Origin of the sequence: Achromobacter sp. ES-001 (genome assembly GCF_019448355.1) — a bacterium.
Lineage (GTDB): Bacteria > Pseudomonadota > Gammaproteobacteria > Burkholderiales > Burkholderiaceae_B > Achromobacter > Achromobacter spanius_B.
Genome location: NZ_CP079940.1, coordinates 571,864 through 627,876 on the forward strand (window position 1 = coordinate 571,864; position 56,013 = coordinate 627,876).

At 65.7% G+C, this 56,013-nt stretch carries 53 protein-coding genes and 1 pseudogene (2 of these 54 cut by a window edge); 31 read left to right on the top strand and 23 right to left on the bottom strand.

The window, feature by feature from the left end; genetic code table 11:
• The 4 genes in view from KYT87_RS02460 to KYT87_RS02475 are tightly spaced (at most 13 nt apart) and all read left to right on the top strand, a layout consistent with a single transcriptional unit that may run on beyond the window.
• Positions 1-1,280: the 3' portion of an aromatic ring-hydroxylating dioxygenase subunit alpha gene (locus KYT87_RS02460; RefSeq protein WP_046806563.1), read on the top strand. Its footprint begins 64 nt before the window's first position; the window shows 1,280 of its 1,344 coding nt (coding positions 65-1,344); the start codon falls outside the window, past its left edge; the stop codon is at positions 1,278-1,280.
• Positions 1,271-1,804, top strand: a complete 534-nt coding sequence (locus KYT87_RS02465) for an aromatic-ring-hydroxylating dioxygenase subunit beta (protein ID WP_046806562.1) — start codon at positions 1,271-1,273, stop codon at positions 1,802-1,804. The genes KYT87_RS02460 and KYT87_RS02465 overlap by 10 nt, the downstream gene beginning before the upstream one ends.
• Entirely contained in the window at positions 1,804-2,412 is a 609-nt protein-coding gene (locus tag KYT87_RS02470) for a cysteine hydrolase family protein (protein ID WP_219991643.1), read from the top strand. Before KYT87_RS02465 ends, KYT87_RS02470 begins: the two co-directional genes overlap by 1 nt.
• A gap of 13 nt (positions 2,413-2,425) precedes the next feature.
• Positions 2,426-3,232: an SDR family oxidoreductase gene (locus KYT87_RS02475; RefSeq protein WP_046806560.1), complete on the top strand. Its 807-nt coding sequence runs from the start codon at positions 2,426-2,428 to the stop codon at positions 3,230-3,232.
• A gap of 15 nt (positions 3,233-3,247) precedes the next feature.
• Here KYT87_RS02475 and KYT87_RS02480 read toward each other — a convergent pair whose 3' ends face one another.
• Positions 3,248-5,026, bottom strand: coding sequence for a DUF342 domain-containing protein (locus KYT87_RS02480; RefSeq protein ID WP_219991644.1), 1,779 nt, complete (start codon positions 5,024-5,026; stop codon positions 3,248-3,250).
• Between the two features lie 235 nt (positions 5,027-5,261).
• Between KYT87_RS02480 and KYT87_RS02485 the strand changes: the two genes are divergently transcribed.
• Entirely contained in the window at positions 5,262-6,011 is a 750-nt protein-coding gene (locus tag KYT87_RS02485; RefSeq protein ID WP_104145199.1) for a lytic transglycosylase domain-containing protein, read from the top strand.
• A gap of 50 nt (positions 6,012-6,061) precedes the next feature.
• On the opposite strand, the gene hemL is transcribed toward KYT87_RS02485, so the two are convergent.
• Genes hemL through KYT87_RS02500 form a run of 3 tightly spaced genes read right to left on the bottom strand, consistent with a single transcriptional unit; the run spans position 6,062 to position 8,816 of the window.
• Positions 6,062-7,339: a glutamate-1-semialdehyde 2,1-aminomutase gene (hemL, locus tag KYT87_RS02490; RefSeq protein ID WP_046806558.1), complete on the bottom strand. Its 1,278-nt coding sequence runs from the start codon at positions 7,337-7,339 to the stop codon at positions 6,062-6,064.
• Positions 7,340-7,344: 5 nt separating this feature from the next.
• A complete protein-coding gene (gene thiE, locus KYT87_RS02495) occupies positions 7,345-8,010 on the bottom strand; it encodes a thiamine phosphate synthase (protein ID WP_046806557.1) in 666 nt (221 codons plus the stop codon).
• The gene (locus KYT87_RS02500) at positions 8,007-8,816 is read right to left on the bottom strand and encodes a hydroxymethylpyrimidine/phosphomethylpyrimidine kinase (RefSeq protein ID WP_104145197.1); all 810 of its coding nucleotides are present in this window, start codon (positions 8,814-8,816) and stop codon (positions 8,007-8,009) included. Before KYT87_RS02500 ends, thiE begins: the two co-directional genes overlap by 4 nt.
• A gap of 162 nt (positions 8,817-8,978) precedes the next feature.
• Between KYT87_RS02500 and KYT87_RS02505 the strand changes: the two genes are divergently transcribed.
• The 6 genes from KYT87_RS02505 (at position 8,979) to KYT87_RS02530 (ending at position 13,347) form a co-directional block, all read left to right on the top strand.
• Positions 8,979-9,143 (top strand): rubredoxin, encoded by a 165-nt coding sequence (locus tag KYT87_RS02505; RefSeq protein ID WP_003814980.1) that lies wholly within the window; start codon positions 8,979-8,981, stop codon positions 9,141-9,143.
• A gap of 148 nt (positions 9,144-9,291) precedes the next feature.
• On the top strand, positions 9,292-9,879 hold the full coding sequence (locus KYT87_RS02510; protein ID WP_219991645.1) for a YqgE/AlgH family protein: 588 nt from the start codon (positions 9,292-9,294) through the stop codon (positions 9,877-9,879).
• Entirely contained in the window at positions 9,872-10,273 is a 402-nt protein-coding gene (ruvX, locus tag KYT87_RS02515) for a Holliday junction resolvase RuvX (RefSeq protein ID WP_046806574.1), read from the top strand. The genes KYT87_RS02510 and ruvX overlap by 8 nt, the downstream gene beginning before the upstream one ends.
• A gap of 22 nt (positions 10,274-10,295) precedes the next feature.
• Positions 10,296-11,267 carry an aspartate carbamoyltransferase gene (locus tag KYT87_RS02520; protein WP_219991646.1) on the top strand — a complete coding sequence of 324 codons (972 nt, stop codon included), beginning with the start codon at positions 10,296-10,298 and terminating at the stop codon, positions 11,265-11,267.
• Entirely contained in the window at positions 11,264-12,610 is a 1,347-nt protein-coding gene (locus KYT87_RS02525) for a dihydroorotase (protein WP_219991647.1), read from the top strand. The genes KYT87_RS02520 and KYT87_RS02525 overlap by 4 nt, the downstream gene beginning before the upstream one ends.
• On the top strand, positions 12,607-13,347 hold the full coding sequence (locus KYT87_RS02530; RefSeq protein WP_219991648.1) for a 1-acyl-sn-glycerol-3-phosphate acyltransferase: 741 nt from the start codon (positions 12,607-12,609) through the stop codon (positions 13,345-13,347). The genes KYT87_RS02525 and KYT87_RS02530 overlap by 4 nt, the downstream gene beginning before the upstream one ends.
• A gap of 27 nt (positions 13,348-13,374) precedes the next feature.
• Here the strand turns inward: KYT87_RS02530 and KYT87_RS02535 are convergent, their stop codons facing one another.
• On the bottom strand, positions 13,375-14,265 hold the full coding sequence (locus KYT87_RS02535; protein WP_046806551.1) for a LysR family transcriptional regulator: 891 nt from the start codon (positions 14,263-14,265) through the stop codon (positions 13,375-13,377).
• A 216-nt stretch (positions 14,266-14,481) separates the two neighbouring features.
• On the opposite strand from KYT87_RS02535, the gene KYT87_RS02540 reads away from it, so the two are divergent.
• From KYT87_RS02540 to KYT87_RS02565, 6 genes are read left to right on the top strand one after another with little or no spacing between them, the layout of a single operon-like run.
• Positions 14,482-15,156 carry an RraA family protein gene (locus tag KYT87_RS02540; protein WP_219991649.1) on the top strand — a complete coding sequence of 225 codons (675 nt, stop codon included), beginning with the start codon at positions 14,482-14,484 and terminating at the stop codon, positions 15,154-15,156.
• Positions 15,153-16,370 carry an aminotransferase class I/II-fold pyridoxal phosphate-dependent enzyme gene (locus KYT87_RS02545; RefSeq protein WP_219991650.1) on the top strand — a complete coding sequence of 406 codons (1,218 nt, stop codon included), beginning with the start codon at positions 15,153-15,155 and terminating at the stop codon, positions 16,368-16,370. Before KYT87_RS02540 ends, KYT87_RS02545 begins: the two co-directional genes overlap by 4 nt.
• Positions 16,371-16,400: 30 nt before the next feature.
• Entirely contained in the window at positions 16,401-17,228 is an 828-nt protein-coding gene (locus KYT87_RS02550; RefSeq protein WP_046806548.1) for an ABC transporter substrate-binding protein, read from the top strand.
• Between the two features lie 28 nt (positions 17,229-17,256).
• Positions 17,257-17,958, top strand: a complete 702-nt coding sequence (locus KYT87_RS02555; protein ID WP_046806547.1) for an amino acid ABC transporter permease — start codon at positions 17,257-17,259, stop codon at positions 17,956-17,958.
• Between the two features lies 1 nt (position 17,959).
• Positions 17,960-18,676: an amino acid ABC transporter permease gene (locus tag KYT87_RS02560; RefSeq protein WP_046806546.1), complete on the top strand. Its 717-nt coding sequence runs from the start codon at positions 17,960-17,962 to the stop codon at positions 18,674-18,676.
• Positions 18,673-19,398: an amino acid ABC transporter ATP-binding protein gene (locus KYT87_RS02565; protein WP_046806545.1), complete on the top strand. Its 726-nt coding sequence runs from the start codon at positions 18,673-18,675 to the stop codon at positions 19,396-19,398. The genes KYT87_RS02560 and KYT87_RS02565 overlap by 4 nt, the downstream gene beginning before the upstream one ends.
• A gap of 13 nt (positions 19,399-19,411) precedes the next feature.
• Here KYT87_RS02565 and KYT87_RS02570 read toward each other — a convergent pair whose 3' ends face one another.
• From KYT87_RS02570 to mpl, 13 genes are all read right to left on the bottom strand, one after another.
• Positions 19,412-20,245 carry a symmetrical bis(5'-nucleosyl)-tetraphosphatase gene (locus KYT87_RS02570; RefSeq protein ID WP_046806544.1) on the bottom strand — a complete coding sequence of 278 codons (834 nt, stop codon included), beginning with the start codon at positions 20,243-20,245 and terminating at the stop codon, positions 19,412-19,414.
• Positions 20,242-21,420, bottom strand: a complete 1,179-nt coding sequence (gene lptG, locus KYT87_RS02575; RefSeq protein ID WP_104145191.1) for an LPS export ABC transporter permease LptG — start codon at positions 21,418-21,420, stop codon at positions 20,242-20,244. Before lptG ends, KYT87_RS02570 begins: the two co-directional genes overlap by 4 nt.
• Before the next feature lie 131 nt (positions 21,421-21,551).
• Positions 21,552-22,277, bottom strand: coding sequence for a monofunctional biosynthetic peptidoglycan transglycosylase (gene mtgA / locus KYT87_RS02580; protein WP_046806542.1), 726 nt, complete (start codon positions 22,275-22,277; stop codon positions 21,552-21,554).
• A 5-nt stretch (positions 22,278-22,282) separates the two neighbouring features.
• Positions 22,283-23,146, bottom strand: a complete 864-nt coding sequence (aroE, locus tag KYT87_RS02585) for a shikimate dehydrogenase (RefSeq protein WP_046806541.1) — start codon at positions 23,144-23,146, stop codon at positions 22,283-22,285.
• Positions 23,143-24,000, bottom strand: coding sequence for a TonB family protein (locus KYT87_RS02590; protein WP_046806540.1), 858 nt, complete (start codon positions 23,998-24,000; stop codon positions 23,143-23,145). Before KYT87_RS02590 ends, aroE begins: the two co-directional genes overlap by 4 nt.
• Before the next feature lie 152 nt (positions 24,001-24,152).
• Complete coding sequence (locus KYT87_RS02595; RefSeq protein ID WP_046806539.1) at positions 24,153-25,241, bottom strand: ABC transporter ATP-binding protein; 1,089 nt, start codon at positions 25,239-25,241, stop codon at positions 24,153-24,155.
• Positions 25,234-27,012, bottom strand: coding sequence for an iron ABC transporter permease (locus tag KYT87_RS02600; RefSeq protein WP_219991651.1), 1,779 nt, complete (start codon positions 27,010-27,012; stop codon positions 25,234-25,236). The genes KYT87_RS02595 and KYT87_RS02600 overlap by 8 nt, the downstream gene beginning before the upstream one ends.
• 151 nt (positions 27,013-27,163) lie before the next feature.
• Positions 27,164-28,261 (bottom strand): ABC transporter substrate-binding protein, encoded by a 1,098-nt coding sequence (locus KYT87_RS02605; protein ID WP_219991652.1) that lies wholly within the window; start codon positions 28,259-28,261, stop codon positions 27,164-27,166.
• Between the two features lie 139 nt (positions 28,262-28,400).
• Positions 28,401-30,887 carry an extracellular solute-binding protein gene (locus KYT87_RS02610; RefSeq protein WP_104145188.1) on the bottom strand — a complete coding sequence of 829 codons (2,487 nt, stop codon included), beginning with the start codon at positions 30,885-30,887 and terminating at the stop codon, positions 28,401-28,403.
• Entirely contained in the window at positions 30,874-31,545 is a 672-nt protein-coding gene (locus tag KYT87_RS02615; RefSeq protein WP_219991653.1) for a response regulator transcription factor, read from the bottom strand. Before KYT87_RS02615 ends, KYT87_RS02610 begins: the two co-directional genes overlap by 14 nt.
• A 128-nt stretch (positions 31,546-31,673) precedes the next feature.
• Positions 31,674-33,575: a ribonuclease catalytic domain-containing protein gene (locus KYT87_RS02620; RefSeq protein WP_046806534.1), complete on the bottom strand. Its 1,902-nt coding sequence runs from the start codon at positions 33,573-33,575 to the stop codon at positions 31,674-31,676.
• A 73-nt stretch (positions 33,576-33,648) separates the two neighbouring features.
• Positions 33,649-34,251: a YqiA/YcfP family alpha/beta fold hydrolase gene (locus tag KYT87_RS02625; protein WP_219991654.1), complete on the bottom strand. Its 603-nt coding sequence runs from the start codon at positions 34,249-34,251 to the stop codon at positions 33,649-33,651.
• 25 nt (positions 34,252-34,276) lie between these two features.
• Positions 34,277-35,647 (bottom strand): UDP-N-acetylmuramate:L-alanyl-gamma-D-glutamyl-meso-diaminopimelate ligase, encoded by a 1,371-nt coding sequence (gene mpl / locus KYT87_RS02630; protein ID WP_219991655.1) that lies wholly within the window; start codon positions 35,645-35,647, stop codon positions 34,277-34,279.
• Positions 35,648-35,741: 94 nt separating this feature from the next.
• Here mpl and KYT87_RS02635 point away from each other — a divergent pair, with 94 nt between their 5' ends.
• The 14 genes and pseudogenes from KYT87_RS02635 to KYT87_RS02695 all read left to right on the top strand — a co-directional run bounded on the left by KYT87_RS02635 (position 35,742) and on the right by KYT87_RS02695 (position 47,548).
• Positions 35,742-36,275, top strand: coding sequence for a TlpA disulfide reductase family protein (locus KYT87_RS02635; RefSeq protein ID WP_219991656.1), 534 nt, complete (start codon positions 35,742-35,744; stop codon positions 36,273-36,275).
• Between the two features lie 97 nt (positions 36,276-36,372).
• Complete coding sequence (aroQ, locus tag KYT87_RS02640; RefSeq protein ID WP_120153729.1) at positions 36,373-36,807, top strand: type II 3-dehydroquinate dehydratase; 435 nt, start codon at positions 36,373-36,375, stop codon at positions 36,805-36,807.
• Between the two features lie 88 nt (positions 36,808-36,895).
• Complete coding sequence (accB, locus tag KYT87_RS02645; RefSeq protein ID WP_046806530.1) at positions 36,896-37,351, top strand: acetyl-CoA carboxylase biotin carboxyl carrier protein; 456 nt, start codon at positions 36,896-36,898, stop codon at positions 37,349-37,351.
• A gap of 9 nt (positions 37,352-37,360) precedes the next feature.
• Positions 37,361-38,707 (top strand): acetyl-CoA carboxylase biotin carboxylase subunit, encoded by a 1,347-nt coding sequence (gene accC, locus KYT87_RS02650; protein ID WP_046806529.1) that lies wholly within the window; start codon positions 37,361-37,363, stop codon positions 38,705-38,707.
• Positions 38,708-38,802: 95 nt separating this feature from the next.
• Positions 38,803-39,729, top strand: coding sequence for a 50S ribosomal protein L11 methyltransferase (gene prmA / locus KYT87_RS02655; protein WP_120153731.1), 927 nt, complete (start codon positions 38,803-38,805; stop codon positions 39,727-39,729).
• A 26-nt stretch (positions 39,730-39,755) separates the two neighbouring features.
• A pseudogene (locus tag KYT87_RS29695) lies at positions 39,756-39,821 on the top strand (zinc-ribbon domain-containing protein); the annotation flags it as partial.
• A 384-nt stretch (positions 39,822-40,205) separates the two neighbouring features.
• Complete coding sequence (locus tag KYT87_RS29700; protein ID WP_370638767.1) at positions 40,206-41,330, top strand: DUF3426 domain-containing protein; 1,125 nt, start codon at positions 40,206-40,208, stop codon at positions 41,328-41,330.
• 12 nt (positions 41,331-41,342) lie between these two features.
• Positions 41,343-42,284, top strand: coding sequence for a carbohydrate kinase family protein (locus tag KYT87_RS02665; protein ID WP_046806526.1), 942 nt, complete (start codon positions 41,343-41,345; stop codon positions 42,282-42,284).
• A gap of 215 nt (positions 42,285-42,499) precedes the next feature.
• Positions 42,500-43,003 (top strand): glycine zipper 2TM domain-containing protein, encoded by a 504-nt coding sequence (locus tag KYT87_RS02670; protein ID WP_046806525.1) that lies wholly within the window; start codon positions 42,500-42,502, stop codon positions 43,001-43,003.
• A gap of 394 nt (positions 43,004-43,397) precedes the next feature.
• Positions 43,398-43,637, top strand: coding sequence for an acyl carrier protein (locus tag KYT87_RS02675; protein ID WP_046806524.1), 240 nt, complete (start codon positions 43,398-43,400; stop codon positions 43,635-43,637).
• Positions 43,615-44,802: a D-alanyl-lipoteichoic acid biosynthesis protein DltD gene (locus tag KYT87_RS02680; protein ID WP_219991658.1), complete on the top strand. Its 1,188-nt coding sequence runs from the start codon at positions 43,615-43,617 to the stop codon at positions 44,800-44,802. Before KYT87_RS02675 ends, KYT87_RS02680 begins: the two co-directional genes overlap by 23 nt.
• Positions 44,799-44,951: a hypothetical protein gene (locus KYT87_RS02685; protein ID WP_104145181.1), complete on the top strand. Its 153-nt coding sequence runs from the start codon at positions 44,799-44,801 to the stop codon at positions 44,949-44,951. The genes KYT87_RS02680 and KYT87_RS02685 overlap by 4 nt, the downstream gene beginning before the upstream one ends.
• Positions 44,952-44,958: 7 nt before the next feature.
• A complete protein-coding gene (locus KYT87_RS02690) occupies positions 44,959-46,086 on the top strand; it encodes an MBOAT family O-acyltransferase (protein WP_120153737.1) in 1,128 nt (375 codons plus the stop codon).
• A 16-nt stretch (positions 46,087-46,102) separates the two neighbouring features.
• On the top strand, positions 46,103-47,548 hold the full coding sequence (locus KYT87_RS02695; protein WP_046806521.1) for a D-alanine--poly(phosphoribitol) ligase: 1,446 nt from the start codon (positions 46,103-46,105) through the stop codon (positions 47,546-47,548).
• 51 nt (positions 47,549-47,599) lie between these two features.
• Here the strand turns inward: KYT87_RS02695 and KYT87_RS02700 are convergent, their stop codons facing one another.
• The 5 genes from KYT87_RS02700 to KYT87_RS02720 all read right to left on the bottom strand — a co-directional run.
• Complete coding sequence (locus KYT87_RS02700) at positions 47,600-48,160, bottom strand: YggT family protein (RefSeq protein ID WP_046806520.1); 561 nt, start codon at positions 48,158-48,160, stop codon at positions 47,600-47,602.
• A gap of 148 nt (positions 48,161-48,308) precedes the next feature.
• On the bottom strand, positions 48,309-49,055 hold the full coding sequence (locus tag KYT87_RS02705; RefSeq protein WP_219991659.1) for a histone H1-like DNA-binding protein: 747 nt from the start codon (positions 49,053-49,055) through the stop codon (positions 48,309-48,311).
• A 347-nt stretch (positions 49,056-49,402) separates the two neighbouring features.
• The gene (locus tag KYT87_RS02710; protein WP_104145178.1) at positions 49,403-50,599 is read right to left on the bottom strand and encodes a ribonucleotide-diphosphate reductase subunit beta; all 1,197 of its coding nucleotides are present in this window, start codon (positions 50,597-50,599) and stop codon (positions 49,403-49,405) included.
• Positions 50,600-50,618: 19 nt separating this feature from the next.
• Complete coding sequence (locus KYT87_RS02715) at positions 50,619-53,549, bottom strand: ribonucleoside-diphosphate reductase subunit alpha (protein ID WP_046806517.1); 2,931 nt, start codon at positions 53,547-53,549, stop codon at positions 50,619-50,621.
• A gap of 303 nt (positions 53,550-53,852) precedes the next feature.
• Positions 53,853-56,013: the 3' portion of an indolepyruvate ferredoxin oxidoreductase family protein gene (locus KYT87_RS02720; protein ID WP_219991660.1), read on the bottom strand. 1,346 nt of this gene lie beyond the right edge of the window; the window shows 2,161 of its 3,507 coding nt (coding positions 1,347-3,507); its start codon lies beyond the right edge, outside the window — the gene reads right to left on this strand; it ends in the stop codon at positions 53,853-53,855.

Here is a 56,013-nt window from a genome sequence, read left to right on the forward strand (position 1 = left end):
ACACCGATCCGGCCATCTTCGACCTGGAGATGCAACGCATCTACGGCCGCGCCTGGATCTACGTGGGCCATGAAAGCCAGGTGCCCAAGACGGGCGACTATCACACCACCCGCGTGGGCGACCAGGACGTGCTGATGGTGCGCGCGTCCGATGGCCGCGTGCACGTGCTGTACAACCGCTGCCCGCACAAGGGCGCCAAGGTGGTGGCGGACGGCGAGGGCTGCGTGGGCAAGTTCTTCCGCTGCCCATACCACGCCTGGACGTTCAAGCTGGACGGCAGCCATCTGGGCGTGCCGCTCAAGCAGGGCCTGGAAGGTACGTCGTATGACCCCACCGACCCGGCGTTCTCGATGCGCCGCCTGGCGCGCGTGGAAAGCTATCGCGGCTTCGTGTTCGCCAGCCAGGCCAAGGAAGGCCCGGCGCTGGTCGACTTCCTGGGCGGCGTGCGCTCGTCCATCGACAACCTGTGCGACCGCTCGCCGGTGGGCGAGGTGGAAGTGGCCGGCGGCATTTTCCGCGTGATGCAGCGGTCGAACTGGAAGGTGTTCTACGAAAACCTGCATGACACCATGCACGCCCGCGTCACGCACGAATCGTCCTACGCCGCCGCGCGCGACGAGGCCAAGGAAATGGGCGAAATGCCGCTTGAGCTGCACATCATGGACGGCAACGGCGAGCCCTACGAATTCTGGGAAAAGCTGGAGCTGCGCGCCTACGACAACGGCCACGGCTATATGGAAGGCATCTTCAACCCCGGCGCCGCCGAACGCGACCCGGTATCGCGCGCGCACTTCGACACCCTGAGCGCCGCGTATGGTGAAGACCGCGCGCGTGAAATCCTGGGCATGAACCGCCACAACACCGTCATCTACGGCAGCGGCTCGCCTCACACGGTGTTTCAGCAATTTCGCGTGATCCGTCCCATCGCCGTGGACCGCACGCTGATCGAAATCCAGACGTTCCGCTGCAAGGGCGCGCCCGACGGCGTCTTCAAGCGCGCGATGCTGTACGCCAACGTCATCAATTCGCCGTCGTCCAACGTCATGCCCGACGACATCGAGCTCTACAACCGCTGTCAGGAAGGCAACGCCACGCGCGGCGGCGAATGGGTCAGCATGCACCGCTATCACGGTAGCGACCGCAGCGACGCGGACGGCATGGTGTCCGTCAACGGCACCAGCGAACTGCCCATGCGCAACCAGTTCCGCGCGTGGAAGACCTACATGGAAGCCGGCGCGGCGTCGCACGCGCCCGCCACGGGAGAAGGCGCATGCTGCTAGACCTGGATTTCGATGTCGGCACGGCCGACCTGTCGCCCGCCGAGGTGCCCGCCGATGCGTATCACCGCATCGCGCAGTTCCTGTATCGCGAGGCCCGGCTGCTGGACGAGCGCCGCTACGACGACTGGCAGGCGCTGTGGACGCAGGACGGCATGTACTGGATGCCGCGCGTGCACGGGCAGCAAAGCCCGTACGACCATATCTCGCTGTTCTGGGAAGACCGCATGCTGCGCGACGTGCGCATCCGGCGGCTGGAGCATCCGCGCAACTGGTCGCAGCAGCCGCCCACGCGCAGCGTGCGGCTGGTGGGCGGGGTGCAGGTGGAAGGCGTGGACGCGGGCGGCAACCTGGTGGTGCATTCCGCGTTCCAGATGACCGAATGGCGCAAGCGCCAGCCGCGCCAGCTGGCGGGCCGCTACACGCACAAGCTGGCCGCCGAAGGCGACAGCTGGCGCATCCGCATGAAGCGCGTGGACCTGGTCAATTGCGACGACGTGCACGATGTGTTCGAGGTGTTCGTGTGATGTTGGCGGAGACCGCGGTGCTGGCGCTGCACTACCAGAACGACGTGCTGCATCCCGACGGCAAGATCCGCGTCGGGCTGGATGCGGACAACGGCGCGCGCCAGCGCCTGCTCGATAACGCGGCGGCGCTGCTGGACGGTGCGCGCGCGCGATCGTTGCCCATCGTGCACGTGCGCATTGCGTTTCGTCCGGACTACGCCGACCTGCTGCCCAACTGCGCCATCTTTCGCAACGTGGCGTCCATTGGCGCGGTGCCAGAGGGCCAGTGGGGCAGCGAGTTCTACGACGGGCTGCAACCCGTGGCGGCAAGCCCGCGCGAGTTCGTGGTGAAGCACACCCGCATCAGCGCCTTCTACGGCACGCCGCTAGAGGAAACGCTGCGCGTGATCGGCGCGCGCCGGCTGGTGGTGGCCGGCGTGGCCACGCATTCGGTGGTGGAAGGCACGGTGCGCCACGCCGCCGATATTGGTTTTGAGGTGATGGTGGCCGAGGACGCGTGCGCGTCCGCCGACCTGTCCGTGCATGAGGCCTCGCTGGCCAGCATGCGGCTGATTGCGCAAACGGGTTCGGTGGCGCAAGCGATGCGCTGGGCAGCCGCGCCGCATTGATCAAGGATTCTTCATGGACTTTTCAGGCTTTCCCGGCTTGGCCGGCAAGACCGCCATCATCACCGGCAGCACGCAGGGCCTGGGCGCGGACATTGCGCGCGGCCTGGCGGCGGCGGGCGCCAACGTGGTGCTGGTGGGGCGCAACGCACCGGCCGGCCAGGTACTGGCGCAAGAACTGGACGGGCGCGCGCTGTATTGCGAAACCGACATCGGCGAGGATGCGCAGATTCAGCGCTGCATCGACGCCGCGCTGGCGCGCTTTGGCCGGCTGGACATTCTGGTGAACAACGCCTGCCAGTACGCCGACCGCGGGCTGGCGTCATCTCGCGACGAATGGCACGCCACGTTGGACACCAACCTGGTGTCCGCCGCCATCTTCACGCAGCTGGCCGCGCCGCATTTGCCGCGCGGGGGCGTGGTGGTCAACATGGGCAGCACGGGCGGCAAGTTCGGCGCGGCCGGGCGCGCGCTGTATCCGGCATCCAAGGCGGCCATGCTGCAAATCACCAAGAACTTCGCGGTGGAATTGGCGCCGGCCGGCGTGCGCGTGCTGGCGGTGTCGCCGGCGTGGACGTGGTCGCCGTCCGTTGAACAGCTGTCGGGCGGATCGCGCCAGGCGGCGGACGCCGTGGGGGCGCATTTTCATCCGCTGGGCCGGGTGGGGTCGGGCGACGAAATTGCCGCCGCCGTGTGCTTCGCGTGCTCGGACGCGGCCTCGTGGATGACGGGTGTGGACATCCCGGTGGACGGCGGCTTTTCCATCCTGGGCCCCGACCGTGGCATTTCGCCGCGCGTGTGGTTCAAGGAACTGGCACCCTGAGCCGGCCGAGCCGAGCTAGCGGATAACGATCTCGCCTTCTTCCAGACCGGCCTTGCCGCCCACCTGGTCTTCCAGGAATTCCTGCACCTTGTTGCCCAGCTGAATCTTCGCGCCGCTGCAAAAGCGGCGGGTAGCGGTGACGGTGGCGGTGTGCAGCGGTTGCAGGTCGCGCACCAGTTGCCCCTCTTCCTCGTCCAGGGCGATCAAGTCGCCGCTGAGCTTGACGTGGGTGTTGCGCGCGCGCTCGACCACGTCGCCCGGGGCGCGTTGCGGATTAGCCTGCAAGAACATCAGCAGCTGTTCCAGCTTGGCCTTTTCCTCGTTCATCTTCAGGCGCTTGCGCGTCAACGCGGAACGCTTGATGTCGGCGTGCGGGTCCAGCCCGGCTTGGACCAGGGTGGGGATGCCCGACGGTGAACCGATGGTGCCGGCGCGCACGGCGTTCAGCGCGCGGATCTGGCCGCCGGTGATGGCGCTTTGCTGCGTGTTGGGCGGCCCGACGTGGACGCTGCCGCCTGCCGCGATGCTGCTCTGGCGGATCTCGCGTTCCACTTCGACGTCCTGCCCGGCGCTGATGATCGCGTTTTCGATGAACTTGGCGCGCAGCATGCCGCCACAGACGATGTGCGCGGTGCGCGCGGTGGCGGTCGGGTCCTGCAAGGCTTCCGCCATGCCGATGATGCCGCCCTTGACCGTGACGCTGCCACCGGCTTCCACCAGGGCCGCTTCGATGGTGCCATTGACCACGACGTCGCCCGTCACGCGGACTTCCATCGTGGCGGCGATGTCGCCGCGCACTTGCAGCGAGCCTTCAAAGGTGATGTTGCCGGTGGACAGGTTGACGGCGTCTACCTCGACCATCGGGTTCACCTGCACGCCGTGGCTGATCAAGGTGGGCGTGCCCGCAATGGTGGCGCGCAGCAGCAGCGGATCTTCGGGGTCCACCTCGACGCCCGACAGGTCGCGGGAAAACGGGGTGTCGGGCAGTTCATCGGGCAAGGCCGGTTCGCCCAGCACGGTGACGCCGTCCACGCCGGGCAGCGGCGGTATGCGGCGCATCAAGGGCGTGCCGGGCGATACCAGCAGCAGGCTGCCCAGGTCGCGGTAGTCCACCTGCGCCAACTCATCGATTTCCTGCGCGCGCGGTTTCAGGCGGTCCAGCAGGCTTTCGAAGCGGGTGGGGGTGCCGCGCGTGGGCGGCGTGCCCCGGGCGATGACCACGGTTTCACGCGTACCCTTTTCAACGGCCTCGGCCAGCGCCTGGTCGAGCACGCCGTGCACGATGCCGCGGTCGGCCACGGCCTGGCGCAGCGTGTCCAGCGTGACCGGCTTGCCGCCCTTGGGCGGGTGCAGCGTCAGCAGCGCGGTCATGCGGTTGGGGTCCAGTTCCAGCTCGAACGCGCCGTCCACCACCATGCCCACCGGGAATTGGACCGGTTCGGTGGCGGTGCGGCAGCGGTCGATAAAGGCCAGCACGGCGTGGTTGTCCAGCGCTTCGGCGCCCCAGCCGTTGGCGACGGCGGCGGCGGTCAGCGTGTCCCAGCTGGGGATGTCGGTATTGAAGGGCGGGGCGGGTTCGGCTTCGACGGCCAGGTCGGCGTCGGCCTGCTGCGCATCGGCGTCGCCGTCGGCGCAGGCGGAGCGCGAGTCGGACGCGGCGTCTGGGCCGGCGTCGGCAGAGGATTGGGCGGGGTCTTGGGCAGAGGGGGCCTGGCGTGGGGGCGGCGTGTAGATTGCCGTCAGGACGTTGGTGCTGGCTTCCAGCACCAGCTGGAGCGTGTTTTCTGCGTCCATCTTTGCCTCTCCGTGCCTGGCACGATCGGCCAGGTTCATTCATTTGGAAAATAATCGAAATATTACGACATATTGAGCTTCGCGTCCGCCGTATGTCCTAGGTATGTCCCCCAGGTTCCCAGCGGGCGCGTCCTCGGGCAAGGGACTAGGGCGTAGGGCCTAGCGACAAACCGGGTCGACCGCCGCAGCATAGGGGCTCGCCAACGCGTCTTTGGACGCCGCCGGAGCCCCAACCATGGACCCTCGACACCGACCCATTCCGCTGGCCTTCAACGCCTTTGTGGCACGTGCGGGCGGCATGGCGGTGCTGATGGCGATTGCGTTGGGCGCTCTGGCGCTGGCGCCCTCGCGCCCCGCGCAGGCTGCCGAGATCTACCGCTACAAGGACCCCTACGGCGTCTGGCGCGCCATGAAGGTGCCGACCGGCTATGCCAAGCATTACAAGCGGGCGCAGACGCGGACGGCGTGGCGGGGCAACGGCATGAAGGTCTGTCTGGACTGCGCGCCGCAAGCCGGCGACGGCGCCCGCCTGGCCGCGCTGGCGCCGACATCACGCGCGCTGCGCTGGGGCGAGGCCATGCCCACCGCGCACGATGGCCTGATCGAACGGGCCGCCCAGGACTCGGGCGTGGACCGCGCCTTGCTGACGGCGGTCATTGCGATTGAATCGGGTTTTCGTAGCGATGCGCGTTCGCCCAAGGGCGCGCTGGGCTTGATGCAGCTGATGCCCGCGACGGCGGCGTCGGTGCTGGCGGTGGACGATATCGAGCGCGCCCTGGTGGACCCGGCAACGAATGTGCGGGCGGGCTCGCGCCATCTGCGTCGGCTGATCGACCAGTATCCCGGCCGGCTGGATCTGGCGCTGGCGGCGTACAACGCGGGGGAAGGGGCGGTGCGCAAATACGATGCGGTGCCGCCGTATGCCGAAACGCAGGCGTATGTGCGGGACGTGACGGCCCTGTACGAGCACTACAAAACGCCCTGAACAAAAACCGGCGCCAGGCTTGCCGCCCGGCGCCCGTGCCGCCCGGATGCCTAGATGGCGGCGAAGACCTTTTCAGCGATATCCAGCGTGGACTGGATCACCGCGTCGTCGTGCGTGGCCGACACGAAGCCCGCTTCAAATGCCGACGGCGCGAAGTGCACGCCGTGATCCAGCATGGCGTGAAAGAAGCGGTTGAACGCGGCGGTATCGCATTGCGAGACTTCGGCGAACGACGTCGGGATCGTGTTGCTGAAGTAAATGCCGAACATGCCGCCCACCGAGTCGGCCGAAAACGCCAGGCCGGCGGCGCGAGCGCGTTCTTGCAGGCCCTGGGCCAGCTTTGCGGTTTGCGCGGCCAGCTTGTCATAGAAGCCGGGCGCGGCAATCAAACGCAGCGTGGCCAGGCCGGCGGCCACGGCCACCGGGTTGCCCGACAGCGTGCCCGCCTGGTAGACGCCGCCCAGCGGGGCGATGTGCTTCATGACGTCGGCGCTGCCGCCGAAGGCGCCCACCGGCATGCCACCGCCGATCACCTTGGCCAGCGTGGTGATGTCCGGCTTGACGCCGGTCAGCCCCTGCACGCCTTGCGGACCCACGCGGAAACCCGTCATTACTTCGTCAAAGATCAGCAGCGCGCCGTGCTGGGTGCAAACTTCGCGCAGCCCTTCCAGGAAGCCGGGCGCGGGCTTGATCAGGTTCATGTTGCCGGCAACCGGCTCGACGATGATGCAGGCGATGTCGGCGCCGTGCTGGGCGAAGGCTTCGCGCACGGCATCCAGGTTGTTGTATTCCAGGGTCAGCGTGTGCGACACGAATTCCGGCGGCACCCCGGCCGAGCTGGGGTTGCCGAAGGTCAGCAGGCCCGAACCGGCCTTGACCAACAGGCTGTCGGAGTGCCCGTGATAGCAGCCTTCGAACTTCACGATCTTGGCGCGGCCGGTGGCGCCGCGCGCCAGCCGGATGGCCGTCATGGTGGCTTCGGTGCCCGAGCTGACCAGGCGCACCTGCTCCAGCGAGGGCAGGCGCGAGATCAGCACTTCGGCCAGATCGATTTCGGCTTCGGTGGGGGCGCCGAACGACAAGCCGTTGACGGCCGCTTCCTGCACCGCGCGCACCACTTCAGGGTGCGAATGGCCCAGGATGGCGGGGCCCCACGAACCCACGTAATCGATGTACTGCTTGTCGTCCGCGTCCCACACGTACGGCCCTTGCGCGCGCTTGATGAAGCGCGGCGTGCCGCCCACGGAGCGGAAGGCGCGCACGGGCGAGTTGACGCCGCCGGGGATGCTGCGGCAGGCGCGATCGAAAAGCTGTTCGTTACGGGACATGGCGTTCAAGGCTTGCGAAGAGGGTTGGCGGAATAGGGCGCGGAGCAGGCCACCGCGGCGGCACGGATGCTGGGCGCTTCGAAAAGGGCGGTGATGACGGCGATGGCGTCGGCGCCGGCCTGGGCCACCAGCGGCGCGTTGTCGGGCGTGATGCCGCCGATGGCGACCACGGCGGGCCGGGGCGCGTCGCGCTCGTCGACGAGGCGGCGCGCTTCGGTCAGCACCGACAGCGGCGCGCGCACGGTGTCCGGCTTGACGGTGGACGCGAACATGGCGCCAAAGGCGATGTAGTCGGCGCCGGCGTCCAGCAGTTCGCGGGCGCGGGTCAGGTCGTCGTAGCTGGAGCCGCCCAGAATCAGGTCGGGGCCGGCTTCGGCGCGGATGTGCGCCAGGCTTTCGTCGTCGCGGCCGACGTGCGCGCCGTCGGCGCCCACGTCAAGCGCCAGGCGCCAGTCGTCGTTGATCAGGAACACCACGCCAAGCTCGCGGCACAGCGGCGCCAGGGCGCGCGCTTGCGCCGCACGCACGGCGTCGGGCACGTTCTTGCGGCGCAATTGCAGGGAGCGCATGCCGCCCTCAGCGGCCTTGCGCACGGCTTGCAGCAGGCGGTCGGTGTCGTCCCATTCGGGCGTTACGCCGTACAGGCCGGAAGGAAAGCGCAGGGGTTTCATTGCGGTTGGATCCGGTTGGGAATGCGCCGGCCCATGCCCGGCAGGAAGCTGGCGGCCACCGAGGCATCGGCATGCGCCAGGCCCTGGCGCACGGCTTCCGGCATGTCCAGCCCGCGCGCCAGCATGGCGGTGATGGCTGTGGCGGCCAGGCCGCCGGCGTCGCCGTTGCGGTCGGGCGGGGTCTGCCAGGGCCAGGTGTGGGTCTGGCCGCTGGGGCCGAGCAGCACGTTGGCGAAGTGGCCGGGCCGCTGCGGGCTGCCCAGCACCAACACCCACTGCGCGCCCGCCGCCACCAGGGCGTGCATGGGGGACGGGGCGTCCCCGATATCGATGTCGCCGTCGGCGTGCCACTGGGCCAGCCGCAGGTGTTCGATGACAAGCAGATTCGTCTGCGGCAGCACCAGCTCCAGCGTCGCGGCCAGGAGGTCGTCGGCGTCGTCTTCATCGGCGGCGTCGGCGGGCAGCGGGGCGCGCTGGCCCAGGTGCAACACCAGCGGCACCTGGCTGTAGTCAGCGGCCACCTGCGCGGCCACGCTTGCCGTTTCCGCGGTGTATAGTCCGCCCACCTTGATGGCCTGCACGGACATATCTTCCAGCAGGCAGCGTGCCTGGTCGTCCAGCAGGTCGGGCGAAACGGGATGGATTTCTTCGATGCCGGCAGTGTCCTGCACAGTCAGTGCGGTCACGGCCGCCAGGCCATGACAGCCCAGGCGGGCGCAGGTAACGGCGTCCGCGGGCAGGCCGTCCGATCCCGAGGGATCAAACGGGCCGAAGACCAAAACGAGAGGGGGGGTAACGGGGGCCACGTGGACAGCGCTTGAGCTTTGAGCGGAGTACCCGGACTCATTTTGAGGTGAATCAGGGGAACCCCTATTGGGTTTCGGTAAGATTGTCCCCATTCTAATGGAAGCCCCCCACCTTTGCCCCGCCACGGGGAACCGGGTCGGGAATTGATGTAAGAGAGAACTATGCGTACTTGGATGTGTCTGATTTGCGGCTGGGTCTATGACGAAGAGGCCGGCCTCCCCGACGAAGGTATCGCGCCCGGCACCCGCTGGGAAGACGTGCCGCCGAACTGGGTCTGTCCCGAATGCGGCGCCCGGAAAGAGGATTTCGAATTGATGGAAATCTGAACCCGACCCGCTGACCCATTCCGCCAGGGCTCGTAAGATGGGGCATCGCCCCATCCAACGCAACCGACGACGGTCTGCCGACAGGCAAGCTGGCCACGCCGCCGTGTGCCACGTCGACGGTTCTTTCAGACTACCCAAAGGGGTTGCCATGACGGAAAAACACCACGAATCCGCCACCACGCAGGCGGCCAACTTTGCCAACCAGTTCCTGATCGCCATGCCCGGCATGGTCGAGGGCAGCCTGGCCGGCTCGGTCATCTACGTGTGCGAACACACCGAGCGCGGCGCGCTGGGGCTGGTCATCAACCGGCCTACCGACCTGACGCTGGGCACCTTGTTCGAGCGCATCGAACTGACGCTTGAAATCGGCCCCGTCAAAGACACGCTGGTTTATTTCGGCGGCCCGGTCCAGACCGACCGCGGCTTCGTGCTGCACGCGCCCGCCGGCGACTACAGCTCCAGCATCAAGATGGGCGCCATGGCGCTGACCACCTCGCGCGACGTGCTGCAAGCCGTGGCCGACGGCAACGGCCCCGAACGCATGCTGGTCACGCTGGGTTATGCCGGCTGGGGCGCGGGGCAGCTGGAAAGCGAGATGGGCCAGAACGCGTGGCTCAGCGTCGGCGCCGACGATCACATCATCTTCGACGTACCCGCCGAAGACCGCTACCCGGCCGCGCTCAAGCTGCTGGGCATCGATCCGGTCATGCTGGCGGGCGATGCGGGCCATGCCTGAAGAAACACTGCTTGGTTTTGACTTCGGCGAAAAAAAGATCGGCATCGCCATCGGCAACACGCTGACGCGCCAGGCGCGCCCGCTGGAAATCATCTTCAGTGAAATCCGCGATGCGCGCTTTGGCCGCATCGCGGCGCTGTTGCAGGAATGGCAGCCGCACCGTGTGGTGGTAGGGCTGGCGCTTGACGCCGATGGCGGCGAACAACCCGCCACCGCGCGCTGCCGCCGCTTCGCCAACCAACTGCACGGCCGCTTCGGCATCGCCGTTGAACTGGTCGACGAACGCGGTTCCAGCATGGAAGCGCAGCGGCTGCTGGGCACGCACGCCGCCGACGACGCGATGGCAGCGGCTGTTATCCTGCAACGATATCTGGATACCCTGCCAGCGCCGTGATACGTGCGGCCCGGCTTCTCCTATGCTCAATCCGCAACTTGATCGCCGCGGCGAACTCATCCATCTGCTGACAACGGAAGGGCTGCCCAAGCGCCACGTCCAGCGCTTGCTTGACGATGCGCGCGGCTATGCCCGGTCGGCAGACACGGCGCCGACGCTCTCCGTGCCCGTCTCCCCCACGTCGTTCTCCGCCACGTCCGACGCCATCGCCGCGCCATGTCCCGTGTTCCTGTCCCTGGCTGACGACCGCGAGGCGTATGCCGCCTGCGCGACGCGCCTGTCCCTGCTGCCCGTGGTCCTGGACGCGCAAGCCGTGGACCCGCACGCCGGCGATCCCCTGGCGCAGACCGTGGCCGGTTTGCAGCCGGGCGTGCTGGTATTGCGCCACGCGGCCAGTGGCGCGGCGCATTGCGCCGCCGCGCATGCCGCGCCGGGACTGCGCATTCTTAATGCCGGCGATGGATCGCATGCCGACCCCTTGCCTGCCCTGGCGCTGGTGCAGGCGATGCTGAACGCAAGGCAGGACCTGACCAACCTGGCCGTGACGCTGGTGGGCGACGTGCGCCATTGCGGCGTGGCGCGTTCCGTCATCCACGCCATGACCACGCTGGGCGTGCCCGAAGTGCGCGTGGTCGCGCCGCGCACCTTGCTGCCGGAAGGCTTGCCGCAGTTGGGCGTGCGCGAATGCGGCAGCCTATACGAAGGCTTGCTGGACGCCGACGTCATCATCGTCTTGCCGTTGAAGGTTGAGCAGATCAGCGGCGCGCTGCTGCCGTCTGCGCGCGAATACGCACATGGCTACGGCCTGACGCCCGCCGCGCTTGCCGCCGCCAAACCCGATGCGCTGCTGTTGCCCGTGGGCGCATTGACGCCGGGCGTGGAAGTGGACGGCGACGTGGCCGCCAGCCTGCCGCCCGTGCAGGCGCAGTTGGCGGACCTGGAACAGCATCTGCGCCTGGCCGCGTTGAGCCTGCTGGCCGGAGACGCGCCATGAGGCTGCATATCGCCAACGGCCGCCTGATCGATCCCGCCAATGCGGTGGACGGGCGGCACGATCTTTACCTTGCCGACGGCCATGTCGTCGCGGTGGGCAACGCGCCCGACGGCTTCCAGGCCGACCGTGTATTCGATGCGCAGGGCTTGGCCGTGTTGCCCGGCCTGGTCGACTTGTCGGCCCGCGTCGCGCAGCCTGGCCACGCGACCGGTCTGGCCTTCGCGCCCGCCGAATTGCGCGCGGCATTGGCAGGCGGCGTGACGCGCCTGGTGATGCCGCCGGATGCCGACGCCGCGCCGGACGAACCGGGCAAGGTCGACGCGCTGATGCGCCAACAGGAAGCCGGCCACCCGCGCATCTACCCGCTGGGCGCGATGACGGTTGGGCTGGCGGGCCAGACGCTGACGGAGATGGGCTTGCTGGCCCAGGCCGGTTGCGTGGCGTTCGCACAGGGCGAACATGGCATCGCGGATACCCGTGTGCTGTGGGGCGCGATGCGTTATGCCAGCGGGCTGGGCCACACGCTGTGGCTGCGCCCGCAAGACCCGTGGTTGGCGCCGTGCGCCGTGGTTGCCGGGGGCGCCTATGCCGAACGGCTGGGGCTGGAAGGCCTGCCGCCGCAAGCGGAAACGATCGCGCTGAATACGATTTTCGAATTGCAGCGGGCAACGGGCGCGCGCGTGCACCTGACGCGGTTGTCCACGGCGGCGGGCTTGGCGCTGCTGCGCGCGGCCAAGCGCGAGGGGCTGGCGGTGACGGCGGACGTGTCGGTCCACAACCTGCACCTGACCGACGTGGACATCGGATTCTTCGACACGCACTACCACCTGCAACCGCCGCTGCGCGGCCAGCGTGACCGCGACGCCATCCAGGCGGCGTTGGCCGACGGCCTGGTCGCGGCGCTGTGTTCGGACCACACGCCCGTGGACACGCTGGGCAAGGCGGCGCCGTTCGCGTCGTCCACGCCAGGGGCAACGGCGTTGGAGCTGTTGCTGTCCTTGACCTTGAAATGGGCGCGCGACCATCGTGTGCCGCTGGCCGACGCGCTGGCGCGCGTCACCTGCGGCCCCGGCGCCGTATTGAACAGCCTGGAGAATCGCCGGACGGTCGGCTCGGCATTTGCCCCGGCTGTCGGCTCAACAAGCAGCGCGGCGCAGGCCGGGCAACTGGGCGTGGGTGCGCCCGCCGATGCTTGCGTGGTGGACCTGGACGCCGAATGGCTGGTGACGCCGTCGGCGCTGCAAAGCCGCAGCCCGCACACGCCGTTCGCGGGTATGATGCTGCCCGGTCGGGTACGCGCCACCGTGGTCGGTGGCCAACTGGCCTGGGAGACTTCAGTTTGAAGCTGCTGCGCTTTGTCTTACGGTTGGCCCTGGTGCTGCCGCTGATTGTCTATGGCCTGGTGTGCGTGGGCCTTGTCTACCCCTTCATCCGCCCCGCGACGCGCGCGTGGCTGAACCGTTCATGGTCTCGCGCGTTGATGGCCGTCTGTGGCCTGAAGGTCGCTTTCAAAGGCGATCCCCGCATGACCGGGCCCGTGCTGCTGGTGGCTAACCATGTGTCGTGGATCGATATCTTCGTCCTGAATTCCGCGCGCGCCACCTCGTTCGTCGCCAAAAGCGAGATCCGCAAATGGCCGGTGATCGGCTGGCTGGTGGCGGGCGCCGGCACCTTGTTCATCGAACGCGGCCAACGGCACGCGGTGCACGCGATGGGCGAGGCCATGCAGGCCCGGTTCAAGCTGGGCGATGCGGTGGGGCTGTTTCCCGAAGGCACCACGACCGAAGGCTTCGACCTGCTTCCATTTCATGCCAGCCTGTTCGAACCGGCGCGTTCGGCGGCCGTTGAGATCCAGCCGGTGGCGCTGCGCTTCCTGCGCCACGGCAAGCGCGACGGCTTTGCCGCCTTTGTTGGCGAAGAAAGCCTGGTGGCCAATCTTTGGCGCGTGTTGGGCGCGACGGGGCTGGCCGTTGAAGTGGTGTTCCTGCCGCCGCTGGCGGCGCGGCATCCGGATGGCAGCCTGCCCACGCGGCTGGAGCTGTCGCATCAGGCTCGCGACGCAATCCTGGGCGTGTTGTAACGCCCGCGCCCGACCCACCGGCGGGCTTCAGATGCCGCCGGAAAACTCGCAGCAACTCTCGGCCAGCTCGGCCACGCTTTCACAAAACGCCACGTCCGCGTCACGGCGGAACATCGCGCTGTAGACCGATTGCGGCGGCGCGGTGCTGGTGCGCGCAATCACCAGCTGCTTCTTGCTGACCATGTCCGCAAAGTAATCGCGCGGCAGGCAGCTGACGCCAAAGCCGGCGGCGGTCAGCCCCGCCATTGCGATCAGGCTGTTGATCGTGAAGATATTGCTGTCGGGCGTGTGCGGCCGCAACCACCCGTCGTAAATCATGTTCAAGCCCGATTCGCGGCTTTGCCGCAGCAGCGGCAGGCGCGCGATGTCGGCGGGCGTGTAGACGCGGCTGGCGTCGATCAGGTCGGGGCTGCCCATCCACGCGAATTCCAGTCGCTGTAGCGCCACCACCTGCAAGTTGGGTTCCGCGAATTCCCCATGCAGGAACGCCATGTCCAGCTGCCCGGCCTGCAAGCGCTTGAGCAGGTCGGCGCCCAGGTCGATGTGCGGCTCAAGCGTGATGCGCGGATAGTGCGCGCGCAGCAGGCGGATCAGCGCGGGCAGCCACGTCATTGCCGTGATCTCGGTGATGCCGAAGCGAAACGTGCCGGTCAGCGTGTGCTGGCCCTTCAAGCGCACCAGCAAGCGGTCGCGATGCCCCAGCATTTCTTCGGCCAGCGCATAGACCTCGTGCCCGCGCGCCGTCAATTCCGCGCGGTGGCCCGAGCGGTCGAACAGCGCCACGTCGAAGTCCGCCTCCAGTTCCTGGATGCGCTTGGTGATGGCCGATTGCGTGGTGTGCAGCTTTTGCGCCGATGCCGAAAACGTGCCCAGCCGCACGGTCCAGTACAGCGCCTCGATCTGCTTGAAGGTCAGCATGTCGAGCCCTGAGCAAGGGTGATGTTCATTCCGAAATTTCCGCCTAGGGCTAACCCGTATATTCTTAAAAGCGATATAGATCGTGGAAATTTAATCCCTTTTTCTGAAAACGAAAAGCTCGCAACATGCGATCTGAACCCACCCCGACCGCCGGCATCCCGAAGCCTTACCCCCCTTGCCACCGGCGGCTTTCGATAGAGGACGTTGCAGATCGTCATGGCTCAGATTCTTACCGGCGCACGCCAATTGCCGGCTTCCCCCGTTGCTCCCGCCGCCGTACTCCAAGCCCTGGCCGGCATCGTCACGCCGCACCTTAGCGACAACCTGGCGCGCCGCGAAGGCATCTCGGGCCTGCACCGCTACAACCGCAGCGGCAAGCTTGTTGGCACTGCCTTGACCGTCAAGACCCGCCCGGGCGACAACCTGATGATCTACAAGGCCATGATGCAGATCCAGCCCGGCCACGTGCTGGTGGTGGATGCGGGCGGCGACTTGTCCAACGCCGTGCTGGGCGAAATCATGAAGCGCTATTTGCAACTGCACGGCTGCGCCGGCGTGGTGGTCGACGGCGCGATCCGCGACGTGGCCGCGTTCGAGGCCGACAGCTTTCCCTGCTATGCGCGCGGCCACATCCATCGTGGCCCGTACAAAGACGGCCCGGGCGAAGTCAACGTGCCCGTGTCGATCGGCGGCCAGGTCATCCACCCCGGCGACATCCTGGTCGGCGACGAAGACGGCCTGGTCAGCTTTCCCGCGTCCGACGCGCAAAGCCTGATCGAGGCCGCGCACGCGCACGCCGCCAAGGAAGAACGCATCATGGCCGAGATCGCCAAGGGCGATAAGACGCAAAGCTGGATGCAGGCCGCGTTTGCCGCCAAGGGGCTGGCATGAACGCCGCCGACACCGCCTTCCTGGCTGACCGCGCCCTAGCCATCAAGCCATCGCCCAGCATGGCCGCCAAGACGCGCGTGGATCAACTGCGCGCGCAGGGCCGCGACATCGTCGACTTCACGGTCGGTGAGCCGGACCTGCCCACGCCCGCGCACATCGTTCAGGCTGGCATCGACGCGCTGAACAGCGGCGACATCCGCTACACCGCGTCAGTCGGCGCCAAGCCGCTGCTGGAAGCGGTGCGCGCCAAGTTCCAGCGCGAGAACGGCCTGGACTACGGCCTGGACGAACTGATCGTGGGCGTGGGCGCCAAGCAGCTCATCTTCACGGCGCTGGCCGCCTCCGTGCAGGCCGGCGACGAAGTCATCATCCCCGCGCCGTACTGGGTGTCGTACCCGGACATGGTGCTGGTCAACGACGGTAAGCCGGTGGTGGTCGCCTGCCCCGAAGCCGACGGCTTCAAGCTGACGCCGCAAGCGCTGGAACAAGCCATCACGCCACGTACGAAGTGGCTGCTGCTGAACACCCCCAGCAACCCCACCGGCGCGATGTACAGCGAAGCGGAGCTGCAAGCGCTGGGCGAGGTGCTGGCGCGCCATCCCCACGTGTGGTTGCTGACCGACGAAATCTACGAACACCTGGCGTATGGCGATGCGCGCCATGCCTCGCCGGCGGCCGTGGTGCCGGCGCTGGCGGGCCGCACGCTGACCATCAACGGCGTGTCCAAGGCCTATGCGATGACGGGTTGGCGCCTGGGTTATGCGGGCGGTCCCAAGCCGCTGATCCGCGCCATGGCCACGCTGATCTCGCAAAGCACCAGCTGCGTCAGCGCCATCAGCCAGGCGGCCGCCCGCGTGGCCTTGACCGCAGACCAGCGCTGCGTCACCGACGCCGCCGCCATCTTCCATGCGCGGCGTGACCGCATCGTGTCTTTGCTGAACGCCGTGCCCGGTATTCGCTGCCCGCAACCGCAGGGCGCGTTCTACGTCTATCCGTCGGTGGAAGGCTTGCTGGGCAAGCGCAAGCCCGGCGGCCGCGTGCTGCAAACCGATTTGGACGTGGTGATGTACCTGCTGGATGACGCGGGTGTCGCCGTGCTGGACGGCGCGGCCTATGGCTTGTCGCCGTACCTGCGCCTGAGCTTTGCCACATCGATGGAAAACATCGAAGAAGGATGCCGCCGCATCGCCCAGGCTTGCGCGGCGCTGGATTGACCTACATACCGATACTCAAGGGGAATATTCATGAAGACCACCATCGCCAGCCTTCTTGCCGCCGTGGGCGTTGCCGCCACGCTGGCGCCCGCCGCGCACGCGGACACGTTGCAGGACATCAAGGCGCGCGGCAAATTCATTTGCGGCACCATGGGCACCGCCGAGCCCTTCAGCTTTCAGGACCCCAAGACCCGTGCCGTGGTCGGGTATGAAGTCGATATGTGCCAGGCGGTGGCCGACAGCCTGGGCGTACCGCTGGAGCTCAAGCTGATCGCCGTTGAGGCCCGCATCCCCGAACTGATCGCGGGTCGCGTCGATGTGGTGGCGGCCAACCTGGGCTGGAGCCCCGAACGCGCGCAGCAGATCGATTATTCGCACCAGCATTTCGTCAGCCTGCAAAAGATCCTGGCCCGCGATTCCGAGAAAGACCTGAAGGCGCCCGCCGACCTGGCCGGCAAGCGCGTCAGCGCGGTGCGCGGCTCGTCGTCCGAGCAAGGCGCTCGCAAGAACATCCCCAACGTGGACCCCGTGACGTTCAAGGACCCCAGCGGCGCGTTCCTGGCCTTGCAGCAAGGCAAGGTCAGCGGCTTTGTCGGGTCTGAGCTGATGCTGGTCAAGCTTCAGCATCAGGCGGCCACCAGCGCCGTGCCCGTCAAGATTCTGGAGCCGGCGCTGTTCGTCGAGCCCTGGGGCATGGGCGTGCGCAAGGGCGACACGGCGATGTTGAACCAGGTCAACAAGGTGCTGGACGGCATGGAGGCATCTGGCCAGGCCGGTAAGGTGTTCGACAAGTGGTTCGGCGCCGGCACGCAGTTCAACATGAAGCGCGACTTCCGCATCGAAGCCATCAAGGGTTGATGCGCGACGCGCGCCGGAGCCTGTCTCGATGCATTACGTTTTCGACTTCAACGCCATTTTCCAGGGCGAGTATCCAACGTGGCTGTGGAGGGGATTCGTCACCACCCTGGCGCTGGCGGGGCTGTCCTGGGTGCTGGCGTTCGGCGTGGGCAGCCTGTTGGCGGTGATCCGCCTGACGGGCTCGCCCGTGGCCAACGCGGTGATCGCCACCTATGTGGCGTTTCATCGCAACGTGCCCATGCTGGTGCACATCCTGTTCTGGTACTTCGGCGTGCCGGCGCTGCTGCCGCAAGGGGCCAGCGACTGGCTCAACAGCCACGGCAGTGAATTCATCATGTCGTGCATCGCCATCGCGCTGGTGATGTCGGCCTACATCTGCGAAGACCTGCGCAGCGCCGTGCGCGGCATTGCGCCGGGGCAGGTCGAGGCCGCGCGGGCGCTGGGCCTGGGCTTTCTGCGCACCATGCGCTGCGTGGTGCTGCCGCAGGCGTTTCGCATCGCCATTCCGCCGCTGCTGAACCAGACGCTGCTGTTGTTGAAGAACACCAGCCTGGCGATGGCGATCGGGGTGACGGAGCTGACGGCGGCCGGGCGCGAAATCGAGAACTACACGTTCCGCACGTTCGAGGCCTATGCGGTGGTGACGGTGATTTATCTGGTGCTGTCGTTCCTCATCATGGGTGGCGGCGCGATCTTGCAACGACGGTATCGTCCGCTGGGGGCGCGCTGATATGTGGGACATCCTGAAAGACAACTGGCTGCTGCTACTGATCGGGCAGTATCCGCACGGCCCGGTCGGCGGCCTGGTCGCCACGCTGGGCCTGGCGGCGATCAGCCTGGCGTTGGCGCTGCCTTGCGGCGTGCTGCTGGCGCTGGGCCGGATCAGCCCCTACCGGATCTTCTACTGGCCGTCGTCGGCCGTGGTGTATCTGGTGCGCGGGCTGCCGCTGCTGATGTTTATTTTCTGGGCATACTTTTTTGTGCCGCTCATCATCGGCCGGCCCGTGGCGGGCACGACCACGATGGTGGTTGCGCTGGTGTGCTACGAAAGCGCGTACCTGGCCGAGATCATCCGCGCCGGCATCCAGGCGTTGCCGCCCGGACAGCAAGAGGCCAGCCGGGCGCTGGGCCTGTCGTATATGCAGACGATGCGGCGCGTGATCCTGCCGCAGGCGCTCTACAACATGCTGCCCAGCATGCTGAGCCAGTTCGTCTCGACGGTGAAGGAAACGTCGCTGGCCTACGTCATCAGCGTGCAGGAGCTGACCTACGCCGCCAACCAGATCAACAGCGTGTTGCTGACCAAGCCGTTTGAAGTGTTCGGCTTGCTGGCGATGACCTATTTTGTTTTGAATTTTGGCCTGAGTTCCTTGGTGCACCTGACCGAACGACGTATCGGCAGACGGCGCGCCGGGCTGGGGGCCGCCCCTAAAGTGGTGCCGACATGATCCGATTTTCACAAGTGCAGAAGTGGTATGGCGATTACCAGGCGCTGGCCGACGTGACCGAAGAGGTCAGGCAGGGCGAAGTCGTCGTCGTGTGCGGGCCGTCGGGGTCGGGTAAATCCACCTTGATCCGCACCATCAACCGGCTGGAACCCATTCAGAAGGGCCTCATTGAAGTGAACGGGCAGGACATCTACGGGCCGAAGGTGCACCTGGACCAGCTGCGCAGCCACATCGGCTTCGTGTTCCAGCAGTTCAACCTGTTCCCGCATCTGTCCGTGCTGGAAAACCTGATGCTGGCGCCGCTGCAATTGAAACGCGCGCGGCGTCCCGAAGCGCGCGAGCGGGCGCTGCAATTGCTGGAACGCGTGGGCCTGTCGCACAAGGCAGAGGCGTATCCCGCCCAGTTGTCGGGCGGTCAGCAGCAACGCGTGGCGATTGCGCGTGCGTTGGCGATGAACCCGCCCGTGATGCTGTTTGACGAGCCGACCAGCGCGCTGGACCCCGAGATGGTGGGCGAGGTGCTACAGGTGATGAAGGGCCTGGCCAAGGACGGGATGACGATGGTGTGCGTGACGCACGAAATGGGTTTCGCGCGTGAAGTGGCGGACCGCGTGTGGTTCATGGACGCCGGGCGCATCGTGGAAACGGGCACGCCCGACGCGTTCTTCAGCCGGCCCGCAACGGTGCGGGCGCAGAAGTTCCTGGCCGAAATCCGTCACTGAGCGCGTGGCGGCGTCAGTCCGACAGCGGGTTCTGGAATTGCGAGCACTTGACCTGGACCAGCTTGCGGTCTTGCAGGCGCAAGGCCGTCAGCGCGCCGCCCCAGACGCAGCCCGTGTCCAGGCAGATCACGTCGGGGCGCTGTAGCAGGCCCAGCGTGGACCAGTGGCCGAACACGGTTGTGATGTCGCGCGTGGCGCGATTGGGCACGTCAAACCAGGGCACCAGGTTGGGCGGCCACGCGCCGGGGGCCACCTTGGTGGCAAATTCCATGTGGCCGTTGGGCGTGCACAGGCGGATACGCGTCAGCGCGTTGATGATGACCCGCATCCGCTTGCCGCCCTTGTGGTCTTCTTTCCACGTGGCCGGCTCGTTGCCGTACATCTTTTGCAGCGCCTTGTGCCAGTTCGGGCCGCGCAGCGCGTCCTGCACTTCGCCGGCCAGTGACAGGGTCTTGGCCACGTCCCACTTGGCCAGCGTACCGGCGTGCACCAGCAGATGGCCTTGTTCAAAATGGGCCAGCGGGCGAAAGCGCAACCAGTTGATGAGTTCGGCGGCGTCGGGCGCGCGAAGGATCGGGTCCAGCGTGTCGGACTTGGACGGCTTGCGCACGCCGGCCGCGGCGGCCAGCAGGTGCAGGTCATGGTTGCCCAGCACCGAGGTGGCGCGGTCGCCCAGATCGATGATGCGGCGCAGGGTTTCCAGCGATTGCGGCCCCCGGTTGACCAGGTCGCCCGCGAACCAGAAGCGCGAACGGGGGTCTCCGACCAGGTCGGGATGGGCCAGCAAGCGGTCCAGCGGCGAGCAGCACCCCTGCACGTCGCCGATCATCCAGATACTGCCGTTCATGCGGGACTCTTGCTCCAGGGCCAGCGTTGTTGGACCACGCGCGTGATCGTGTGGCGGTATTCCATGTAGCTCATCGCGCCCAAGGCCAGAGCCATGGCACCGATGTTCGGACCCAGCGCTGTCAGCCATGACGGCCATTTGCCCAGCATGCCGACGTTAAGCGCCAGCTGGTTCAGCATGAAGAAGCCCACGCCCAGCAGGATGCCGATGAACACTTTGGCGCCCACGCCGCCACGGCGGGTTTGCATCAGGCCGATAGGCGCGGCAATGGTGATCATCACCAGCAGCGTGAACGGATACGCCAGTTTGCGCCACAGGGCCACCACCTGTCGACCATATTGCAGCTGGTTGTCGCGCAAGTACTGCACGTAGTCCAGCAGCGTGACGATGGACATGCGTTCGGGCGTCAGCACGCGGGCCAGCAGGCGTTCGGCGCTAAGCGTGGTGTCCACCGTGCGCTCGGGCACCTTGGCGACCGAGGCGGGCGGGTTCTTGGGTTGGCGCGCGTTGGCCAGTGCTTCGGCCGCGTCGTCGTCCAGGCGGGTTTCCGACACGTCTTTCAGCACCAGGTCGCCATGCGCGAACAGGCCGGTGGGCGCCGTGGACAGCACGGTCAGCGTCTGGTCTTTCTTGAATTCGTAAAGGGTGATGCCGGCCACCTGGCCGTCGCCCTTGAGTTCGGCGATGTTGATGATGCGCATGCCGCCGTTGGCGGTGGGTTCCTTGAACCAGTAGCCGCTTTTCAGGCGGTCGCCGCCGGCCTTGCCGCGAAACATCAGGTTGGCTTCGCCGCTTTTGATTTCGGCCCAGGGCGTGACGTATTCGGACAACAGGGCGGCGCCGATCATCAGCGGGATGGTCACCACCCACAGCATGCGCAACAGCCGCATGCCGCTGACGCCCGAGACGCGCAGGATGACCAGTTCGTTGCGCTGGGCCAGGCCGGCCAGCGCCAGGATCGCGCCGATCAACAGGCCGATGGGCAGCAGATCGTACAGACGGGTGGGTATGGCCAGCGCCTGCATGTAGAGCAGGGCCATCATGGAGAACTTGTCGCCCACGTTGTCCAGGTCGTCTACCAGCGCGAAGAATGTGAAAAGGCCGAGCAGGGCCATAAGGACCACTGCACAAGAGCGATAGATTTCGCGGGCCAGGTAGCGACGGGCGGTACGCATGAAAATGTGGGGAAGCGCTAAACGTGAAAGCTTAACAAATCCCACCGCCCAGGGTGCGAAGTGCGCGTAGCGGGCGGCGGGTTCGGGAGGTCAGGAGACGCAAGAATGCGTCACGGGGACGTCAAGGCGGATCAGGGGATGTCCACCATCTGCATCCGGCGGGTCAGCACCCCCACGCGGGAGTTCAGGTAATTGGAATTGCGGCGGGTGTCGTAGAAGCGCGGGTTGGGCAGCATGGCGGCCAGCCGCGCGGACTGGCTGGCGCTGAGGTTGGCGGCCGACGTATTGAAATAGTGCTGCGCGGCGGCTTGTGCACCAAAGACGCCCACGCCCCACTCGGCCACGTTCAGATACAGCTCAAGAATGCGTTCCTTGCTCATGACGTGTTCGATCATGTAGGCCAGGACCAGTTCCTGCCCTTTGCGGATGTAACTGCGCGAACTGGACAGGAACATATTCTTGGCCAGCTGCTGCGTAATGGTGGAGCCGCCGCGCATCTTGCTGCGGCCGGCTTCTTCCTGGCGCTGGTTGTATTCCCAGGCCTTGCGGATGGCGTCCCATTCGATGCCGTCGTGTTCGGTGAACTTGGAATCCTCGGACGCCACCACCGCGCGCTTGAGGTTGCGGCTGATCTTGTCGTAGGGGACCCATTCGTATTTCAGCTGGAAGGCGGGGTTGCCTTCGCGCAGGCGCGAGCGTTCTTCGCGCATGATCGCGCTGCTGCCGGGATCGCGGTAGTTGTACCAGACCACCTGCGAGAACAGCCAGAATTGGTACAACAGCACCGCGCACACCAGCGCCATCAGCACGCCGGTGATGATCCGGAACCAGGATCGGCCCTGCTTGCGCGTCGCCATGCCGCTTAGTGTCCGGCCGCCAGGGCCTCGCGCAGCGCGGCCAGCACCGGCGCCGGGTCGGGGCGCACGCCATGCCAGATCAGAAAGCTCTCGGCGGCCTGGCCCACCAGCATGCCCAGCCCGTCGGCCGTCAAGCTGGCCCCGTCGGCCTCGGCCTGCTTCATGAAGGCGGTGGGCTTGGCGCCGTACATCATGTCGTAGGCGGCGGCGCCCGGCGCGTACAAGCCGGGCGGCAGGTCCGGCGCGGCATCCTGCAAGCCGCTGGCCGTGGCATTGATGACCAGGTTCCAGCCGCCGGGCCGCGCGGCGTCGGTCAAGCCGCCCGCCGTGACCTGGGTCTGGGGCGACACGCCGGTGGCGCGCCAGGCATCGGCCAGTTCCAGCGCCTTGGACGCGGTGCGGTTCACGATGTGGATGCGCGCGCAGCCGGCTTGCGCCAGCGGTTGCAGCACGCCGCGCGCCGCGCCGCCCGCGCCCACCATCAGCACGGCGGCATCGGCCAGCCGCAGGCCCAGGCGTTGCAGGTCCGACACCAGGCCCACGCCATCGGTATTGCAGCCGTGCCAGGCGCCATCGCGCCAGGACAAGGTGTTGACGGCGCCGGCCAGGCGCGCGCGGGCCGACAGGTGGCCCGCCGCCAGCGCGTAGGCATCCAGCTTGAAAGGCACCGTGACGTTCAGCCCCAGCCCGCCCTCGGCCACGAATGCGGCCACCGCGTCGCCAAAGCCGTCGACCGGCGCCAGCAGGCGCTCGTAGCGCAGCGGCTTGCCGGTCTGCTGGGAAAACATGGCGTGGATCTGGGGCGAGCGGCTGTGCGCGACGGGGTTGCCGATGACGGCGTAGCGGGCAAGAGGGGGCGCCTCGGTCATGGGGCTTGGGTTTCCAGGGTGTCGTTGACGAAATGCCACGTACGGGTGATGACCAGCACGTCGGTATCGCGCGCGATATCGGGGGGGAAGGGCGGGAAGGGCGCGGCCAGCTGGACGATGCGGCGCGCGGCTTGGTTCAGCACGGCATGCGGGGACGGCTGGTCGATTTCCACGTTGGCGATGCTGCCGTCGGCGCGCACCGATACGGTAATGCGCAACGATCCGTAGATGCGTCCGCGCGCCTCGTCCGGGTAGTGCTGGGTGCCGACGGTTTCAATGCGGGCGCGCCACGCGTCCAGGTAGGCGGCGTAGCGCGAGGCTTCGGCGGACGGCGCGACGAACTGCTTGCGGGGTTCGTTGCTGTATTGCTGGACGCGCGCGGCCAGCGCGGCAACCTGGGCGTTCTGGATCACGCTGGCCTGGTCCTCGGCGTCCTTGCCCAGGTCGGCGCCGTCGGGCCAGGGGTTGACGGCCTGGCGTTCGGCGCCGGCCTGTTGCGCCGAGCGCAATTGGGTCATCAGGCGGGTTTGTTCGGCTTCCAGCTGCACCTGGCGGCGGCGCATGGCTTCCAGCACGATGGTCTCGGCGGCTGCGCCGGTCTGGGGCAGCGGCGTGGTGGTCATGCCTTGTTCGGCATTGCCGCCACCGGTCATCTGGTTTTGCGCCTGGGCGCGCGGCGCCTCGGGCGGGGTTTCGCTGCGGGCGTTCAGCAACACCACTTCCAGGCTGGTTACGGGCGGCCGGGTAAGCGCGGGCACGCCGAAGCGCCACGCCAGGGCGCCGGCGTGCACCAACAGCGATATTGCAATGCCGATGCGCAGGTAGTGCTGGGCGGGAGCGCCCAGCCACCGCATATAACGGCCTAGCGGGGAGGAGGAATCAGGGCGTTGCACGGACGCATTGTAAGGCGAGTCCGCGCCGCCCGGACAGGCCGGCCAACCGCTTGTAACAGCTATTGGACGGCATGCCGGGATGGCGGGCGAGCGGCCGGCGCCGCCCGGCCCGATCAGGCCTGCTTGCGCGGGAACACCCACACCTTGCTGGCCGGAAGGGCCAGGCGGCTGGGGCCGGGTTCGCGGCCTTCGGGACCATAGGCGCGCAGCGCCAGGGTATTGGCCGGGTCCGCGTCGGGCGTGCGAAACAGGTATTCCCAGCGGTCGCCCAGGTACATGCTGGTCAACAGCGGCATGTCGATGTGGTTGCCGTCGGGGTCGTCCGCCAGGCGCACTTGTTCAACCCGGATCACGGCGGTGCCGTCCTGGCCGGCCGACACGCCTTCGCCCGCCTTGCCCCACAGCGCCCAGCCACGGCCCTCGATGCGGGCACGGCCATCGCGCACTTCGGTGACCTTGCCTTCCAGCCGGTTGTTGCTGCCCATGAACTCCGCCGTGAACAGCGTGGACGGCGAGCCGTACATTTCCTGCGGCGTACCCTGCTGTTCGATCTTGCCGTTGTTCAGCAGCAGGATGCGGTCAGAAATGGCCATGGCTTCGCTCTGGTCATGCGTCACCATCAGGGCCGACAGCCCCAGGCGGATGATCAGTTCACGCAGGAAGGCGCGGGCTTCTTCGCGCAGCTTGGCGTCCAGGTTGGACAGCGGCTCGTCCAGCAGGATGACGGGCGGGCTGTACACCAGCGCCCGGCCAATGGCCACGCGCTGTTGCTGGCCACCCGACAGCGCATGCGGATGGCGCTGGCCCAGCTTGCCCAGGCCCAGCTGGTCCAGCACGGCCTGCACGCGTTCGCGCACTTCGGCCGACGGCACCTTGCGCAACTTCAGCGGGTAGGCCACGTTTTCAAACACGGTCTTGTGCGGCCACAGCGCGTAAGACTGGAACACCAGGCCCAGGTTGCGCTCTTCGGCCGGAATCTCCTTGCGCGCGCCGCCGTCATAGACGATGCGATCGCCAATGGTGATGCGGCCGCGCTTGGGGCCTTCCAGCCCGGCCACGGCGCGCAGCAGCGTGGTCTTGCCGCTACCCGAGGGGCCCAGCAGCGACACCACTTCGCCTTGGCGCAATTGCATCGACACGCCCTTCAGCACGGGGTTGTCGCCGTAGTCCAGGTGCAGGTCTTCTACAGAAAGCTCAATCATGAAGTTTGACTCCGAATCGCAGGGCGATGCCCAGGCCGATCACGACCAGAACGATATTGATGAAGGAAAGCGCGGCCACGATGTCGATGGCGCCCGAGGCCCACAGCGACACCAGCATGGAACCGATGGTTTCCGTGCCGGGCGACAGCAGGTAGACGCCGGTGGAGTATTCGCGCTCGAAGATCAGGAACATCAGCAGCCATGAACCGATCAGGCCGTACTTGGCCAGCGGCACCGTGACGTGGCGTGTGACCTGGCCGCGGCGCGCGCCGGCGCTGCGGGCGGCCTCTTCCAGTTCGGGGCCCACTTGCAGCAGGGCCGATGAAATCAAGCGCAGACCGTAAGCCATCCAGACCACCGTGTAGGCCAGCCACACGCTGAAGATGGTGCTGCGCATGGCGCGCAGCCATTCGATGAAGTTCTCGCGCAGCCATTCGGCGAACGGCAGCGCCGACAGCCAGCCGTTTTCGTCCACGTCCAGGGCGTTGTCCAGCCACATCGGCACAAACAGGAAGACCCACAGGAAGGCCAGGCCGGCCAGCAGGCCGGGCACGGCGCGCGGCACCAACACGCTGTAGTCCATGAAGCGCGTCACGTTGTCGGGCTTGCGGTGCATGGCCAGGCCCACGAACATGTAGCACATCACCGCCAGCGCGCCGCCGAACACCCCGATGGCGACCGAGTTCACAATGGCGCGGATCAGGTTGGGCTGTGCGAAGACCGTACGGAAGGCGTCCAGCGACAGCACGTCGAACAGCGACACGCCCATACCCCAGTTGGACACGAACGCGCGCAGCAGCACGCCCAGCAGCGGCACGATAATGGTGACCACCAGCCAGAACGCCACGACCGCGCCGGCCGCCCAGCGCCACTTGCCCAACGGCAGCGGACGAGCGCGCGAGGCTTTGCCCTTGACGGTGACGAAGCGATTCGCAGTGCGCATCAAACGGCGTTGCAGCATCACCAGCGGAATCGTCATGCAGATCAGGATCACGGCCACGGCGGCCATCAGGTGATACGACGGAATGCCCAGCTTGTTGGTCAGCTTGTACAGGTACGTGGCCAGCACCAGGTTGCCTTCGGGGTCACCCAGCACCAGCACCAGGCCGAACACTTCCAGACCCAGGAAGAACAGCAGCACGGTGGCGTACAGCATGGCCGGGCGCACCATCGGCAGGCTGACCGACACCATCACGCGCAGCGGCGACGCGCCGGCCACGCGAGCCGCTTCTTCCACGTCGGAGCCCATGCTGCGCAGCGCCGACGAGATGTACAGGTACGCGTGCGGCACGTGCGTCAGGCCGGCGATGATGACGATGCTGGTCAGCGAATAGACGTTCCAGGGCACGAAGCCCAGGATGTTCTGCGCCCAGATCGAGAAAAAGCCCACCGGGCCGGCGGCCACGACGTAGCCAAAGCCCAGCACCATGGGCGAGACGAACACCGGCACCAGGATCAGCGGTTCGATCCAGCGGCGGCCGGGCAGGTCGGTGCGGATCATCAGGAAGGCCAGCATGCCGCCTAGCGGAATGGCGATGATGGCCAGCCCGAAGGCCAGGATGAAGCCGCTTTTCAGCGCCTTGTAGAAATCCGGGTCCGCGAAGATGAAGCGGAACGCGTCCAGGCTGAAAACCTTGGACGGGGCAAAGAAGGGCGCGGATAGAAAGCTTTGGACGATGATGAACGACAACGGCACATAGATGGCCAGGGCCGTAATCAACACCACCACGCCGCGCGGCAGGGACTGCCATTTTCTGCGCAATGACTGCATGGGGAAATCCTGTATTCAAAGTGACGCGACGGTCGCGCCGCCCGGGTAGGGGCAGGCCCGCCCGGGGGGCGGTCAGGCGGGCGGCAGGCTGCCGTCCGCTACGCGTATGGGGCGCCGGGGCGGGCGCGCCGCGCCCCGGACCCGCGCGGCCTTACTTGCCGGCCGCGGCGCGCCAGTCCTTGATGAACTGAAGGCGCTTGGTCTGCTCAAGGTAGTCCAGCAGCGTTTCGTTGACCGGAATCGGCTTGAGCGAGGCGCCCAGCTTCTTGGTCATGCCGTCCACATCGTTGTCGCCGTCGATGTCATCGCGCACCGAGGCCAGGTCGGCCTGGTTGGCCATGATTTCCTGGCCCTTCCTGGACAGCAGGTAATCCATCCACAGCTTGGCGGCGTTGCGGTTCTTGGCCTTCTTGCTGATGAACGCCACGCGCGACAGCACCAGCGCGTAGTCGGTCGGGTAGGCCACGCCCAGCGACGGGTCGGACTTGGCGCGGGTTTCGGCGTACGAACCCAGGATGTTGTAGCCGATCAGGTTTTCACCCGAGGACACGCGTTCCATCATGGTGCCGGTGGACGATTGCACGACCAGGCCGCCCTTGGCGATGTCTTTCAGCGTGTCGAAATACTTGGGGTCGTTGGCCTTGTCCTGCACGGCCAGCATGAAGCCCACGGCCGACTTTTCGATGTCGTAGGTGGTGACCTTGTTCTTGAACTTGTCGGGCTGGCTGGCAATCAGCTTGGCCAGCGCGCCGTGCGTGGTGGGCACTTCGGCGGCGGGGATCAGGCGCTTGTTGTAGATGAACACGGCCGGCTCGTAGGTCGTGCCGTAGGCCGAATCCTTCCAGACGGCCCAGGCCGGCAGCTTGCCGGCTTCGGGCGACTTGTATTGCAGCGCGTAGTCGGTGGCCAGCTTCAGGGCCGAATCCATCGACGAGCTCCAGACGATGTCGCCGCTACCGCCGCCCGCCGCCTGCTCGCTGATGTAGCGGTTGTAGAGCTCGGTGCTGTTCATGTCGTTGTATTCGACCTTGACGCCCGGATACAGCGCTTCGAAGCCCTTGATGATGGGGCCGGCGGCCTTGGTGTCGGTGGTCGAATAGATGACGACCTTGCCTTCCTTCTTGGCGCCGTCCAGGATCTTTTGATAGTCGGCCGGGTAACCCGCCGGCACGGCCTGCGCGAAGGCGCTGCCGGTGGCGATGGCGAAAGCTGCGGCGCAGGCGGCCGCCAGTTGGGACTTGGCAAGCATGTGTTCGTCTCCGATTGGAATTGGTCTATAGCGGGATCTGGGTCCAGCCTGCGGCCATCTTAGGAGGCGGCGTCTGTCGTCGTCCTGTCATGGGGGCGATAAGCGGCTAGGGGTAATCCCTGGTCTTGCCGCGCCCCGCCTACGGCCGCTTGGGCGTGTCCGTCACCAGCCGCACCCAGTTCTGCACGAAGCGCGAATGCCGTCGCTGGTCCAGTCCCACCAGCAATGCCGGGCTTAACACCACCGGCTGCACGATGCCTTGCGAGCGCGCCAGCACGGCCTCGGAGGTCCAGCGGCCCGGCGTGTCTTCCATGATGGAACCCAGCGCCGCGTGGCTGGACGCCACCTGCTGGCCGGCCGGAGACAGCAGCCAGTCCACCAGCGCGCGCGCCAGATCGGGGCTGGGCGCGCGCCGCGAGATCAGCACCGACCGCGCCAGCACCAGCACATAGTCCTGCGGAAACACCACGCCGATCTTGCTGCCGGCGGCCTGGCGCGACAGGGCGTATGAACCCAGGATGTTGTAGGCCAGGTCCAGTTCGTCGTTCTCGATGGCGTCCAGGATCTGCGCGCTGGTGGGCGACAGCCGCACGCCCACTTGCCCCATCGCGTTGGCCAGCCCCCAGAAGTTGGACGACACCAGTTCGTCTTGCTCGGCCAGCAGATAGCCCAGGCTGCTGGCGGCGATGTCGTAGGTGCCGACACGGCCTTGCAGGCTGGCTTGCTCGCGTTCCAGCAGGCGCAGGATGTCCTGCCGCGAGCGCGGCACGGTGGCCTCGGTAAAGCGCTTGGGGTTGTAGACGATGACGGCCGGTTCGAACGTGAAGCCGTAGACCTCGTTGCGCCAGACCGCCCACGACGGCAGCTTGGACGCGTAGGGCGACGAGTACGCCTGCGCATAGCCGTCGTTGGCCAGCCGGATCTGCAAGTCCGACGCCGAACTCATCAGCACGTCCACGTTTTTCAGGCGCCCGTCCACGGTCGCTTCGTACAGGTCGCGGCTGCTGATTTCGCGATACACCACCGACACGTCGGGCCGCAACGATTGAAAGCCCTGGATCAGCGGCGCGACGACGGGCGTGTCCGTGGGCCCGGCGATGACCAGTGTGCGCGACGTGGGCTGCGGCGCGGGGTAGCGCGTGACGATTTCGTCCAGATCGGCCGCGCGCGCATCCTGCGGGGCGGACACCAGCAGCATCGCCGCCGTGCACGCCGCGCCCAGCCACGCCGCCACGTGGCGTCCGGCCGGCTGTTGTTGCAGCGGCAGGATGACGCGCGCGGACAGGCCGCCGCCCGGCCGATCATGCAGCCATAGCGACCCCCCGTGCGCCGTCGCCACCGAACGCACGATGGCCAGCCCCAGGCCAGATCCCGGCTGCGACTCGCCAGCCCGCCCGCGCGTAAAGCGCTGCTGCACGGCTTCTTTTTCGTCGTCCGAAATGCCCGGCCCGCGATCGGACACCGTCAACGCCACGCGGAAACCGGCTACCGGCGTGGCCTGGATGTCCACCGTGCCGTCGGGCGCATAGCGCAAGGCGTTGTCCACCAAGTTGCGCAGCATCTCGCGCAAGGCGACCCGGTCACCGGCCAGTCGCGCGCGGCGCACTTCCGGCGCGATTTCGATGCGCAGCCGCTCGGCTTCCACCGGGCCGATGCGTCGGCGCGTTTCGTTGATGGTCTCGGCCACGCCCACGGATTCCGGTGGCCCCTTGCCCAGCCGGTGCGTGATGGTGGCGTCCATCAGCAGCTGGTTGATCAGCTGGCTGGCATGCGTGGCGTTCTGGTGAATGCGTACGATGCGTTCGCGCAGCCGCTTGGGGTCGGTCTCGTCCAGCGCCACTTCGGCTTGCGCGCGCAGCGACGCCAGTGGCGTGCGGACCTGATGCGTGGCGTCGGCCACCAGCGTGTTCAGCGTGTCCATGATGATGGACAGGCGTTGCATGAAGGCGTTCAGCGCTACGACCAGGCGGCGCACTTCGCGCGGTACGGGCGTGGTCACGGGCGTCAGGTCCTCGGGGGCGCGGGTGCGCAGGTCGCGTTCCAGCACGGCCAGCGGCGCAAACGCGCGCTGCACGCCAAACCACAACAGGCCCAGCGCCACCAACGACACCACCACCAGCGGCAGGACGCCACGCCCCAGTATTTCGTCGGCCAGTTCATCCCGCGACCCCAGGGTCTCGGCCACCCGCACCGTGACCCAGCCGGCATGCTGGCTGGCCGACACCAGCCGCCCCACGGTCGCCACGCGCACGGGCTCGTCGTGGTAGGTGACGTAGGCGAACACCGGCGTGGCGGCTTGCGCCAGCGGCAGCTTGGGCGCCAGGTCGCCATAGCCGGTGATGAGGTGCCCATTGGAGGTGCGCGCTTCGTAAAAGACCCGTTCGCCGCCCGACAGCATGGCCAGCGACGACACTGGCGGCTCGACGGTGACGCCTTCGTCATCGATCTGCACGGACCCCGCAATGGTCAGCGCCGACGCGGCAAGCAGGCGGTCGAACGCCTGCTCGGCGGCGCGCTGGGCATAACCCCGCAGGAAAAAAACCAGCCCGATCAGCGCGCAGGCCAGCAGCGCCGCGCCCAAGGTGAAGACGCGGCGCCGGATCGAGGCGCTTTCAGGGATGTTCATGGCTGCGGGCCTGATAGCCGACGCCGCGCACGGTGATGATGTCGATCGACGCGCCCGCCAGCTTTTTGCGCAGCCGCGAGATCAACAGTTCCAGCGCGTTCAGCGAGCCGTCGTCCAGGTCGAATAGCTGGTTCATCAGCCGCTCTTTCGCCACGGTCTGGCCAAGGCGGCCCACCAGGATCTCAAGCAGGCGGAATTCGCGCCGGCCCAGTTCCAGCGGGGTGCCCGCCAGCGTCACGCTGCGCCCGGCCAGGTCCAGGCTCAGGTTGCCGTAGGAGGTGGTGCTGCTGGTCTGCCCGGCCGGCCGGCGCATCAGCGCGCGCAGCCGCGCCTCAAGTTCACGCAGGTCGAAGGGCTTGACCAGATAGTCGTCCGCGCCCAGGTCCAGCATGTCGATCTTGTCTTCGATTTCGGCGCGCGCGGTCATGACCAGCACCGGCGCTTCCAGCCCGGCGGCGCGCAATTCACGGATGACCGAGAAGCCATCCTTGCCGGGCAGGTTGATGTCCAGCACCAGGGCGTCCCAGGTTTCGTCCAGGCCCCAGCGCAAGGCCGCGACGCCGTCGCGCACCCATTGCACGCTGTGGCCGGCCGACCGCAGCTTGCTCTCCACCGCATCGCCCAGATCAAGGTTGTCCTCGACCAGCAAAATGCGCATGTTGCGTCTCCGTCTTGTTATGGTCCTCTGCCGCGGGCAACCCCTCTTGCGCAATGGCGGGAGGGGCTGCCCGCGGCAGGGACGTTTTTTATGCTTTTGTTACGTTGCGCTGTCGCGCTGGATGCATCCTACGTGCTTGCGGGCTCGGGAGCCAGCTGGCCGACATACCGGCAGTCCAGTTCCAGCGCCAGCTCATCCATGCCCAGGATGTCGATTTCAACCGGCGTGCCGCGTTCCAGTTCGGGCATGCCGCCCACGCGCGTCACCAGCGGCGCGTTGGCAAATCGCACCAGATCATCGCGCAGCACGTGCGCCACCGTGCGGGTGATGCCGTTTTGCTTCAACCAGCGCAGGCACCAGTAGCGTTCCATGGCGCTTTGAAATTCGGCCCAGGCCGCGTACTGCGCATCGAACGCGCCGATGATGGCGAACAGGTCGGCGTCGCGCGGCTTGAACGGCGCCACCAGACGCGCCGACACGCCGTGTTCCACCGCGGCGATCAGTTGCCACTGGTTGACCAGGTCGACATAGCGGCGCAGCGGCGACGTGCTCCACGCATACTGCGGCACGCCGATAGCTTCGTGCGGCAAGGCCTGCGTGCTCATGCGCACGCGGCCCGCCTGTTGCGACCGATAAATACCCGGCACGCCGTGTTGGTGCAGCAAGCCGCCCCACAGGTTGTTGGCCAGGATCATGTATTCGGCCACCATGCGGTCCAGCGGCGCGTTGCGCTGACGCGGCACCAGGCGCACCGGCGTGTCCGGGTCGTCGGGGTTGCCGTCCAGGTAGAAGCTGTATTCCACGCGGGAATTGTTTTCGGGCTTGCCGCGCACGTTTTCGCGTTGCGCCGACAGCGCCTGCGCCAGTTTCCACAGCGGACGCAACCAATGGCCGTAGGGAATGTCGGCCGACGGGTCGGCCAGGCTGGCCTCGGTGACTTGCGCGTCCAGCATGTTGTGGCGCAGGTTTTCACGCACCACCACCCGTTCCAGGCGCGTGTCGGATTCGATGATTTCGCCCGTTTCCGGGTCGGCCACCACATACAGCGACAGCACCGGCACTTCGCGCCCGGCATCCAGCGAGAACGCCTTGATGACGTTGTCCGGCTGCATCGGGATCTTGTCGCCCGGCATGTACACCGTGGACAGGCGGGCGCGCGCCAGCTTGTCGAATTCGCTGTCGCGGGTCACGGTCAGGCCGGGGGCGGCCACGTGCACGCCCACGCGCAGGCGGCCGTCGGGCAACGTCGTGACGGACAGCGCGTCGTCGATCTCGGTCGTGGTGACGTCGTCTACCGAATAGATCTCGGCATCGGACAACGGCAGTTCGCGGTCGATGGGCGGCAGTTCCAGTTCCGGGAATTCCAGGCCGCGCGGGAAGTTGACGGCCAGGAAGCGGCGCTTGTGCAACGCCAGCGCGTGCGGCCATGCGCCTAGTTCCAGCAGCAGGCGGTCGGGGCTTTTGCCCAGCTTGGCGCAGGCGGCGTCCAGCGCCTTCCATTGCTGCGAATTCTTGTCCGGGCGGATCAGCAGCGTTTCGGCAACCTGGGCAATGGGTTCGGGCAGGCGGCCGGCGGCCATCTCGTCGACCCATTCCTGTTGCTGTTCGGCCTGGCGCTGCTTCTTTTCCAGCGCCGCCAGCGCAGCGGCCAGGATGTCCGGCGGGGCAGGGCGGTAACGGCCCTTGCCACGGCGGTGAAAGTACGCGGGCGCACTGTGCAGGCGCATCAGCAGCGCGGCATGTTCCACCGGCGTGGGGGCGTGGCCGAAGTAGTCGGCGGCCAGCGTGGGCGTGTCGAACTCTTCTTGCGGCGCGCATTCCCACAGGAATTGCAGATCCAGTTCGTCGGCGGCCGCGGCCGCCTGGCTCATCAGCGCCGCCGGTTCGGGCGACGCGAAATTGAACAGGGTATTGGCGCGCTTGATCTTGCTGCGCTTGCCCGACTCTGACTCCACCTGCAAGCTGGCGTCGGTTTCGGACAGGATGTTGCCGGCCTTGAAACTGCCGTCATCTTCGTAAAACACATACATGGTGGGGATCTTCCTGGGCGGCGCGTACGCACCGCCTTGCGCAGCGAAATAGAGTGTTGATGTCTGGTACTGATTATTGAGGGCTAACCTGCTTGCCGCCAAGGGCGAATTCAAGCACCTCGGGCATCCAACGTTCGAAGTCGGACAAACCGTGGTCGCTGCCTTCGACGATACGCTGCCGGCAACCCGCGTAGCGATCGCGCATTTCACGCCAATCCAGAACCTCGTCGCCCGTGGCCGCCAGCAGGAAGTACCGGTCGGGATGGGTGATGCGGGGGACGTGGATGGCGGCCAGTTCGTCTACATATTCAGGCAAAAAGACGAACGGCGCGTCGGAATGATACATGTGGTGCTCGCCGACCTGGGTGGCCAGGTCGCGCGCCGCCTCGACGGCCGGGTTCAGCAGCACCGCCTTGCAATCCAGTTGTTCTGCCAGCCAGGTGGCGTAGAAACCGCCCAGGGACGAGCCCACCACGGTCAGCGCCCGGGGGCTGTCCGCGCCTTGCAGTTGGCGCTGCGCAATGTCCATCGCCAGCGCAATGGCTTGCCGGGGGCTGGCGGGCAGTTGGGGGCAGGCCCACTTTGCGGCCAGGCCAAGCCCGGCCATGGCATCGGCCATCTGCCGGGCTTTGGTGGAACTGGGCGAGGAACGAAAACCGTGCAGGTAGAGAATCATTTCGTGCTCGTCCAATAAAGAGGGATCAGCGGCGTGCCCGCAGCGCGTTCAGCAGCTTGCCATGGACGCCGCCAAACCCGCCGTTGCTCATGACCAGCACCTGGTCGCCGGGGCGGGCGGCGGCGGTCACGGCCGCGACCAGCGCGTCGATGTCATCGTAACTGGAAGCTCGGTCGCCCAGCGGCGCCAGGACCTCGGCCGGATTCCAGCCCAGCGCATGCTTGCCGCTGTGGGCGCCAAAGCAGAACACCAGGTCGGCGTCGGCCAGCGCGTCGGGCAGGCGGGCGGCCATGGTGCCCAGCTTCATCGTGTTGGAGCGCGGCTCCAGCACCGCCAGGATACGGGCAGACCCGACTTGGCGGCGCAGCCCTTGGACGGTGGTGGCGATGGCGGTGGGGTGGTGCGCAAAATCGTCATAGACCTTGACGCCGTCCACGGTGCCGCGCAGTTCCATGCGGCGCTTCACGCCCGCAAAACGCGTCAACGCGGCAATGCCTTCCGCGCCCGCCACGCCCGCGTGCTCGGCGGCGGCCAGCGCGGCCAGCGCGTTCATGCGGTTGTGCTCGCCGGTCAGGTTCCAGCGCACGGTGCCGATGTCGACCCCGCTGCGTATCACCGTGAAGGCGCCGTCATCATCGGGCGGGGATGCCTGCCAGGCGCCATCCGCGCCGAACGTGACCGTTTCGGACCAGCAACCGCGCGCAATCACGCGGTCCAGTGCGTCGCAATGGGCGGGCCGTACGATGCGGCCGGACGCGGGAATGGTGCGCACCAGATGGTGGAATTGCGTTTCGATGGCCGCCAGATCCGGGAAGATGTCGGCGTGGTCGTATTCCAGGTTGTTCAGGATGGCGGTGCGCGGGCGGTAATGGACAAACTTGGACCGCTTGTCGAAGAACGCCGTGTCGTATTCGTCCGCTTCGATCACGAAGGGGCGGCGCGTGGGGTCATAGCGGGCGGATACATGCAGGTCCGCCGCCACGCCGCCGATCAGGAAGTTGGGGGCAAGGCCGGCGGCTTCCAGTATCCAGGCCAGCATCGAGCTGGTCGTGGTTTTGCCATGCGTGCCCGCCACCGCCAGCACGTGCGCGCCCGGCAGGATGTTGTCGCCCAGCCATTGCGGGCCGGACACGTAGCGCGCGCCCGATTCCAGAATGGCTTCCATCAGGGGGTTGCCGCGGCTGACGACGTTGCCGATCACGTACAGGTCGGGGGCCAGCGCCATCTGGTCCGCGCCAAAGCCTTCGATCAGGTCGATGCCTTGCTCGGACAGCTGCGTGCTCATCGGCGGGTATACGCCCGCATCGCAACCAGTGACCTTGTGGCCGGCGGCCCGCGCGATCAGCGCCAAGCCGCCCATGAACGTACCGCAGATGCCAAGAATGTGCAGGTGCATTGAAAACTCTCCTGTCCGGCATTGTATATATAGCGGCCACCGGCCATGCCGCCCGGGCAGCGCGCAAAATACCGGCAGCGGTTATGATCGCGCCATGAATCGACGCCTACTTCTATCCGCCGGCGTGGCCGTGGCCGCCACGGTCGCCGGGGGCTATACCCTGTTGGGGCAGAAGTCCCGCACGTCTGCGCCGCCCACTGAGGCCGGCGACCCGGTTGCCGCCTTGATGCAATTGCAGATGCCCGACCTGCATGGCGCGACGCAGTCGCTGGCCAACTGGAAGGGCCAGCCGATGGTGGTTAATTTCTGGGCAACGTGGTGCGCGCCGTGTGTGCGCGAGATGCCGGAATTGGATGCCTTGCAGAAAAAATACCCGAATGTCCGCTTTGTCGGCATCGGCGTTGATTCCGCAGCGAACGTGCAAAAATTTGTCGAGAAAGTGCAAGTTTCGTACCCCTTGTGGGTGATCGGGGCAGGTGCGATCGATACCTTGCGCAAGCTGGGCAACCCCAGCGGCGGCTTGCCTTTTACCATCGTGTTCAACGCTGATGGCGCAATTAACCGGAAGATACTGGGCGAAATCCAACCCGACGACCTGAACCAAACCTTATCCGGTTTGAAGGCATAAGTCTGTTGGACAAATAGTAGGAATTGGCGTAAAAAGCTGGTTTATCGGCTGTTTTGCCAACAATTCCACCGTTGGCAATCCACTCATTGGCAAGCGCATGGCGCAAAACATACTGGTATTGCATGGCCCGAATCTAAACCTGCTTGGCACCCGGGAACCTCATATCTACGGCAGTTTGACGCTGCCTCAGATCAATGAGCGCCTGGAGCTGCTTGCAGGGGAATTGGGCGCCAAGCTGGCTGCTTGGCAAGGCAATCACGAAGGCGCGCTGGTTGACCGCATTCAAGCGGCCCGGCAAGACGGCACAGACTTCATCATCATCAACGCGGCGGCTTATACGCACACCAGCGTCGCTATCCGCGATGCGCTGGCTGGGGTCGCGATCCCATTTATTGAAGTACATTTGTCCAATCTGTATAAGCGAGAGCCCTTCAGGCATCACTCTTATCTGTCCGACTTGGCGGTAGGCCTTATCTCCGGCCTGGGCGCGGACGGCTACGAGGCGGCTCTGCGTTACGCAGTGCGGCACTGATCTCGCACCAAACTCACGGCTTTTACATCTTATACGGCGCGGACCCCACGCTGGGACGCCGCCGACACTATCTCGGGAAGCAGCTTCTATGGACCTTCGAAAACTCAAAACCCTGATCGACCTGGTGGCTGAATCGGGTATCGCCGAGCTGGAAATCACCGAAGGCGAAGGCAAGGTACGCATCGTCAAGTTCTCGCAAACCTTGCAGCCGGTGGCTTACCACCAGCCCGAAGCCGGCGCGCAAGCCGCGCCCGTCGCACAAGCCGCCGCGCCCGCCGCGCCGGCCGCCGAAGCCGCCCCGGTCATCCAGGGCCACGTCGTCAAGGCGCCGATGGTCGGCACGTTCTACCGTTCGCCGAACCCGGGCGCCGCCCCGTTCATCGACGTGGGCGCCACCGTCAAGGAAGGCGATCCGCTGTGCATCATTGAAGCCATGAAGCTGCTCAATGAAATCGAAGCCGACAAGTCCGGCGTCATCAAAGAAATCCTGGTCGAAAACGGTGAGCCCGTCGAGTACGGTCAACCCCTGTTCGTCATTGGCTGATAGCTGAAAATGTTCGAAAAAATCCTGATCGCCAATCGGGGCGAAATCGCCCTGCGCATTCAGCGCGCTTGCCGTGAGCTGGGCATCAAAACCGTGGTCGTGCACTCCGAGGCTGACCGCGAGGCCAAGTACGTGCGCCTGGCCGATGAATCCGTGTGCATCGGGCCCGCGCCGTCGCGTGACAGCTACCTGAACATGCCGGCCATCATTTCGGCCGCCGAAGTGACGGATTCCGAGGCAATCCACCCGGGTTACGGGTTCTTGTCCGAAAATGCCGACTTCGCCGATCGCGTCGAAAAGAGCGGCTTCGTCTTCATCGGCCCGCGTCCCGACACCATTCGCCTGATGGGCGACAAGGTCAGCGCCAAGCGCGCCATGATCGAAGCGGGTGTGCCGGTGGTGCCCGGTTCTGAAGGCGCGTTGCCCGAAGATCCGCAGGAAATCATCCGCATTGCGCGCGAAGTGGGCTACCCGGTCATCATCAAGGCAGCAGGCGGCGGCGGTGGCCGTGGCATGCGCGTGGTGTACACCGAGGCCGCGCTGTTGAACGCCGTCACCATGACGCGTTCGGAAGCGGGCGCCGCGTTCAACAACCCGGAAGTCTATATGGAGAAGTTCCTTGAGAACCCTCGCCATGTGGAAATCCAGGTGCTGGCCGATGGTGGCCGCAACGCCGTCTGGCTGGGTGAGCGCGACTGCTCCATGCAGCGCCGCCACCAGAAGGTCATCGAAGAAGCGCCGGCTCCCGGCATCGCCCGTCGCGCCATCGAGCGCATCGGCGACCGCTGCGCCGACGCTTGCCGCAAGATGGGCTATCGCGGCGCGGGCACGTTCGAGTTCCTGTTTGAAAACGGCGAGTTCTATTTCATTGAAATGAACACCCGCATCCAGGTCGAACACCCGGTCACCGAACTGATCACCGGCATCGACCTGGTGCAGCAGCAAATCCTGATCGCCGCTGGCGAGAAGTTCACGCTGCGCCAACGCGACATCGCCTTCAAGGGCCATGCCATCGAATGCCGCATCAACGCCGAAGATCCGTTCCGTTTCGTGCCCAGCCCCGGCCGCATCACCAACTGGCACACGCCGGGCGGCCCTGGCGTTCGGATTGATTCGCACGCCTACAACAGCTACTTCGTGCCGCCCAACTACGATTCGATGATCGCCAAGGTCATCACGTATGGCGATACGCGTGACCAGGCATTGGCGCGCATGCGCATCGCGCTGTCGGAAATGGTGGTGGAAGGCATTTCGACCAACATCCCGCTGCATCGTGAATTGCTGCAAGATGCCCGCTTCATCGAAGGCGGCACCAGCATCCACTATCTGGAAAACAAGTTGGCTCAGCGTCCCTGACCGACGACCCGGGGCCTCACGGCCCCTTTTTACGTTTTATGGTCTATCGGGCCGCGGCGCGAGCCGCGGCCCGATGGCCAGATGGAAGAATAATCATGCGTGAACTCGTGCTCCATTGCCTGGAGGCTCAGGCCGAAGCCCTGTCGGACGCGTTGCTCGAAGCGGGCGTGCTGTCGGTGTCCGTCGAAGACGCCGACTTCGGCACCGATGACGAACGCCCCTTGTTTGGCGAACCGGGCACCGAGCCCGACGTGCAGGCCTGGGACCGCAACCGCGTCGTGGCCTTGCTGCCCGATGGCGCCGATCCCACGCAGATCATGGAAGAAGCCGCGTCGGCCGGTGAGCTGGACCCGACGCTGTTTGCCGGCTGGACGCTGCGCGACGTGCCGGACGCCGACTGGGTGCGCCTGACGCAATCGCAGTTTGGCCCCATCCACATTGCCGAACGCCTGTGGATCGTGCCCAGTTGGCACCGCGACAATCCCGATGTGCCCGGGCTGGACCCGGCCACCGCTGAAGAGGGCGCCATCCATATCGAGCTGGACCCGGGCTTGGCGTTCGGCACGGGCAGCCATCCCACCACGCACCTGTGCCTGGCCTGGCTGGAAGCCGAATTGCCCGCCGGCGCGACCGTGCTGGACTACGGCTGCGGCTCGGGGATTCTGGCCATTGCCGCGCGCAAGCTTGGCGCAGGCCCGACCTTGGCCGTGGACATCGACGCGCAGGCCGTGCAAAGCACGGCCTACAACGCCGAGGTCAACCACGTAGCACTGCAAGCCATGCTGCCCGACGCGCTGGCCGACGGCACCTTCCAGGTGGTCGTGGCCAACATCCTGTCCAATCCGCTGAAAGTGCTGGCGCCGATGCTGGCCGGCCGCGTGGCAGAGGGCGGGCATCTGGTGCTGTCCGGCGTGCTGGAACGCCAGGCCGAGGAAGTGGCTGCCGCCTACGCGCCCTGGATGGCGATGTCGGTCTGGCGCGCCCGCGACGGCTGGGTTTGCCTGCACGGCCAGAAGGCCTGAGCACCGCTTAGGCAGGATCGCATCACATGGCTTTGACCACCCGCTGCCCGCAATGCGGCACCACGTTCAAGGTGGTGCCGGACCAGCTGCGCGTCCGTAACGGCCTGGTGCGCTGCGGCGCCTGCTCGACGGTTTTCGACGGCCGCGCCTGCCTCTTGCCCGGCGCCGACGCGAAGGCGCTGCCGCCCGTGCCGCCAGCCGCGCGTCCCGCAACGCCGGCCCCGGCCGCAGCCGCCGCCGCGCCGGTCCTCTCGCGGCCCTCGGTAGAGCCGCGCCAGGTTCCGCCCTGGGAAGACGAACCGGCCTCGCATCCGCATGCCCCGGCCGCCGCGCCGACGCCTGCCGCACCAAGGCCTGCTCCGGCAGTGCCGCCAGCCCCCGCCACGCCTGCGTACGCCCCGATGACGCCGCCGCCGCCGCCGGGCCGAGCCGAGCCGGTAATTCCGGCCGCCGTGGCGCCTGCCGCTGCGCCCGCCGTGCTGCGCGGGCGCGACGCGATACGCCGCCACGTCGAGCCCGACGATAAGCTGCCGGAAGACGAGTTTGACGACGAAGGCCCGTTGGACCGGGACCTGGAAGATGAAATGCGGGACGACCGGCATGGCCGCGTCCAGACGTATCGCCCCGAACCCATCATCGCCACGCCGCGTGGCAACGAACCGGTGTTCAACTGGCAGGACCGGGCCGACGAAGACGACCGAGACGATCATCGAATCGACGATCGGGATCACGACCGCGACCACGATCAAGACCACGACCGCGACCACGATCACGATCACGACCGCGACCACGATCACGACCGCGACCGCGACCAAGACCGCGATCACGACCACGACGATCACCGCATAGGCCACCACGATGACCCGCGCGTCGATCACCGCAACGTCTCCCGCGATCGCACCCCGCGCCACCACGACGTTCGCCAGCCTTACGTCGCCGACCACGCCCTGAGCCGTCACGACGCCTACCGCGCCGACGACGACGGCCCCGGCTTTGACGACGACATCGAGCCCGTGCTGGGCGATGCGCGCACGCGATATTCCAGCGCCACCGATGTGGGCCGCGCCCCGCCCGAGTTCCTGGACCAGGACCGTACCGAACGCCGTGGCCTGCTGCGCAAATTGTGGGGCTATGCGTGCCTGTTGGGCCTGATCGCGCTGGGCCTGCAACTGCTATACGTTTACCGCACCGACATCGCCAATTCCGTGCCGGCCGTGCGCCCGGTGCTGGAAGCCGCGTGCAAGCCGCTGGGCTGCACGGTGGGCTACGCGCGGCGCTTGGAGCGCATCGCGATTTCCTCGTCGTCATTGCAGCCGCCCACGGGCGCGGCCGCCATCGACGACGGTCGCAGCCGCCTGGTGCTGAACCTGGTGCTGCGCAACCGCTACGACAAGCCGCAGCATTGGCCCGCGCTGGTGCTGGACCTGACGGATCTGTCCGACACGGTCGTGGTGCGCCGCGTGTTGCGGCCCGAAGACTACCTGACGCCCGAGCAGCTGCGCGGGCCGTTCGCGCCGGCGGGCGAGCTAAAGATTTCCGTGCCCATTGAAGTGACCGGTGTTCAGGTCAATGGCTACCAACTTGATAAGTTCTTTCCTTAAAGGATGACACGCATGGCAACCCCCGTCCTGGTTTGCGGTTCGATGGCGTTCGACACGATCGCCGTGTTCGAAGGCCGCTTCAAAGAGCACATTCTTGCCGACCGCATCCAGTCGTTGAGCGTGTCGTTCCTGGTGCCCAGCATGCGCAAGGAATATGGCGGTTGCTCGGGCAACATCGCCTACAACATGAATCTGCTGGGCGGCAAGCCGCTGCCCGTGGCCACCGTGGGCGAAGACGCTGGCGAATACCTGGAACGCCTGTCGGCCCTGGGCATCGACATCGCCCGCGTCAAGGTGATTCCCGATACGTTCACCGCGCAGTGCTTCATCACCACCGACCTGGACGATAACCAGATCACCGCTTTCCACCCGGGCGCCATGTCGTTCTCGGCCGACAACGACCTGAGCGATGCGCAAGCGGCCTGGGCCATCGTTGCCCCGGACGCCAAGGAAGGCATGTTCGCGCACGCCGAGCGCCTGCACGCGCGTGGCATCCCGTTCATCTTTGACCTGGGCCAGGCGATGCCGCTGTTCGACGGCGCCGACCTGGAACGCATGCTGAAGATGGCGCGCGCCCTGACCGTGAATGACTACGAAGCCGGCGTTGTCGAACAGCGCACGGGCCGCGGCATGGCGGACATCGCCGCCACGTTGGAAGCCGTGGTCGTGACGCGCGGAGCCGAAGGCGCCACGCTCTTGACCGGCGGCAAGACGATCCAGATCGCGCCGGTGCGCGCCACGCAAGTGGTCGACCCGACCGGTTGCGGCGACGCGCAGCGCGGCGGCCTGCTTTACGGCCTGACCAGCGGCTGGAACTGGGAAGACAGCTGCCGCCTGGGCAACGTCATGGGCGCCATCAAGATCGCCTCGCGCGGCCCGCAGAATCACGCTCCGTCGCGCGCCGATATCGACGCGGTGCTGCACGCCACCTACGGCATCCACTTGCCGGCTTGATCGTTTTATCCGGACTTCCAGACACGGGAACCGCCGCGCGATTGCGCGGTCGAACGGACGTTGAAAATCACCGATGCGACGGCGCGAATATCGCGCTGTCACAAGGTGATTGCTGGCTTTGGCCGTGAGTTTCAGTGTGTTGCAACCGCGCCTGCCCGGGGTAGTGCGCGGGGTATGATCAGTTTTCGTCGGCAGTGCCCGATCGAGGAGTCCAAATGAATCAAAGTAAATCTCTTTCCCTGGTGACCCCGCGTACTGGCCGGTGGCTGGCCATCGCGGCCGTCGTGACGTCGATGGCTGTGCTTGGCGGCTGCGCGAATCGCAGCGCGTCCAGCGGGGTATATAGCTACGACCAAGCCCAGCGTGAGCAGATCGTCCGTACGGGCACGGTCACGGGCGTGCGCCCGATCGTGATCCAGAATGACAAGTCCAGCGGTGTCGGCATGTTGGCCGGCGGTGCGCTGGGTGGTGTGGCCGGCAACGCGGTTGGCGGCGGCACGGGCCGCACCATCGCCACGGTTGGCGGCGCCATTCTTGGCGCGCTGGCGGGCAACGCGGTCGAAAACCGCGTTGGAACCAACTCCGGCTATGAAGTCACCGTGCGCCTGGACAACGGCGAAACCCGTGTCGTGGCGCAAGAAGCCGACGTGCCGATCAGCGTGGGCCAACGCGTCCAGGTGATCAGCGGCGCAGGCCCCACCCGCGTCACCCCGATGTAATTCCCGAAGCCCGCGCAAGCGGGCTTTTTCGATGCGCGCCGACGCGTATGAAGGCCCCGATTATCGGGGCCTTTTTTTGCCTGAAAGTGTCGCTCCGCCGCAACGAGAACCCCGGGATTTACCCGCAGGCGTTACGTTTCCCTGCCTTTTCTCGCGATTTAGCCCAAAAGTTTCATGGCGATTCGACGGCCAAAGTGCAATGATTGCGCCTGCGATCGATGTCAAGCTTTCGCGGCGATGTAACCAAGTGCGTCCCTGTGGGCGTCCCTGCATGCTCCCCGACATCGTTCTGGATCGCTGAATCCCGTCAGTTGAGCTTCAGCTTTTTTCTGTATTCTCGTCACCTGAATCCCAGGGGCGGGGATGTTTTGCCGACAAGGCAACTGCAATATCTATGCATACCGAGCAAGAACTCCACACCAAGATCGGCGAGATCGTCGAGTCGATCGTCATGAAGAAAGTCACCCCCGATACGCAGCTGATCGCCACGGGTCTGGTTGATTCCCTTGCCGCCGTGGACATCACGCTGGCTGTCGAATCCGAGTACGGTTGCAGCATCCCGGCTCCTGAAATCGCGGAACACCTGCAGTCGGTCCGTACGCTTGCCGGCTATGTCGCTGCCCATACTGCATAACACCCGGTTCTTGTCCCATGTCGCGGCCGCCGCGACGGCAGTAGCACTGGCGATAGGGGTGTACTGGGGCGCGGACGATGTGCTCAGCCGCATCGTGACACCCACCGCCTCGCCCATGGCCGCCGCTGCCGACAAGAGCAACTACCTGCCCAACCTGGGGCCGGACTGGGGTACCCAACACGTCAACCTGAATCGCCTGGGCAACGCCCTGAGCGACGGGACGCTGGTCGTGCTGGGTTCGTCCGAATTGTCCAGCCACGACCTGCGCTTCGTGCCTTACCGCTTCTTCCCTGAAGAACTGAAGGTGCCGACGCTGGCGTACGGCCACGCCATGTTCCAGTCCTACGGCATCGTCAGCGTGCTGGAGTCCGTGGCCGATTCCCTGACGCCCAACACGCGGTTGGTCATCATGGTGTCGCCGGCCTGGTTTGCCTCGGGTGGCCAGCTGCCGCGCAGCGCCTTTGCCGAACACGTGACGGGCCCCGTCTGGGACCGCCTGTGGGATCAGCCCAGCACGCGCGAGCAGATGCAGAACTGGATCAGCGACAACGCCAACTGGGGGCTGCTCTGGCTGATCGCCAATGGCCAGGTAGCTGAACTGAAAGACAAGCTGTCGCTGTGGTGGCATGCCCGCAAAGAGCCGGCGCCCGACCGTCCGCGCACCAAGCTGTCGGTGCCCGCGCACCGCTTCGTGTCCTGGCCATCCGCCGCGCGCCTGAACGAAGGGCAGTGGGGCCGGCTGACGCATGAAGCGCGCGAAGTCGAACGGCAGCTGGGCGGCAACAACCCCTACGACGTGCGCGACGATTACTACAAGCAGTACCTGGCGCCGCTGTATTCGCCAGCTCGCAACGAGTTCGCCGACGTCGACCCGATCACCCGCACCGAGCTCGGAGATCTGTCGCGCGTGATGGCCCTGCTGCAAAAGCGCAAGGTCAAGGCGTACTTCGTCATTCAGCCGTTCAACCCCAAGCTGATCCTGGATGTCGAAAGGTTCGACCCGGTGGTGGCCGCCATCACCGGCATGTGCCAGCGCTATCAGATGGGCTGCCTGGACCTTTACAGCATCCCGTTCGAACCGGGCATGGTGCGCGATGACATGCATCTGGCCGAGCTAGGCTGGGCCTTGGCGGACCAAGGTATTGCGGAGTACTTTTCCCGATGAAATTTTTTCGCAAGGACGGCGCCGGGCGCCGCTTCTTCTGGCATTTGTGCCTGTACATCGGGGTCATCCTCGTATTCGTGCTTCAGGCTCAGCCCACCACGGGCAGCGGCGGACCGATCAAGGTCGAATTCCAATACCAACAGTTCTGAGCGCGCCATGGAATTGTTCGCAAGCTTGAGCTTTTTTGGCGGCGCCCTGTGCGGCGGCCTGGGCCTGTTGGCGTATCGCTCGTTCGGCATGCCGCTGCGCATCGGTTATCGCCACATCATCGGCGTGATCTGCCTGGGCGTATGGATGGCGGTCTTCTGGGCGCGGCCGTATCAGCCCATCGCGCTGCTTGCCATCTCGGGCAGCGCCTTGTGGGCGGTACGTCGCAACTACATTCCGACGTGGCTGGCCGTCATCATCACCATGACGCCGCTGCTGCTGGTCAAGACGGGCGTGTCGCATCTGGGCGCCATGCTGGGCCTGTCGTTCGCGACCTTCCGCGCCATCGATGTGCTGCTGTTCGCACAGCGCAACGAACGCGTGTCGCCGCTGGACTACTTCATCTACCTGTTCTTCCCGCTGACGCTGCTGGCCGGCCCGATGTATCGCTGGCGTAATTTCCAGGCCGACCTGAAGCGCGGCTATGAAGGCGTGAACCTGAACACGTGGCTGATCGGTCTGGAACTGATCATGGTGGGCGTGATCCAGAAGTTCGGCCTGGCCGAACTGATCTGGCGCTATGGCCTGGCCACGCTGGACGCGCACGATTATTCGTTCACGGGCGTGGCGTTGAACGCGTCGCTGTACAGTGCGTATCTGTTCTTCGACTTCGCCGGCTATTCGACGATGGCAATCGGCATCGGCATGCTGTTCGGCTTCACCTTGCCGATCAACTTCCGCAATCCGCTGGCCACGCTGAACCCGCAGGATTTCTGGCGCCGTTGGCACATCAGCCTGTCCGAGTGGCTGCGCGACGTGGTGTTCATGCCGATCTACAAGGCGCTGAGCAAGACCAGGTTCTTCGGACGCCATCGCATGGCGGCGCAGAACATCGGCATCTTCGCCACGCTGCTGGCCATGGGCGTGTGGAACGGCCTGTCGCTGCACTACATCGTCAGCGGGCTGATGTTCGGCGCGTATTCGGTGGGTCACAACCTGCTGATCAACGCGTCGCGCACCCGCCCCGCGTTGCAGGCCACGCTGGCGCATCCGGTGATGCGCTTCCTGGGCCGCGTGCTTACCTTGATCCTGGCTGCGCTGGCGCTGTACGTGTTCAGCGGTCGCAGCCCCATCTGACGCCGGGAGTTTCGGCATGCGTTTCGATCTGAAATCGTTCCAGTTCGTGGATACGGACCTCTCGCCCGACGCCCTGGCCATTGCCGCCGCCGACCGCTCGCTAAGCTGGTCGCAGTTGCGCGACGAAGCCCAGGCCTGGGCGGACGTGGCGCGCGAGCAGGGCGTGGCCCCCGATGTGCCGGTGGCCATCTACGGCCACAAAGAAGCGTCGTTCTTCGTCGCCATGGTGGGCGCACTGCTGATCGGTGCGCCGTTCGTGCCTGTCGACACCATCTACCCGGCCGACCGCCTGCGCCGCATCGTCGAGATCGTGCGCGCCGCGGCTGTCTATGATGCGGCCTCCGATACTTTCACGCGTGGCGAAGGCGCGATGCTGGCTGAACGCGGCCTGGCCTATGTGATGTTTACCTCCGGCAGCACGGGCGACCCCAAGGGCGTGCAGATCGGCCGCGAAAGCGTCGGCCTGCTGGGCGACTGGATGCTGGGCAGCTTTGGCCTGGGTGACGCGCCGGTGTTCATGAACCAGGCGCCGTTCAGCTTTGACCTGTCGATGTATGAAGTGTTTGCCACGCTGGCCTCGGGCGGCGCCTGTGTGTTGAACGCACGCGAGCAGATCGCGGCGGCCGGCACGTGGATGCCGCGCCTGGCAGAGCATGGCGTGACGGTGTGGGTGTCGACCCCGTCGTTCGCACACCAGCAGTTGGCCAACCGCGACTTTTCCCCCGCGACCTTGCCCGCGCTGCGCACGTTCCTGTTTTGCGGCGAGCCCTTGCCCGCCGCGCTGGCCAAGAAGCTGCGCCTACGCTTTCCCGATGCCGTCATCCTGAACACGTACGGCCCCACGGAAGCCACGGTGGCAACCACCTGGATCGAAGTCACCGACGCGGTGCTGGCCGCGCACGATCCGCTGCCCGTGGGCCATGCCAAACCCGATAGCGTATTGATCGTGGACGAAGGCGAGATCTGCATCGTGGGCGACCACGTGATGCGCGGCTACCTGAATCGGCCCGATCTGAACGAAGCCAAGCTCTACACCTATGAAGATGGCCGCCGCGCGTTTCGCACCGGCGACCTGGGGCTGATGCAGGAAGGTGGGCTGCTGTTTTGTCGTGGCCGCATGGACGACCAGATCAAGCTGAACGGCTATCGCATCGAGCTGGCCGAGATCGATGAGGCATTGCATGGCCTGCCGGGCGTGGAGGGCGGGGCGTGCGCGGTCCTGCGCCGGCCCGATGGCACGGCGGTGCGCTTGATTGGTTTCGTGGCGGGTGTGGCCCAAGAGCCCGATGCGCGCTTTCTGGCGCCCGACGCGCTGGCCGGCTGGAAAGAGCGGCTGTCCCAGCGGCTGCCGCCGTACATGGTGCCGTCGGAACTGGTGGCCTGCCCGGCGCTGCCCATGTCCAACAACCACAAGATCGACCGCAAGAAGCTGGTCGAGATCTACGCCGGCATTCCGGCCTAGCGCCCTGATAGGAAAACAGGAACGGGGCGCAATGCCCCGTGTCCTGGTTTACTACAGGCCCATCATGCGCTGGCTTAGGTTGGCCAGCACCATCAGCAGGATCTGCGCCACGATCAGCAGCACCAGCGGCGAAAAGTCGATGCTGGTGCGCGGCAGGATGCGGCGGATGGGGTCCAGCATGGGCGCGGTCAGCGCCTGCAACAGCGGCATCATCGGCGCCGTCGGGTTGACCCAGGACAGCACGGCCTGGATCAGCGTCAGCCACACCACCAGGTTCAAGGCCCACTTGATGGCCATGATCAGCGCCGAACCCATGGCGGCCGGCAGCAGCGCGGCGGGAATCAGGGCGCCCAGCGCCACCAGCCAGATCAGCACGATATAGAACAGCGCGGCCAGCCAGGCGGCAACCAGGCTGGTCCAGTCGATCTTGTTGCCTGCCGGGATGACCTTGCGCAGCGGCAGCACCAGCCAGTTCGTGGCTTGGTAGATCGTGCGCGCCAGGGGGTTGAAAGCGTGGAGGCGGATCGCGTGCATCCAGGCGCGGGCAATCAATGCCGCGCCAAACAGCGTGAACACGATTTCGAGGAGGAAGCGGAAGATTTCACCGAGCATGGACGCGATCACCCAAAAAAAGAGGAGTCAATTGTCGCACGCTGCGCGCACATATTGCCGCCGCATTTGACGGATGGCGCAGGCGCAAAAAAGCCGCCCGGCCAAGGCCAGGCGGCTCTAGTGAAGCTATTGCTTCGAACCGTCCGAATTAAGGACGGCCACCCGTGGGAAAGGGCCACGACGCGGCGGGATTCAGCGCGGTCTTTGCGCCCGGGGCAGCAGCCGTGGAGGGCGGCGTTGCGGGCTTCTTGGGAGCGGCCTTCTTGGCAGCAGGCTTCTTGGCAGCGGCGGGCTTGGCAGCAGCAGCCGGCTTGGCGGCAGCAGGAGCCTTCTTCGCAGCAGCAGGCGCCTTCTTGGCGGCAGGAGCCTTTTTGGCAGCGGGGGCCTTCTTGGCTACCGCTTTCTTGGCAACGGCCTTCTTGGCGGCGGGAGCCTTCTTGGCAACGGCCTTTTTTGCAACTGCCTTCTTGGCGACGGCCTTCTTGGCTACCGCTTTCTTGGCGGCAGGCGCCTTCTTGGCAACGGCCTTTTTGGCGACGGCCTTCTTGGCTACCGCTTTCTTGGCTACGGCCTTTTTGGCAACTGCCTTCTTGGCAACGGCCTTCTTGGCGACGGCTTTCTTGGCTACCGCTTTCTTGGCGGCAGGCGCCTTCTTGGCGACGGCCTTTTTAGCGACGGCCTTCTTGGCTACCGCTTTCTTGGCGACGACCTTCTTGGCTGCCGGCTTCTTGGCGGCAACCTTCTTCACTGCCGGCTTCTTGGCGGCGGCGACTTTCTTGACTGCTACCTTCTTGACAGCGGCTTTCTTGGCCGGTGCGGCCTTCTTAGCGACTGCCTTCTTGGCGGCGGGCTTCTTCGCCGCTGCTTTCTTTACGGCTTTCTTGGCTGTTGCCATGGTCATGCTCCTTAGGTTCAGGGGTCCCAGAACTTAAACCCGTGCCCCGACTCGCCAACAAGGCGAACCGTGCCCGGGCTATTCATCGGCGCATGCCGCTGTTCTGTGCGAGCAACAGCTACTACGGTTTGCGCTAATGAATTCGGCACAGCCATTTGATATGGCCCCCGCTCCTTTGGCGCGAGCCATTTCAAATGGCGCCGGTCGCAGCCTGATCACAGGCCGCCGACCGCTTGTTCTACGTGTTCGAAAACACCCTGACCAGGAAGCGCGTCATCAAGCCTGTCGCGAACGCGACGCTCTGTGTTGGCAGAGCGTGCCCGCGCCGGGCCTGATGACGTACTGCTTTACTCCCAGCTCAGCGTGCCACCGGTTTGGTATTCGATCACGCGAGTTTCAAAAAAGTTGCGTTCCTTTTTAAGATCGATCATTTCCGCCATCCAGGGGAAGGGATTTTCTTCCTGCGGGTACAGCGGTTCGATACCGATTTGCTGGCAACGACGGTTGGCGATGAAGCGCAGGTAGGATTTGAACATAGGTGCGTTCAAGCCCAACACGCCGCGCGGCATCGTGTCTTCGGCGTAAGCGTATTCGAGTTCGACCGCTTTGCGGAAGAGTTCTCGAATTTCTTCGCGGAAGGCCGGCGTCCACAGATGCGGATTTTCCAGTTTGACGGTGTTGATCAGGTCGATGCCGAAGTTGCAGTGCATGGATTCATCGCGAAGGATGTACATGTACTGTTCGGCGGCGCCGGTCATCTTGTTCTGGCGGCCAAGCGCCAGGATCTGCGTGAAGCCAACGTAGAAGAACAGGCCTTCCATCAAGCAAGCGAAAACGATCAGCGACTTCAGCAGCGTCTGGTCGGCTTCGGGCGTGCCCGTCTTGAAGTTGGGGTCCGCGATCGCGTCGATGAACGGGATCAGGAACTGGTCTTTGGCGCGGATGGACGGAACTTCGTTATAAGCGTTGAAGATCTCGGCTTCGTCCAGGTCCAGGCTTTCGACGATGTATTGATAAGCGTGCGTGTGGATCGCTTCCTCGAATGCCTGGCGCAGCAGGAACTGGCGGCATTCGGGAGCCGTGATGTGGCGGTAGGTGCCCAACACGATGTTGTTCGCGGCCAGCGAGTCGGCCGTGACGAAGAAACCCAGGTTGCGCTTGACGATGCGGCGTTCGTCTTCGGTGAGCCCGTTGGGGTTCTTCCAAAGCGCGATGTCGCGCGACATGTTGATCTCTTGCGGCATCCAGTGGTTGGCGCACGTGGCCAAATACTTTTCCCACGCCCACTTGTACTTGAACGGCACAAGTTGATTGACGTCGGTTTCGCCGTTGATGATGCGCTTGTCGGCAACCTTCACGCGCTGCGCGGTAGCGGCACCGCTGGCAGCCAGACCCGCCGCGTGTTCAGGCGCGGCAGGCGTGGGCATGGCGGTGTCGCCGAATACACCCGTCGCCGCCCGGACTTCGGGCGCAGCCTGCTGGCCGCCCGCAGGGGCGGGGGAAGCAGGTTGCGTGGCGGTGGTGTCGTCTTCCCAATTAATCATTTCAATTCTCCGGAGGCGGTTATTGGCAGGCTTCGCACTCTTCGAAGCCGGGGTCGCCCGGCCGCATGGTGCAAACCGCCCCGAGAACTTCGGGTTCCGGCAAAACAGGTGCGGCGCCCACGGCCGCGGCCGTGGATTGACCACCAGCGGTGACGGCGTTCAGTTCGCCGCCGCGGCCCGTGGACTTCTCGGCGCTGGTGGCGCCCAGGGTACGCAGGTAGTACGTGGTCTTCAGGCCACGCAGCCATGCCAGCTTGTAGGTGTCATCCAGCTTCTTGCCCGATGCGCCCGACATGTAGATGTTCAGCGACTGAGCTTGATCGATCCACTTCTGACGGCGCGACGCGCATTCAACCAGCCAGCTCGGTTCGACTTCGAACGCGGTGGCGTAGAGTTCGCGGAGTTCGGAAGGTACGCGATCGATGCGGGACAGGCTGCCGTCGAAGTACTTGAGGTCGGCGACCATGACTTCGTCCCAGAGACCGAGTTTCTTCAGGTCACGCACGAGGTAATCGTTAACGACCGTGAACTCGCCGGAGAGATTCGATTTGACGTACAAGTTCTGGAAAGTAGGTTCGATGCACGCAGATACACCAATGATATTGGAAATAGTCGCGGTTGGGGCAATTGCCACGCAATTGGAGTTGCGCATGCCGTGTTGTTTGATGCGCGCGCGCAACGTATCCCAATCGAGCGTGCTCGATTCATCAACTTCAACATGACCACCGCGTTCATCACGCAGCATCTTCAACGTGTCTTGCGGCAAGATGCCACGCGACCACAACGAACCTTCATACGATTGATAGCGACCACGTTCTTCGGCGAGTAGGCTCGACGCGAAGTACGCGTGATAGCAAACGGCTTCCATCGAACGATCAGCGAATTCAACGGCGGCTTGCGATGCGTAAGGCACGCGCATCATTTGCAGGCAGTCTTGGAAACCCATGATGCCCATGCCCACCGGACGATGGCGCGCGTTGGAATTGCGGGCCTTCTCGACGGCGTAGTAGTTGATGTCGATAACGTTGTCGAGCATGCGCATCGCGATGCTGACCGTGCGCTTGATCTTGTCGTGATCCAGTTCGAATCCGCCGCCGGCAGCCGGCTTCATGTGCGCGACCAGGTTCACCGAACCCAGGTTGCACACCGCGATTTCGGATTCGTTGGTGTTCAGCGTGATCTCGGTGCACAGGTTCGAGCTGTGGACGACGCCCACGTGTTGCTGCGGCGAACGGATGTTGCACGGATCCTTGAACGTGATCCAGGGGTGGCCGGTTTCGAACAGCATCGACAGCATCTTGCGCCACAACGTCAGCGCCGGCATCTTCTTGTACAGCTTGAGCTCGCCGCTGGCGACGCGCTTTTCGTAGCCGACATACGCTTCTTCAAACGCGCGGCCGACCTTGTCGTGCAGGTCGGGGCAGTCGGACGGCGAGAACAGCGTCCATTCACCGCCTTCCATGACGCGCTTCATGAACAGATCGGGAATCCAGTTCGCCGTGTTCATGTCGTGCGTGCGGCGGCGTTCGTCGCCGGTGTTCTTGCGCAGTTCCAGGAATTCTTCGATGTCCAGGTGCCACGATTCCAGGTACGTGCACACCGCGCCCTTGCGCTTGCCGCCCTGGTTCACCGCGACGGCGGTGTCGTTGACGACCTTCAGGAACGGAACCACGCCCTGGCTTTCGCCGTTGGTGCCCTTGATGTGGCTGCGCAGCGCGCGCACCGGGGTCCAGTCGTTGCCCAGGCCGCCGGCGTACTTGGCCAGCAGCGCGTTTTCCTTGATGGCGTCGTAGATGCCTTCCAGGTCATCGGAGACGGTCGTGAGATAGCACGACGACAACTGCGAGTGCAGCGTGCCCGAGTTGAACAGCGTCGGCGTCGAGCTCATGAAGTCGAACGAGGACAGGATCTCGTAGAACTCGATGGCGCGCGTTTCGCGGTCGGCTTCGCGCAGCGCCAGGCCCATGGCCACGCGCATGAAGAACACCTGCGGCAGTTCGATGCGGGTGCCGCGGATGTGCAGGAAGTAGCGGTCGTACAGCGTCTGCAGGCCCAGGTAGCCGAATTGCAGATCGCGCTTAGCGTTCAAGGCCTTGCCCAGGCGGGTCAGGTCATAGTTGGCCAGTTCGGGCGACAGCAGGCCGCCTTCGATGCCGCGTGCGATGAACGTGGGGAAGTATTCGGCGTAACGCGCGATCATGCCGTCTTGCGAGACTTCTTCGCCCAGCACTTCCTTGCGGATCGTGTGCAGCAAGAGGCGAGCGGTGACTTGGCTGTAGGCCGGGTCTTTTTCGACCAGCGCGCGCGCGGACAGGATGGCGGACTTGAACACTTCGTCGACGGGGATGCCGTCGTACAGGTTCTTGACCGTTTCCTTCAGGATGGCTTCGCTATCGATGAATTCGTCCAGGCCTTCGCCGGCGGCGACGATGGTCGCGCGCAACTCAGCCAGGTCCAGCGGACGGCGCACACCGGCGTCGGTGACGTTCAGCACGTGTTCTTCAGGAGCGGCGGCGGCCTTTTCCTGGCCTTCGGCGGCAGCGGCGGCGGCGCGCTCTTGCGTGCGCTTCTCGCGATACAGGACGTAGGCGCGGGCAACGTCATGTTGGCCCGAGCGCATCAGCGCCAGTTCGACCTGGTCCTGGATGTCTTCAATATGGAAGGTGCCGCCGTTGGGGCGGTTGCGCACCAGGGCGTTCACGGCCTGGCTGGTCAGGTTCTCGACCAGTTCGCGCACACGCGCGGACGCGGCGCCCTGGCCGCCGTTGACGGCCAGAAAGGCCTTGGTCATGGCGATGGCGATCTTGCTGGGTTCAAACCCGACCACCGAGCCATTGCGGCGAATGATGTTGTAGCTGGCCCATTGCCCGCCATTGGCGTCGGCAGGGGAATCGGTTTGCGAGGGCGGCACGGCCGAAGGCCGGGTCACAGAGGCGATCGAAGTCTGCATGGAAGCTCCTGTGCGAAAACGCGTAGATAGCGACATGACGGCGGTCATGTCCGGTACGAATGTGGATCTTTTGAGGGGGTCGGAACGGCTTGGACGGCTTAGTCCAAAAGGCGTGGCCGACGAGAATCAGCGCTTAGGCGACCACAACATGTAGTGTAGCACCCCTCGTTGGACACTAATTCTAGTGATCGAGACCTACTGGAACAAGAAGAAGATATGACGAAGCTCACAAAAGATTGTTACTAAATGCACTGGGCGCGCCCAGTAAGGCGCGCCCAGGACTGCACCGCTCAGAGCGACTGTTTATGCGGTTTTCCGCAGGGGTATGTCGCGCGGGGCCGGTGCCATATAGCTCTGCATCAATCGACCCAATTGCGTCCGGTACTTCTCGACGTTCGCAGACTTCACGTGGCCGTAGCCGCGGATGGTTTCTGCAAGGCCGGCGATTGTAGCTGCTTGCGCGATCTTGTCGCGGGTCAACCCTACAAGAAGCTGGTCTATGGTCTGGCGGTACTCGGTGACAAGCGCCCGCTCCATCTTGCGTTCGGCGGTGTGGCCGAACGGGTCGAACCAGGTGCCGCGCAGTCCTTTCAACCGTGTCAGCAATTTCAGTGCCGACATGGTGCGCGGCCCCAGCGTCATCTTGCGCGGCACGCCGGTGCGCGGGTCCTTGCGGGCGAAGATCGGCGGGGCCATGTGAAAGCGCAGGCTGTAGTCGCCTTCGAACTGACCCTTCAGCTGCGCCTGGAATGCCTCGCCGGTGTAGAGCCGCGCCACTTCGTATTCGTCCTTGTAGGCCATCAGCTTGAACAGGCCGCGCGCCACCGCCATCGCCAGTCGCGGCGACTTGGCCTCGGGCGCCAATTCGCGTTCGCGCGCGGCAACCGCTTCGACCACGTCCTGGTAGACGCGTGCGTAGCGGGCGTCTTGATACGCGGTCAGGTCCGCAATGCGGCGGGCCACGGCGCGTTCGAAGGTTTCCGGCACGTGCAGCTGTACCACCTGGGCACGCGGACGCAGCGCGCTTTCCAGCGCGTCGGGCTGATGCGCTGCCAGCCGGCCGCTGTCGAATGCCGCGCGGTTCGCGGCTACGGCCACGCCGTTCAGTTCGATGGCGCGGTTGATCGACGCCTGCGACAACGGCACGCCGCCGCGCTGCCAGGCATAGCCCAGCATGAACATGTTCGACAGGATGCTGTCGCCAAACAATGCCAGCGCGGCTTCGTGCGCGTCGATGGCGGCCGTGTTGGCATCGCCCGCGGCGTGGCGAATCTTGGCCAGCAACGCCTCGGGGCGCATGGCGGCGTCGGGGTCCCGCGTGAACTCGGACACGGGCGCCACATAGGTGTTGACGGTGACCTGCGTGTGCCCGCGGCGCAGCGCGCCCAGCGAATCCGGCGCGACCGAGGCCACCGGGTCGCACAGGATGGCGGCATCGGCCTGCTGCCAGTCCAGTCGCACCGGACCCGCCGGCGCGCCGGCAGGCGCCAGGCGAATATGGCTGACAACGGTGCCGCCCTTTTGCGCCAGGCCGGTCAGGTCCAGCACCGCCGCCGACAGGCCTTCCAGGTGCGCGGCCATCGACACGATGGCGCCGATGGTGATGACGCCCGTGCCGCCCATGCCGGCGACCAGCAGCCGGTAGGGCCGGTCCAGCGACGGCGTGGCGGGTTGCGGCAATTGCTCGATCAGGCGTTGCAGGCGTTCCTGATCGGTCTTGGGCGCGGCGCTCTTGCGCGGCTTGCCGCCCATGACCGACACGAAGCTGGGGCAGAAACCTTCGGCGCAGGAATAGTCCTTGTTGCAGCTGGACTGGTCGATGGCGCGCTTGCGGCCGTACGGCGTTTCCAGCGGCACCACCGACAGGCAGTTCGATTGCACGCCGCAGTCGCCGCAGCCTTCGCACACCGCGCTGTTGATCAGCATGCGGCGCGCCGGGTCGGGGAACTGGTTCTTCTTGCGGCGGCGGCGCTTTTCGGCGGCGCACGTCTGGTCATGGATCAGCACGGTCACGCCGGCAATCTCGCGCAACTCGCGCTGCAACGCATCCAGCTCGCGGCGGTGGTGCACCTTGATGTTGGGTCCCAGGTCCACGCCCTGGTATTTTTCAGGCTCGTCACTGGTGACGACGATGCGCGCCACGTTCTCGCCGCGCAGTTGCTGGCAGATCTGCGGCACCGAGATCGGGCCGTCCACGGGTTGCCCGCCCGTCATCGCAACCGCGTCGTTGAACAGGATCTTGTAGGTGATGTTGGCGCGCGCGGCGACCGCCTGGCGAATCGCCAGATAGCCCGAGTGGTAGTAGGTGCCTTCGCCCATGTTCTGGAAGATGTGCGGCATCTTGGTGTAGCGCGACAGCCCGATCCAGTCCACGCCTTCGCCGCCCATCTGCGTCAGCCCGCCCGTGTCGCGGTCCATCCACGCAGCCATGTAGTGACAGCCCACGCCGGACAAGGCCTGGCTG

Bases quoted from the DNA above. Each gene is read 5' to 3' on its own strand.
- KYT87_RS02505 (WP_003814980.1), top strand. From the start codon at position 8,979: ATGCGTACTTGGATGTGTCTGATTTGCGGCTGGGTCTATGACGAAGAG.
- aroE (WP_046806541.1), bottom strand. From the start codon at position 23,146: ATGACCGAGGCGCCCCCTCTTGCCCGCTACGCCGTCATCGGCAACCCC.
- KYT87_RS02675 (WP_046806524.1), top strand. From the start codon at position 43,398: ATGCATACCGAGCAAGAACTCCACACCAAGATCGGCGAGATCGTCGAG.
- KYT87_RS02705 (WP_219991659.1), bottom strand. From the start codon at position 49,055: ATGGCAACAGCCAAGAAAGCCGTAAAGAAAGCAGCGGCGAAGAAGCCC.
- KYT87_RS02595 (WP_046806539.1), bottom strand. From the start codon at position 25,241: ATGATTGAGCTTTCTGTAGAAGACCTGCACCTGGACTACGGCGACAAC.
- KYT87_RS02700 (WP_046806520.1), bottom strand. From the start codon at position 48,160: ATGCTCGGTGAAATCTTCCGCTTCCTCCTCGAAATCGTGTTCACGCTG.
- prmA (WP_120153731.1), top strand. From the start codon at position 38,803: ATGCGTGAACTCGTGCTCCATTGCCTGGAGGCTCAGGCCGAAGCCCTG.
- KYT87_RS02600 (WP_219991651.1), bottom strand. From the start codon at position 27,012: ATGCAGTCATTGCGCAGAAAATGGCAGTCCCTGCCGCGCGGCGTGGTG.
- lptG (WP_104145191.1), bottom strand. From the start codon at position 21,420: ATGCGTACCGCCCGTCGCTACCTGGCCCGCGAAATCTATCGCTCTTGT.
- KYT87_RS02475 (WP_046806560.1), top strand. From the start codon at position 2,426: ATGGACTTTTCAGGCTTTCCCGGCTTGGCCGGCAAGACCGCCATCATC.
- KYT87_RS02555 (WP_046806547.1), top strand. From the start codon at position 17,257: ATGCATTACGTTTTCGACTTCAACGCCATTTTCCAGGGCGAGTATCCA.
- KYT87_RS02715 (WP_046806517.1), bottom strand. From the start codon at position 53,549: ATGCAGACTTCGATCGCCTCTGTGACCCGGCCTTCGGCCGTGCCGCCC.
- KYT87_RS02570 (WP_046806544.1), bottom strand. From the start codon at position 20,245: ATGAACGGCAGTATCTGGATGATCGGCGACGTGCAGGGGTGCTGCTCG.
- KYT87_RS02665 (WP_046806526.1), top strand. From the start codon at position 41,343: ATGGCAACCCCCGTCCTGGTTTGCGGTTCGATGGCGTTCGACACGATC.
- hemL (WP_046806558.1), bottom strand. From the start codon at position 7,339: ATGTCCCGTAACGAACAGCTTTTCGATCGCGCCTGCCGCAGCATCCCC.
- KYT87_RS02550 (WP_046806548.1), top strand. From the start codon at position 16,401: ATGAAGACCACCATCGCCAGCCTTCTTGCCGCCGTGGGCGTTGCCGCC.
- KYT87_RS02605 (WP_219991652.1), bottom strand. From the start codon at position 28,261: ATGCTTGCCAAGTCCCAACTGGCGGCCGCCTGCGCCGCAGCTTTCGCC.
- KYT87_RS02520 (WP_219991646.1), top strand. From the start codon at position 10,296: ATGCTCAATCCGCAACTTGATCGCCGCGGCGAACTCATCCATCTGCTG.
- KYT87_RS02590 (WP_046806540.1), bottom strand. From the start codon at position 24,000: ATGCGGTGGCTGGGCGCTCCCGCCCAGCACTACCTGCGCATCGGCATT.
- KYT87_RS02710 (WP_104145178.1), bottom strand. From the start codon at position 50,599: ATGATTAATTGGGAAGACGACACCACCGCCACGCAACCTGCTTCCCCC.
- KYT87_RS02690 (WP_120153737.1), top strand. From the start codon at position 44,959: ATGGAATTGTTCGCAAGCTTGAGCTTTTTTGGCGGCGCCCTGTGCGGC.
- KYT87_RS02545 (WP_219991650.1), top strand. From the start codon at position 15,153: ATGAACGCCGCCGACACCGCCTTCCTGGCTGACCGCGCCCTAGCCATC.
- KYT87_RS02695 (WP_046806521.1), top strand. From the start codon at position 46,103: ATGCGTTTCGATCTGAAATCGTTCCAGTTCGTGGATACGGACCTCTCG.
- KYT87_RS02565 (WP_046806545.1), top strand. From the start codon at position 18,673: ATGATCCGATTTTCACAAGTGCAGAAGTGGTATGGCGATTACCAGGCG.
- KYT87_RS02535 (WP_046806551.1), bottom strand. From the start codon at position 14,265: ATGCTGACCTTCAAGCAGATCGAGGCGCTGTACTGGACCGTGCGGCTG.
- thiE (WP_046806557.1), bottom strand. From the start codon at position 8,010: ATGAAACCCCTGCGCTTTCCTTCCGGCCTGTACGGCGTAACGCCCGAA.
- accC (WP_046806529.1), top strand. From the start codon at position 37,361: ATGTTCGAAAAAATCCTGATCGCCAATCGGGGCGAAATCGCCCTGCGC.
- aroQ (WP_120153729.1), top strand. From the start codon at position 36,373: ATGGCGCAAAACATACTGGTATTGCATGGCCCGAATCTAAACCTGCTT.
- KYT87_RS02635 (WP_219991656.1), top strand. From the start codon at position 35,742: ATGAATCGACGCCTACTTCTATCCGCCGGCGTGGCCGTGGCCGCCACG.
- KYT87_RS02510 (WP_219991645.1), top strand. From the start codon at position 9,292: ATGACGGAAAAACACCACGAATCCGCCACCACGCAGGCGGCCAACTTT.
- KYT87_RS02540 (WP_219991649.1), top strand. From the start codon at position 14,482: ATGGCTCAGATTCTTACCGGCGCACGCCAATTGCCGGCTTCCCCCGTT.
- KYT87_RS02670 (WP_046806525.1), top strand. From the start codon at position 42,500: ATGAATCAAAGTAAATCTCTTTCCCTGGTGACCCCGCGTACTGGCCGG.
- KYT87_RS02525 (WP_219991647.1), top strand. From the start codon at position 11,264: ATGAGGCTGCATATCGCCAACGGCCGCCTGATCGATCCCGCCAATGCG.
- mpl (WP_219991655.1), bottom strand. From the start codon at position 35,647: ATGCACCTGCACATTCTTGGCATCTGCGGTACGTTCATGGGCGGCTTG.
- KYT87_RS02470 (WP_219991643.1), top strand. From the start codon at position 1,804: ATGTTGGCGGAGACCGCGGTGCTGGCGCTGCACTACCAGAACGACGTG.
- KYT87_RS02485 (WP_104145199.1), top strand. From the start codon at position 5,262: ATGGACCCTCGACACCGACCCATTCCGCTGGCCTTCAACGCCTTTGTG.
- KYT87_RS02620 (WP_046806534.1), bottom strand. From the start codon at position 33,575: ATGTATGTGTTTTACGAAGATGACGGCAGTTTCAAGGCCGGCAACATC.
- KYT87_RS02560 (WP_046806546.1), top strand. From the start codon at position 17,960: ATGTGGGACATCCTGAAAGACAACTGGCTGCTGCTACTGATCGGGCAG.
- KYT87_RS02680 (WP_219991658.1), top strand. From the start codon at position 43,615: ATGTCGCTGCCCATACTGCATAACACCCGGTTCTTGTCCCATGTCGCG.
- KYT87_RS02465 (WP_046806562.1), top strand. From the start codon at position 1,271: ATGCTGCTAGACCTGGATTTCGATGTCGGCACGGCCGACCTGTCGCCC.
- KYT87_RS02615 (WP_219991653.1), bottom strand. From the start codon at position 31,545: ATGCGCATTTTGCTGGTCGAGGACAACCTTGATCTGGGCGATGCGGTG.
- KYT87_RS02625 (WP_219991654.1), bottom strand. From the start codon at position 34,251: ATGATTCTCTACCTGCACGGTTTTCGTTCCTCGCCCAGTTCCACCAAA.
- ruvX (WP_046806574.1), top strand. From the start codon at position 9,872: ATGCCTGAAGAAACACTGCTTGGTTTTGACTTCGGCGAAAAAAAGATC.
- mtgA (WP_046806542.1), bottom strand. From the start codon at position 22,277: ATGGCGACGCGCAAGCAGGGCCGATCCTGGTTCCGGATCATCACCGGC.
- accB (WP_046806530.1), top strand. From the start codon at position 36,896: ATGGACCTTCGAAAACTCAAAACCCTGATCGACCTGGTGGCTGAATCG.
- KYT87_RS02685 (WP_104145181.1), top strand. From the start codon at position 44,799: ATGAAATTTTTTCGCAAGGACGGCGCCGGGCGCCGCTTCTTCTGGCAT.
- KYT87_RS02480 (WP_219991644.1), bottom strand. From the start codon at position 5,026: ATGGACGCAGAAAACACGCTCCAGCTGGTGCTGGAAGCCAGCACCAAC.
- KYT87_RS02610 (WP_104145188.1), bottom strand. From the start codon at position 30,887: ATGAACATCCCTGAAAGCGCCTCGATCCGGCGCCGCGTCTTCACCTTG.